The sequence below is a fragment of the Arcicella rigui genome (genome assembly GCF_034929435.1).
Lineage (GTDB): Bacteria > Bacteroidota > Bacteroidia > Cytophagales > Spirosomataceae > Arcicella > Arcicella rigui.
In genome coordinates this window covers 57,672-115,342 of record NZ_JAYFUM010000025.1, presented here as the reverse complement: position 1 = coordinate 115,342, position 57,671 = coordinate 57,672, and the positions used below count along the sequence as shown (strand labels likewise).

At 36.3% G+C, this 57,671-nt stretch carries 33 protein-coding genes (1 of these 33 only partly in view); 20 read left to right on the top strand and 13 right to left on the bottom strand.

The features are described from left to right. Positions 1–133 carry the 3' end of a ParA family protein gene (locus VB248_RS19145; protein WP_323298432.1) on the top strand. Its footprint begins 815 nt before the window's first position, so only the last 133 of its 948 coding nucleotides appear in the window; its start codon lies off the left edge, out of view; it ends in the stop codon at positions 131–133. A 21-nt stretch (positions 134–154) separates the two neighbouring features. Beyond that, positions 155–1,060 carry a ParB N-terminal domain-containing protein gene (locus VB248_RS19140; protein WP_323298431.1) on the top strand — a complete coding sequence of 302 codons (906 nt, stop codon included), beginning with the start codon at positions 155–157 and terminating at the stop codon, positions 1,058–1,060. 207 nt (positions 1,061–1,267) lie between these two features. Here VB248_RS19140 and VB248_RS19135 read toward each other — a convergent pair whose 3' ends face one another. Beyond that, positions 1,268–2,524: an alkaline phosphatase family protein gene (locus tag VB248_RS19135; protein WP_323298430.1), complete on the bottom strand. Its 1,257-nt coding sequence runs from the start codon at positions 2,522–2,524 to the stop codon at positions 1,268–1,270. A gap of 656 nt (positions 2,525–3,180) precedes the next feature. On the opposite strand from VB248_RS19135, the gene VB248_RS19130 reads away from it, so the two are divergent. Further along, positions 3,181–7,482, top strand: coding sequence for a T9SS type A sorting domain-containing protein (locus VB248_RS19130; RefSeq protein ID WP_323298429.1), 4,302 nt, complete (start codon positions 3,181–3,183; stop codon positions 7,480–7,482). Between the two features lie 85 nt (positions 7,483–7,567). Here the strand turns inward: VB248_RS19130 and VB248_RS19125 are convergent, their stop codons facing one another. From VB248_RS19125 to VB248_RS19115, 3 genes are all read right to left on the bottom strand, one after another. Continuing rightward, entirely contained in the window at positions 7,568–10,714 is a 3,147-nt protein-coding gene (locus VB248_RS19125) for an efflux RND transporter permease subunit (RefSeq protein ID WP_323298428.1), read from the bottom strand. Positions 10,715–10,794: 80 nt separating this feature from the next. Next, entirely contained in the window at positions 10,795–11,934 is a 1,140-nt protein-coding gene (locus VB248_RS19120) for an efflux RND transporter periplasmic adaptor subunit (RefSeq protein WP_323298427.1), read from the bottom strand. 119 nt (positions 11,935–12,053) lie between these two features. Then, on the bottom strand, positions 12,054–13,421 hold the full coding sequence (locus VB248_RS19115) for a TolC family protein (protein WP_323298426.1): 1,368 nt from the start codon (positions 13,419–13,421) through the stop codon (positions 12,054–12,056). 531 nt (positions 13,422–13,952) lie between these two features. Here VB248_RS19115 and VB248_RS19110 point away from each other — a divergent pair. The 8 genes from VB248_RS19110 to VB248_RS19075 all read left to right on the top strand — a co-directional run bounded on the left by VB248_RS19110 (position 13,953) and on the right by VB248_RS19075 (position 27,268). Then, entirely contained in the window at positions 13,953–15,461 is a 1,509-nt protein-coding gene (locus VB248_RS19110) for a malate:quinone oxidoreductase (protein ID WP_323298425.1), read from the top strand. Between the two features lie 140 nt (positions 15,462–15,601). Then, positions 15,602–16,432, top strand: a complete 831-nt coding sequence (locus tag VB248_RS19105) for a ThuA domain-containing protein (protein WP_407652919.1) — start codon at positions 15,602–15,604, stop codon at positions 16,430–16,432. Positions 16,433–16,650: 218 nt separating this feature from the next. Continuing rightward, positions 16,651–17,997, top strand: coding sequence for an SWIM zinc finger family protein (locus tag VB248_RS19100; protein WP_323298424.1), 1,347 nt, complete (start codon positions 16,651–16,653; stop codon positions 17,995–17,997). 3 nt (positions 17,998–18,000) lie between these two features. Then, positions 18,001–19,578 carry a DUF5691 domain-containing protein gene (locus VB248_RS19095; RefSeq protein ID WP_323298423.1) on the top strand — a complete coding sequence of 526 codons (1,578 nt, stop codon included), beginning with the start codon at positions 18,001–18,003 and terminating at the stop codon, positions 19,576–19,578. Positions 19,579–19,636: 58 nt separating this feature from the next. Further along, the gene (locus VB248_RS19090) at positions 19,637–20,713 is read left to right on the top strand and encodes an ATP-binding protein (RefSeq protein WP_323298422.1); all 1,077 of its coding nucleotides are present in this window, start codon (positions 19,637–19,639) and stop codon (positions 20,711–20,713) included. A 95-nt stretch (positions 20,714–20,808) separates the two neighbouring features. Beyond that, positions 20,809–23,076, top strand: coding sequence for a DUF5682 family protein (locus VB248_RS19085; protein WP_323298421.1), 2,268 nt, complete (start codon positions 20,809–20,811; stop codon positions 23,074–23,076). A 44-nt stretch (positions 23,077–23,120) separates the two neighbouring features. Further along, positions 23,121–26,087 (top strand): DUF4132 domain-containing protein, encoded by a 2,967-nt coding sequence (locus VB248_RS19080; RefSeq protein ID WP_323298420.1) that lies wholly within the window; start codon positions 23,121–23,123, stop codon positions 26,085–26,087. Then, positions 26,084–27,268 carry a VWA domain-containing protein gene (locus VB248_RS19075; RefSeq protein WP_323298419.1) on the top strand — a complete coding sequence of 395 codons (1,185 nt, stop codon included), beginning with the start codon at positions 26,084–26,086 and terminating at the stop codon, positions 27,266–27,268. Before VB248_RS19080 ends, VB248_RS19075 begins: the two co-directional genes overlap by 4 nt. A gap of 214 nt (positions 27,269–27,482) precedes the next feature. Here the strand turns inward: VB248_RS19075 and VB248_RS19070 are convergent, their stop codons facing one another. After that, complete coding sequence (locus VB248_RS19070; RefSeq protein WP_323298418.1) at positions 27,483–28,727, bottom strand: MFS transporter; 1,245 nt, start codon at positions 28,725–28,727, stop codon at positions 27,483–27,485. Positions 28,728–29,669: 942 nt separating this feature from the next. Here VB248_RS19070 and VB248_RS19065 point away from each other — a divergent pair. From VB248_RS19065 to VB248_RS19050, 4 genes are all read left to right on the top strand, one after another. Then, on the top strand, positions 29,670–31,277 hold the full coding sequence (locus tag VB248_RS19065) for a tetratricopeptide repeat protein (RefSeq protein WP_323298417.1): 1,608 nt from the start codon (positions 29,670–29,672) through the stop codon (positions 31,275–31,277). 281 nt (positions 31,278–31,558) lie between these two features. Next, a complete protein-coding gene (locus VB248_RS19060; protein WP_323298416.1) occupies positions 31,559–34,315 on the top strand; it encodes a TonB-dependent receptor in 2,757 nt (918 codons plus the stop codon). Positions 34,316–34,343: 28 nt separating this feature from the next. Beyond that, complete coding sequence (locus VB248_RS19055) at positions 34,344–35,591, top strand: right-handed parallel beta-helix repeat-containing protein (RefSeq protein WP_323298415.1); 1,248 nt, start codon at positions 34,344–34,346, stop codon at positions 35,589–35,591. A gap of 137 nt (positions 35,592–35,728) precedes the next feature. After that, positions 35,729–36,802, top strand: coding sequence for a phytase (locus VB248_RS19050; RefSeq protein WP_323298414.1), 1,074 nt, complete (start codon positions 35,729–35,731; stop codon positions 36,800–36,802). Positions 36,803–36,875: 73 nt separating this feature from the next. Here the strand turns inward: VB248_RS19050 and VB248_RS19045 are convergent, their stop codons facing one another. Beyond that, complete coding sequence (locus VB248_RS19045) at positions 36,876–37,208, bottom strand: DUF6686 family protein (protein ID WP_323298413.1); 333 nt, start codon at positions 37,206–37,208, stop codon at positions 36,876–36,878. A gap of 174 nt (positions 37,209–37,382) precedes the next feature. Further along, the gene (locus VB248_RS19040; protein ID WP_323298412.1) at positions 37,383–37,595 is read right to left on the bottom strand and encodes a hypothetical protein; all 213 of its coding nucleotides are present in this window, start codon (positions 37,593–37,595) and stop codon (positions 37,383–37,385) included. 830 nt (positions 37,596–38,425) lie between these two features. Between VB248_RS19040 and VB248_RS19035 the strand changes: the two genes are divergently transcribed. Then, entirely contained in the window at positions 38,426–40,792 is a 2,367-nt protein-coding gene (locus tag VB248_RS19035) for a TonB-dependent receptor (protein ID WP_323298411.1), read from the top strand. A 305-nt stretch (positions 40,793–41,097) separates the two neighbouring features. On the opposite strand, the gene VB248_RS19030 is transcribed toward VB248_RS19035, so the two are convergent. Beyond that, positions 41,098–41,337 carry a hypothetical protein gene (locus VB248_RS19030; protein ID WP_323298410.1) on the bottom strand — a complete coding sequence of 80 codons (240 nt, stop codon included), beginning with the start codon at positions 41,335–41,337 and terminating at the stop codon, positions 41,098–41,100. Between the two features lie 44 nt (positions 41,338–41,381). On the opposite strand from VB248_RS19030, the gene VB248_RS19025 reads away from it, so the two are divergent. After that, entirely contained in the window at positions 41,382–42,551 is a 1,170-nt protein-coding gene (locus tag VB248_RS19025) for a PepSY-associated TM helix domain-containing protein (protein ID WP_323298409.1), read from the top strand. Positions 42,552–42,595: 44 nt separating this feature from the next. Here VB248_RS19025 and VB248_RS19020 read toward each other — a convergent pair whose 3' ends face one another. From VB248_RS19020 to VB248_RS19000, 5 genes are all read right to left on the bottom strand, one after another. Beyond that, positions 42,596–44,908, bottom strand: a complete 2,313-nt coding sequence (locus tag VB248_RS19020) for an efflux RND transporter permease subunit (protein WP_323298408.1) — start codon at positions 44,906–44,908, stop codon at positions 42,596–42,598. Between the two features lie 252 nt (positions 44,909–45,160). Then, on the bottom strand, positions 45,161–45,457 hold the full coding sequence (locus VB248_RS19015) for a hypothetical protein (protein WP_323298407.1): 297 nt from the start codon (positions 45,455–45,457) through the stop codon (positions 45,161–45,163). Positions 45,458–45,732: 275 nt separating this feature from the next. Continuing rightward, positions 45,733–46,848 (bottom strand): efflux RND transporter periplasmic adaptor subunit, encoded by a 1,116-nt coding sequence (locus VB248_RS19010; protein WP_323298406.1) that lies wholly within the window; start codon positions 46,846–46,848, stop codon positions 45,733–45,735. 99 nt (positions 46,849–46,947) lie between these two features. After that, on the bottom strand, positions 46,948–50,214 hold the full coding sequence (locus tag VB248_RS19005) for an efflux RND transporter permease subunit (protein ID WP_323298405.1): 3,267 nt from the start codon (positions 50,212–50,214) through the stop codon (positions 46,948–46,950). A 2-nt stretch (positions 50,215–50,216) separates the two neighbouring features. Beyond that, positions 50,217–51,620, bottom strand: coding sequence for a TolC family protein (locus VB248_RS19000; RefSeq protein WP_323298404.1), 1,404 nt, complete (start codon positions 51,618–51,620; stop codon positions 50,217–50,219). Between the two features lie 301 nt (positions 51,621–51,921). Between VB248_RS19000 and VB248_RS18995 the strand changes: the two genes are divergently transcribed. The 3 genes from VB248_RS18995 to VB248_RS18985 all read left to right on the top strand — a co-directional run bounded on the left by VB248_RS18995 (position 51,922) and on the right by VB248_RS18985 (position 57,664). Then, complete coding sequence (locus VB248_RS18995; protein ID WP_323298403.1) at positions 51,922–53,757, top strand: alkaline phosphatase; 1,836 nt, start codon at positions 51,922–51,924, stop codon at positions 53,755–53,757. A 70-nt stretch (positions 53,758–53,827) separates the two neighbouring features. Beyond that, a complete protein-coding gene (locus VB248_RS18990) occupies positions 53,828–57,196 on the top strand; it encodes a DEAD/DEAH box helicase (protein WP_323298402.1) in 3,369 nt (1,122 codons plus the stop codon). Between the two features lie 69 nt (positions 57,197–57,265). Next, positions 57,266–57,664: a helix-turn-helix domain-containing protein gene (locus VB248_RS18985; protein ID WP_323298401.1), complete on the top strand. Its 399-nt coding sequence runs from the start codon at positions 57,266–57,268 to the stop codon at positions 57,662–57,664. Positions 57,665–57,671: the final 7 nt, after the last annotated feature.

Here is a 57,671-nt window from a genome sequence, read left to right as displayed (position 1 = left end):
CAGAGAAATTAAACACCTGATTGCTTTCCAAAAGGCACAAATCGAACAAATTCCGATTAGGACTTTTGATAAAGCTTCGGAAGCGGCAAAGTGTTATGAAGATTTTTGTGATGAGTACTTGTCACTGTTTTAAACCAAGGAAGACTTTAGCGTTATGGCAAAAAATATAAAAATATCCATTGCAGAAAAAGCAAAGTTGGCTATCACCAACAGTTTTTCGCCTTTGGAAACAATCAAGCAAAACATTATCGTTTTGGAGGAATTGAAAAGTTTTATTCCTCCCCTACTGGATACAGAATTGGCTCAACTAAAAAGCAATTTGTTGGCCAATGGTTGCAAAGACCCACTTTTACTTTGGGAAACTACGAAAGACGTAATTGGGCAAGGTTCGGCGATGGAAGCTGCCTACGTGTTGATAGATGGGCATAATCGTTTTGGGATTTGTAAAGAATTTGGCATTACTTTCAATGTGCAACTTTTGTCGTTCGATTCGATGAAAACGGTAAAAGAACACATGATTGATTTGCAGCTTGGGCGTAGAAATCTGAATGCACAGCAAGCTTCGTATTTGCGTGGTTTGAGATACAATACCGAAAAAAATAGTGTAGCCGAAAATCTCCAAGGAGCAAGAGACGAAAATTCGACAGAAAACCAAGAAGTAACAGAATCCAAAATTACGACAGCAGCACGCTTGGCAAAAGAGTACAACGTTGGGGAAAAAACCATTCGTAGAGATGCTGCTTTTGCCGAAGGTTTGGATAAACTTAGTCCGACACTTCGGAATGAAGTATTGTCAGGAAAACGAAAAGTTGATAAAAGTAAAATTCAGCTTTTAGCCAAAAGCAAGGAAGAAGTACAAGCCATCGAAAACTTTGAGGAAGTAGAAAAACTCATTCAGCAAACGAGTACTGAGAAAGCACAAAACTCTTTAGAAGAAATAGCTTTGCAGAAGTATAATCAACTTTTGAAAAGTATAAAAACGGTTTATTCGACAAGAAGCCTTCAAGATTTTGAAGCAACCCAAATAGCACTTGAAGAATTCAAGACGATTTTGAAATAGTTGTAAACAAAAGCGGAATAAAAATCCTACATTCAAATTCTGGTTAAGCTATTTGAATGTAGGATTTATTTTTATGATATTTTATCGAAAAATATCAGACAAGAATCAAATTCTGTTTTTTCAGAACAATATTATTGAATAATAAAGTCAAGAATAGTGTTTTTTTGCCTTCTGAGGCATTTTTTAAGCCTGAATGATAGATTTACCTTACTTTGATAAAATTGGCTTTAAAATCTTGATTTTTCCATCAATTGCATGGTCATATTCAAGACCAAGAATTGTGGCTATCATCGGATATACATTTACATTCTCGAAAGCCTTGATTTTAGTTTGTGGTTTAAAAGCTGGCCCCCAAGCTAAAAAAGTAGCGTGCATATCTTTGATGGCAGGGTCGAAACCGTGTTTTCCGGGCGTTGTAGGTTTCCCTGTAATTCCGAATACTTTTGGTAAATGTGGCACTAAAAGCATATCTCCGATTCTATTGAATTTATCGTCTTTTTTTGCATAGTGGAATCGTTTCGGAATATCTTTCGCTAAATAAACATCAAAATCTTGGGCTTCTTTTTTCAACGCCTCATAAGTCGGAACGATGTCTTTGGGGTCTTTTGCATAGAGGTGTAAGAGTGCATCACCACGAGGAATAATAAACTTTTCAGGGTCAATCGCTTTAGGTAAAAGCATGGGGTGTTCATACTCTACTTTGGTCATTCCGTGGTCGGATACAAAAACAAAATTGACAGGCAATTTCAATGAATCTACCGTTGCCACCAGTTTACCAATACTTGTATCAACAAAGTGTACAGCTTCTTCAGTTTGTTGAGCATCAGGGCCATAGGTATGAGCCTCGTGGTCAACTTCTGGGAAATAAAAAGTAATGATATGAGGACGTTTTTCTTCTGGCAATTGCAACCATTGCTTTACAGTATTAATACGAGTATCAATATTAATTTTTTCATTGTAATTGTAGTAATAAGTCGGGAAAGTACCTTGAATATCACTTTCAGAAGCAACCCAATAGAAGCTTGCACTAAGCATTTGTTGTTTTTCTGCCAATACCCAAAGCGGAGTACCTCCATACCATGAGCCATCAGCAACGGCTTTTTTGTTACTCATGCTATAGCTTTCCTTTCGTTGTGCATCATAAAATGAATTATCAACCAAGCCATGATGTGAAGGATACAAGCCAGTTGCGATACTGTAATGATTTGGAAAAGTGAGTGAAGGGAAAGACGAAAGCATATATTCGGCGGTTACTCCATTTTCGCTGAGTCTTTGTAGGTTCTTTGCCTGAAATTTATCTTTAAAATCTGCTCTAAAACCATCCGCTGAAATCAAAATTACGTAAGGTTTTTGTAACTGAGTATCACTATTTTTTCTGTTAGGAATAATTTGTTGAGTAATATCTTGTGCTTGGGTGATTCCCCAAAAAAGACATGCAAGAATGGATAACGTGCTTTTAATCATACAGTTTTATATAACTTTTACTGATATACTTTATAAAAGTTAAGATTTGTTTGATGAATTAATTTTATACAAATGAAAATTACTTGAAGCAAATTAGCTGATTTCCATTCAAATGCAAAAACAATTTTTCCAACACTTTTCATTAAGTAAACATTAAGAAACATCTTATGACGAGTACCTAAATATTGATTTCAAATGGATATGTAAAAACAATATTTAATATTGAAAAAGTTATATTTTAATAATTGTCATATTTTCTTTTGATGAATATCATATCATCATGTGATTGCAAGGTTATAATATTGTGATGAAATTTGTAGCTTGAGAAATTACGTAAATCTGAAAAAAAAGTTTGCAAGAGGTTGAAGTGAGTACTAAAACATTTTCACGAAGAATTATTTGTATAGGTGTGATGTTTCTTTTTACTAACGTTGACATTTTAATTTTTTTTAGCGAAAAATTTTAAAGCTAAAATGTAAGTATTTAAAAAAAAATCAGAAAAAGTTTTGTAGAGTGTGAAAATAGCTAACTTAATTTCATATATTAGAACAATAATTTCGACGCTTGCTTGATATTACCAACAGTAAAACATATTAAAATCTTTTTTAAAACATATTTTTCATTTATATAATAATCCATTTTAACCGCCGATAACAATGGAAAAGTTGATACTTTTTACCCTACTTTTTTTAGCCTCTTTTGTAGGTTTTGGTCAGACAGCAACACGTGTCAAGATTTCTTATATCACACCAAGTGAGAATACTGGAATGGATTATAGTCCTTGGTTGAACGACGATTTGAATAGTTTAGTAGCCAGTGCTTGGGGAACAGCCAACTCAAAATGGGTTGATGTTAAATTAACTTTAGAAAAACGTACCAAATTAACGAAGGTATCTTTATATGATGGAGCTGGAACTTTCTCAGACAATCCAGTAACAGTTTATGCTTTAGATGGTACAACCAAAACGCAAATAGGAACATTTGCTGGTCTTACTTACAACCAGTTCGTTGATATTATTGTATCAAAACCATTTGATGCTGATGCTATTATTATTCGTAAGTATGGTAATAACATTCCCCAAAAAGTACAGATTTATGGTACAGCTGCAACAACGGCAAGTACAGTAACGACTCCAACTGTTACCACAACTCCTTCGACTTCAACCACTACAACTACTCCTGCCACCACTCCTACGACAGTAGCAGCAAGTCGTGTTAAAATTAGTACAATCACACCAAGTGAAAATACTGGGATGGATTATACACCTTGGTTAAATGACGATTTGAATAGTTTAATTGCCAGTGCTTGGGGAACAGCTAATTCAAAATGGGTTGATATTAAATTAACTTTAGAAAAACGTACCAAATTAACAAAGGTATCTTTATATGATGGAGCTGGAACTTTTTCAGACAATCCAGTAACAGTTTATGCTTTAGATGGTACAACAAAAACACAAATAGGAACATTTGCTGGTCTTACTTATAACCAGTTTGTAGATATTATTGTATCAAAACCATTTGATGTAGATGCTATTATTATTCGTAAGTATGGTAATAATGTACCCCAAAAAGTACAGATTTATGGTACAGCTGCAACAACGACGAGTACAGTAACGACTCCAACTGTTACTACAACGCCTTCGACTTCCACCACGACAACCACTCCTGCCACCACTCCTACGACAGTAGCAGCAAGTCGTGTTAAAATTAGTACAATCACACCAAGTGAAAATACTGGGATGGATTATACACCTTGGTTAAATGACGATTTGAATAGTTTGATTGCCAGTGCTTGGGGAACAGCTAATTCAAAATGGGTTGATATTAAATTAACTTTAGAAAAACGTACTAAATTAACGAAGGTATCTTTATATGATGGAGCTGGAACTTTCTCAGACAATCCAGTAACAGTTTATGCTTTAGATGGCACAACCCAAACACAAATAGGAACATTTGCTGGTCTTACTTATAATCAATTTGTAGATATTATTGTATCAAAACCATTTGATGTAGATGCTATTATTATTCGTAAGTATGGTAATAATGTACCCCAAAAAGTACAAATTTATGGTACAACTGCAACAACGACTTCAAATGTAACAACAACACCAGTAGTAACGACTCCTGTTGTAACTACCCCTGTTGTTACAACTCCAGTGGCAGCACGTATTAAAATTTCAGCGATTAAAGCAGGAGAAAATACAGGAATGGATTACACCCCTTGGTTGAATGACGACTTAAACAGTTTAATAGCAAGCGTTTGGGGCGATAATTCAAGATGGGTAGATATTAGATTGACTTTAGAAAAACGTAGTAAAATTACAAAAATTTCTTTGTATGATGATGCTGGTACTTTCACTGATAACCCAGTTTCAATCTATGCTTTGGATGGTTCAAAAAGAACTCTTTTAGGTGTATTTGAAGGGCTTACATACAAACAATTTGTAGATATTGTAGTAGCAACTCCTTTCGATGCCGATGCAATTATCGTTCACAAATACGGTAATAACATTCCGCAAAAAGTACAGGTTTATGGTCTTGCGGCAACAACAACTGCAACAGAAGCACTTGGTGATGTAGTTCCACTTAATAATCCAGTTGTAGTAGTAACGCCTCCAACAACAACGAATCCTGTTGCAACAACGCCTGTAATTGAAGGAACAAAAATAGCTATTGATGGAAAACGTTGGTATCAACTCAACAATGCACCAAACGGTATAGGCGGTTTATTTGATGGTGTATTAGGGGTTAGTGTAGAAGTTGGTTGGGGTAAAATATTCAATCGTTGGGATGCGTATTATCCATTAGCGGACGATGAAGAAATGACTTTAAAAAGTATTCGTTTTCACGATGGTCAAGGTATTTTCACTACTGACCCAATGACTTTATTTATTATCACTGATAAATGGGAAAAAATCCAAGTTGCTAAATTTACAGGTGAATTATACAATGATTGGGTAGGTCCAGACCCTGCTGATCCTAAAAACTTTGTATTGAAAAACCCTCCGACTGCTAAAATCAGATATTTGTTAATCAATACTTATGGAAATTTCCCAACAGAAATAGAATTATACGGTACTCATACGCCAAGTAAAAAAGTACTTGCTGCCGCTCCTAAAAAGAATATCAAAATGAAATATGGAACGGGGGTTAATGGATTTGAATGGGATTTTTATGACCCATTTAATGCAGTAAACATCGATGAGAAAAAATTAAAAGCGATGAAATCTTTCGGAGGTTTCCGTCATTACATCGATTGGCATAGACTTGAGGCAAGCGAAGGTAATTATACTTTTAACCCAACATTTAACGGTGGATGGAATTACGATGCAATTTATCAGCGTTGTAAATTAGAAGGAATTGAAGTATTGGCTTGTATTCAAACTGCTCCAGATTGGTTGGTTAATACTCATCCTGAAGCAGATAGAGACCACAATATTTCTCCAGCAAAATATGGCAGACCAGTAACAGAACCTTCTTCATATATTGAGCAAGCTAAAGTTGGATTTCAATTTGCTGCACGTTATGGTAGTAATCCTAATGTTGACCGCTCTTTGTTGAGTGTATATAGTAAACCTCGCTGGACTCTTGATAACATTAATGAAGTAAAAGTTGGATTAGGTGTTGTAAAATACATCGAATGTGGTAATGAACGTGACAAATGGTGGAAAGGACGTAGCTCTTATCAAACTGCACGTGAACATGCAGCAAACTTATCTGCTTTCTATGATGGTCATAAAAACACAATGGGACCAGGTGTTGGCGTTAAAAATGCTGACCCTAATATGAAAGTTGTAATGGCTGGATTAGCTTTTGCTAAAACTGACTATGTAAGAGGAATGATAGACTGGTGTAAAGAATTCAGAGGATATAATCCTGATGGAACAGTAAATGTTTGCTGGGATGTAATTAACTATCACTTATATTCTGATAATGCTAATTCAACACAAAGTGGTACATCTACTCGTGGATCTGCCCCTGAAATATCTAATGCTGGACAAACTGCAAAAGATTTTGTTCAAATGTCGCATGAATATTTAAACGATATGCCTGTTTGGATTTCTGAATTAGGTTATGACCTAAACCAAGGAAGCCCTTTAAAAGCAATTCCTATTAAAGATAAATCTGAGTATATTACTCAAGCCGATTGGACTTTAAGATCATCTTTAATGTATAATCGTTTAGGAGTAGAAAGAAGCTTCTTTTACGAAGTTTATGATGATAATTTTGCCAATCCTATTCAATTTGGCTCTTCTGGCCTTGTCAATCCGGATGCCAGTCGCAGACCTGCTGCTGATTATTTGTATCAGACCAATAAATTGATGGGTGACTATGTCTATATGGAGACAATTTCACAAGACCCTCTAATTGACCGTTATGAATTGAATGGAAAATCTGCGTATGTTTTAATGATTCCTGACGAAATTGGACGTACTGCCACATACTCTTTAAATCTTGGTAATGTGTCAAAAGCGAACCTATACACCCCTTCACTTGGAGTTGACTCCATGAAAGTAACAACGTTATCAAGTGTGGCTGGTAAGTTTTCATTGACAATTACTGAAACTCCTATGTTTTTGTTCCCATCAGAAGTTGCTAATAATGTAGCAACAACTGTGCCAAAAACTAATAGTATCATGCCAACAACTGAAATGAATGTAAAAATTGTTGAAAAATGTACAGAAAAAGAGCAATCATTATTATACAGCTTGAGTACTTATCCAAACCCAACAATTGATTACTTATTATTGTCGCTTGAAAACGAAAGTTCAGAACAATTAGAGGTTAAAATTTGTGACGAAACAATGGGTAGAATTTTGTACCACAACGTATTTGAAAAATCAAGCAATACATTTACTACTAAATTGGATATTAGACATTTACCTGCTGGTAGCTATGTAGTAGAAGTTATTCAAGGAGGAGACCAAATAACTAAAAAGATTATAAAAGTTAATTAAATATTTTATTCGATTTTTAGGTCGCATATTCAACAAAAAAGACTTCAAGATTCCTTGAAGTCTTTTTTGTTGAATATGCTGAACATTAGTTGGTTGCTGGTTTTTCTTTCTTCTTCCCTCCTGCTATTTTTTCAATCAATACAAATAGCACAGGTACAACGAAAATAGCTAATGAAGTGGCTGATAACATACCTCCAAATACTGTCCATCCAATGGTTTTACGGGATTCTGCGGCTGCTCCACTGGCAAAAGCTAAAGGTAAAACACCCAAAATAAAGGCAAGGGATGTCATAATAATTGGACGTAAACGTAACTGAACCGCTTCTAAAGTAGCAGGGATTAATTCCATTCCTCTGTCAACACGTTCTTTGGCAAATTCTACAATCAAAATAGCATTTTTGGCAGCCAAACCAATCAGGGTAATTAAACCAATTTGGGCATAAATATTATTTGAGAGATTCGGTAAAAATGTTAGTGTTAAGATTGAACCAAATGCTCCGATTGGTACTGCGAAAAGTACTGAGAATGGAATTGACCAGCTTTCATAAAGTGCTGCTAAGAATAAGAAAACGAATACAATTGAAATGGCAAAAATCGTAACTGTACTATCACCCGCTTTTAATTCTTCGCTACTCATGCCTGAAAATTCATAACTATAACCTGTTGGTAATGAAGTTGCTGCTACTTCTTTTAAGGCGTTAATGGCTTGTCCACTACTGAAACCTGGTTTTGGAGAACCATTGATTTCTACTGAACGATACACATTGTAGTGTGAAATCATCGAAGCATTTTCTACAACTTTGGTAGTTACCAAAGCTTTCAATGGCACCATATTTCCAACGTTATTTCTAACATAATACTGCTCAATTTTATCTAAAGAAGAACGGAAGCTACTATCGGCTTGAACCATTACTCTAAAGTTTCTTCCATAAAGTGTGAAGTCATTGATGTACGAGCTACCTAATAAAGTAGAGAGCGTTCCGAATACATCTGAAACTTGTACCCCTTGTTTTTTAGCTTGGTCTCTGTCCACATCTATTTGATAACCTGGAGTTCTTGAGCTAAAGAAAGTAAACGCCATCCCGATTTCTGGACGTTGGTTTACTTCTGCTAAAAACTTACGAGCTACCTTTTCAAATTGTTGGATATTATCAGGGCTTGTTGTTTGTAATAATTCAAAAGTAAAACCTGCTGTTTGTCCAAGGCCGGGAATAGCTGGCGGAGCTATGGCAAGAATTCTTGCTTCCCGAATGTCAGCTGTACTTTTCTTGATTTTTTCAATTACTGCTTGTACTTGGTGTTCTTTTCCTTCTCTGTCTGACCAAGGTTTTAGGTTGACAAAGAAAGTACCTACGTTTGTTTTATTTGAAAAACTTACGATGTTCAAGCCTGCAATCCCTCCTACTACTCGTACTTCTGGTAATACTTCCAAACGTTTCATAATGGTTTTGAACAATGCTACGTTACGGCTTGTAGAAGTTGCTTCTGGCATTTCGTAAGTTACATACAAACGTCCTTCATCTTCTGTCGGAATAAAACCTGTTGGCTTAGATTTGAACATGAAAACTAATCCTACGAACAAACAAACCATCATAATCAGTACCAAAGGCGTAGCTTTAATCCATTTTGCAACGCCTCTTGTATAAGCATGCGAAACGGTATCAAATTTGGTATTGAATCCGTGAAAGAATTTCTCTAAAAGATTCTTTTTAGCATTTTTATCTTTCGATGGTTTCAACATAATGGTACACAATGCTGGCGTTAAAGAAAGAGCAACAAATGCTGAAAGTATTACAGAAACAGCAATGGTAATGGCAAATTGTTGGTATAATTGTCCTACAATCCCCGGTACAAAACTTACTGGAACGAATACCGCTGCAAGAATTAACGCAATGGCAATTACTGGTCCAGAAATATCTTTCATGGCTTTTACGGTTGCTTCTTGTGGCGTCATTCCGTGTTCGTCCATGTTATGTTGAACGGCTTCCACTACCACAATGGCATCATCTACTACGATACCAATCGCCAATACGAAGGCAAACAAGGTTAAAGTATTAATCGTAAAACCAAAAGGAATAAAGAAAATGAATGTTCCGATTAATGAAACAGGAATGGCTAAAATAGGAATTAAAGTAGCTCTCCAGTTTTGTAAGAATAAGAAAACAACCAGAATTACCAAGATTAAGGCTTCTACCAAAGTATGAATTACTTCTTCGATGGATACTTTTACTACCGAAGCGGATTCTAAAGGCACTACGTAATCAATGTCTTTTGGAAAAGTCTTTTTCATTTCTTCCAAAGCTTTCGTTACGCCTTCATAAGTTTTCAAGGTATTTCCACCTGGAGCTAAGTAAATGATTACAAAAGCTGCTGGTTTGCCTGCTACAAAGGCATTTACGCCATAGTCAAATCTTCCTAATTCTACACGAGCTACATCTTTTAAATAAACGATACTTCCCGTAGCTGGCGACGAACGGACAACTATATTTTCAAATTGTTCTTTTGTACTAATACGGCTGTTGGTAAGTACACTATACTCAAAAGCTTGGCTTGAAGGCTGTGGATTTCCTCCTACTGTACCTGCGGCAATTTGAAGATTTTGTTCTGCTAATGCGGCTGAAATGTCTGCGGGAGTCATTCGCATGGCTGCTAATTTTTCTGGATTCAACCAGATTCTCATCCCAAAATCATCCGCTCTTGATACAATATCACCTACTCCTTTTACTCTTTGAAGGGCATCTTTTACATAAATATTGGCAAAATTTCCGATGAATTTTGCATCATGCGTTCCGTTTGGTGAATACAATGCCAATGCCATCATAATACTTGGATTACGTTTTCTAACAGTAATACCAAGACGTTTTACAGCATCTGGCAATGTTGGTTGGGCAATACTTACTCGGTTCTGAACGTCCATTGCGGCAATGTTTACGTCTGTTCCGATGTCAAAAGTTACATTAATGCTACTCTGTCCACTACTTGTACTGTTGCTCGACATATAAGTCATGCCGGGCGTACCGTTGATTTGCGTTTCCATCGGTGTAGTAGTGGTTTGCTCTACCGTTTGGGCATCCGCTCCAATAAAGTTTCCTGATACCGTGATGGTTGGTGGAGTAATATTGGGATATTGTGAAATAGGCAATGTGGTAAGAGCAATGATTCCGACAATCACCAGCACTAAAGAGGTGACAATTGCCGTAATGGGTCTTTTTATAAAAACATCTGCTATCATTTCTATGCTTTTTAAATTATATTAGTCTTTGAGTTGATAAGTCATGTTTATGATTTTGAACTCATAAACTCTCCGTAAACTTATTTTTTTGCTGGTGCAGCAGGTACTTCGGTCGTGAATACCGAACCTTCTCTTAGGTTCTGAATACCTTCAACTATAATTTTATCACCTTCTTGCAAACCTTCTTTTACTATAATTTTTGTACCTAAAGCTTTGCCCAATTGTACTCTTTTCTGTGTTGCTTTACTGCTATCGCCTGGTGTATAGACAAAAAATTCTCCTAACTGTTCGGTAATAGCTTTGTAAGGAATCACTACGGCTTTCTTTGAAGTGGTCAATACTCTTACCGTTCCTGTCATGCCTGAGCGAAGTAAATTTTTGGGATTCGGGAAAGTTAATCTTGTTTTTATCGTTCCAGTTTGTGGGTCAACGGCTCTGTCCATCAAAATAATTTTACCATTGTATGGATACACGTCGTTTCCGAAAGCAAGCGTAAAAGTAGAATCATTAGCAGTTTTTCCTTTTTGAATTAAATTGGCGAAGTAATAAATATCTTTTTGGTCAACATTGAAATCTACTGCCAACTGATTATCAGTAGAAACTGTATTCAAAATCGTTTGTCCTGCTGTTACGGCTGTTCCTTTTTTCACTAAAGAAATACCAATTGTTCCATCAAATGGAGCGTACACTTTGGTATAACGCACATTGGTTTGTACTCCTTTAATATTTGCTTTTAATGCTTCTACTTGCTTTTTGGCTACTTCCAAAGCCGCATCTGCATTGTCAACCATTTGTTTGGCAACGGCATCGTTTTTGGCTAATTCATGATAACGATTAGCATCTTTTTGAGCTTTTACTAAATTGGCTTCTTGTACACTTAAATTGGCTACGGCTTGGTCGTAATTGGCTTCATATAATTGAGTATCAATAGAGTACAATAATTGTCCTTTGCGTACTCTTGAACCATCGCTAAAATGTACACCTGTAATAAAACCACTTACTTGTGGGCGTAATTCTACTACATCCAAAGCCGTTACAGTGGCTGGATATTCATCATGATAAGCTGCGTCTGTTACTTCCACAGGAGCAATACTTACTAAAACTGGCGGTGGAGTTGGCATTTGTTGTGCTTTTTTATCGCCACATGAGCTAAGTAAAAATGCCGTTGCAATCAATGATAATTGTGTTGATTTATTGAAAAACATATTAATTCTGTTCATTTGTTTGTCTGTTTTCGTTGCTGTTTTTACCAGTATTTTATTTAGTGAGTTAGTGAATTGTGAATCATTTCTAAAGAAAATTCCATTCACAATTCACTAACTCTCAACTCATCTGTTAATTAATAAGCTAATTGTCCTAAAGCTTTTTGTACATCTACTTTGCTCGATAATACCAAGTATAGCGAATTGTAATAATTGATTCTTGCTGTACGAAGGTCGGTTTCAGAAGTAATTACTTCTAAATACGTTTTGATACCCGAACGATACTGCAATTGAATCAAATCATAGACTTCTTTAGCAAGCTCCATATTTTCTTTTTGTGAAAGAAACACCGCCAAATTACTTTTATAAGTAGCCAAAGCTTGTTGATATTCTGAATTAACACTTAGTTTCAGATTTGAAACGTCTAAGGCTACACGCTTTAGTTGCCATTCTGCCGAATTGATATTGGCTTTGCGTTTTCCTCCTTGAAAAATTGGTAGTGAAAGTGTAAGTGCTGCAAATGAGTTAGGGTAATTTTTACTGTATAAATCTGAAAATGAATTATTCAAGAAGTTTAAATTGTACGCTCCGTTTACGGCTACCGTCGGCAAATAACTCCATTTATTATACTTCAATTCAGCTTCACGAAGATTTTTCAAAGTTGATAATTGCTTGTACTCGATTCTTGAAGTAAAATCTACTTGTTGCAAAGTATCTATTACTATGTCTCTTTCCATTTGTAGCGTATCGTAAACAATTGCCAAATCTTCTTTTTCTGGATACGCCATCAAAGATTTTAAGGTTTGTAATCTTGCTTTCAAGAGTTCTTCATTACTTTTTTTCAAAGCAATAGTATTGTTGAGTGTGATACTCACTCGCTTGAAATCAATTTTATCTGTCGTTCCGGCATTGTACTGATTTTTAGCATCTTTCAAACTTCTTTGCAGACGAATAATATCTCCTTCGCTTACTTTGATTTGCTGTTTGGTTGCCAAAACAGCATAAAAAGCCTTTGAAACATTGGCGGCTAAAGTGATTTTAGCGTTGGCTGTACTTTGGCTGGCTTGTAAACGCACATCATTTTGGCTTTTGTTTGCCAAAAGTGCATCTCTGTTGAAGATATTTTGTGATACCGAAAACTGTGTGGCAGAAGTATTACTAACGCCTAACTTGATTGGATTCCCACCAATAATACTGGTCTGTACTATAAAGTTGTGTTGTAAATTATAGTTGAAATTGATTTGTGGATACCAATCTGCCAATTTGCTCTTGATGGTATTTTCTACAATTCGCTGGTCGATGAGTGATTGTTGGATTTGTGGGTGATTCTTTACGGCGTATTGAATCACATTTTCTAAAGTAGCCTGCTCTAATTTGGGATTAGTAGAAGTGTTTTCTGATACATTTTCGGAAACACTTGTCTGAGCAAAAAGCACTGAGGGAATCTTTAAGATTAATAAGATTGCCAGAAAAAATACTGACTTTTTGTGTTGCGTCTGACTCATAAAAAATTGCTAAAAAAATAACAGTTTGAGTGAATTAATGAATATTTTGATGTTTAAGGTGTCTGCTCTTTATATTTATAACCTTATAAAAGTGATATTCGTTCCTGATTTTACAAAAATAGTCAATTTTGTTGTCTAATTATTAGTCAATTGTATTTTTTTTATAATTATCTGGAATATACTTTTAATTGAAAACTTTTGGGTAAGAACGAAGTTGAAATATAAAAATCAGATTTGTACAATAAATAGGGTCTAAAATTAAACAAAAACATTTATTTAGCTTGTTATAATTTAAGAATTACCGATTTACGACTTGAATCACGAAAAAAAATTCTTATAAATATTGACAAATTCTAATGAGTAATTGTACTTAACCTATAAGATTGACGTTAGATATTTGTTTAGGATACTTGGCATAATAACTTTGTTTTATGATTCAATATTAGATAAATCCTATTTAGGTTTTATCCTTTTTTATAAAAACAATATCTTCTATTCTCGGATAGAAAATGCCCAAAAATTATTAATAATATGAACAATGATATAAGTAATTCAGACGAAGTTCTTGACGTAGTTTTGATTGGAGCAGGAATTATGAGTGCCACTTTAGGGGCTTTGCTCAAGGAACTGCAACCAAATTTAAGTATCGAAGTATTTGAACGTTTAGACATCGCTGCGGCCGAAAGTTCAGATGCTTGGAACAATGCAGGGACAGGTCACTCTGCTTTTTGTGAATTAAATTACACGCCACAATTACCTGATGGTTCTGTTGAAACGGCAAAGGCTGTATCTATCGCCGAATCTTTTGAAGTATCAAAACAGTTTTGGTCGTACTTAGTAGAAAAGAAAAAAAATGTTTCGCCTGATACTTTTATCAAAAGTACACCGCACATCAGTTTTGTTTGGGGCGAAAATAATGTTGATTATCTACGCAAGCGTTATACAAAATTACAAGAATCTCATTTGTTTGATGGAATGGTTTATTCTGAAGACCCACAGGAACTTACAGAATGGATGCCATTAGTAATGGAAGGCAGAAACCCATCCGAGAAAGTAGCAGGTACAAGAATGGCTTTGGGTACTGATGTAAACTTTGGTTCATTAACCAGAATTATGTTTGAAGATTTACAGCAGTACGATGATGTTTCGATTCACTTTAATCATGAAGTAAGAAAATTGAAACAAAAGAAAGATGGTTTCTGGAAAATTAAAGTAAAAGATTTAACCACTGGTAATAAACGTGCAGTCAAAGCAAAATTTGTATTTATTGGTGCAGGTGGTGGCTCGTTGCCTTTATTAGAAAAAGCGGCGATTCCAGAAGGAAAAGGTTTTGGAGGTTTCCCTGTAAGTGGACAATGGTTGAAGTGTGTAAATCCAGAGGTTATCGAACGCCACAATGCTAAAGTATATGGAAAAGCTGCGGTTGGCTCGCCTCCGATGTCTGTTCCGCACTTAGATACTCGTATGATTGATGGCAAAAAGGCTTTGCTTTTTGGCCCTTATGCTGGTTTTTCTACTCGTTTCTTGAAAAACGGTTCTTTGTTAGATTTGCCTTTGTCAATCAAAGCGAACAATGTTCTTCCAATGATTTCGGCTGGTTTGGCAAATATTCCTTTGACAAAATATTTAATTGAGCAAGTTCGTCAGTCGCCAGAAGACCGTTTGGAAGCCTTGAAAGACTATTTTCCAAATGCAAAAATGGAAGATTGGGAATTGGAAGTGGCTGGTCAGCGAGTACAAGTAATCAAAAAAGACCCAAAACATGGTGGCGTTTTAGAGTTTGGTACAGAGGTAGTAAGTGCAGCAGATGGTTCTATTGCGGCTCTTTTAGGAGCATCTCCGGGAGCATCAACAGCCGTTTCTATCATGCTTACCTTGTTGGAGCGTTGTTATCCTGCTCAATTACAAAGCCCTGAATGGCAAGCGAAATTAAAAGAAATGATTCCTTCTTACGGCGAGTCGTTGAGTAGTAATCCTGAATTGACAGAAACCATCAGAGAAAAAACGGCTGAGGTTCTTCAATTAGTAGTAACGGTATAATCCTTATTTTTTATTAATACAAAAAGTCAATCAAGGGAAATCTTTGATTGACTTTTTATTTTTACACCAATTAAAAGAGGATAGAATAAAGTAATGAATAGGCTTAAATTTAGACAATCAATCGTCATAAACAGCAATCCATGTTTCAGCACAAACTTTCGTTTTTATTCTTTTTATTAATGAGTGTTTTTACTTTTCCAGAAATTACTGCTCAAAATAAAACAGCTACTTTTAAAGTCATCGGTTTTTATACAGCCAAACACGACCAAGCTCACATCAGTTTTGTACACGAAGCCAATAAATACTTTACCGAAATGGCTGAGAAAAAGCATTTTCAGTATGATTCTACCAACGATTGGAATAACCTAAATCAGGAATTTCTTTCAAAGTATCAAGTTGTTATTTTTTTAGATACTCGTCCAGAAATGCCCGAACAGCGAGCGGCTTTTCAGCAATACATGGAAAATGGCGGAGCTTGGTTGGGTTTTCATTTTTCAGCTTTTGCCTTAAATAATTCAACCTATCCGCAAAATTGGGATTGGTATCATGAAAATTTCTTGGGTTCTGGCGAATACAAAAGCAATACTTGGCGACCAACTTCGGCAATATTGCGTGTTGAAAATGCCAAACACCCTACAAGTAAACATTTGCCTAAAACTTTCAAATCTGCTCCAAACGAGTGGTATCGTTGGGCGAATGATTTACGGAAAAACCCATCCATAGAAGTATTACTTTCTGTTCACCCGAATAGCTTTCCATTGGGAACTGGCCCAAAAGCCCATGAAATTTGGCATAGTGGCGATTATCCAGTGGCTTGGACAAACAAAAAGTATAAAATGATTTACCTAAATATGGGTCACAACGATATTGATTACGAACACGGAACAAATGCCGATTTATCCAATACTTTTCAGAATTCCCTTCAAAATCAATTTATCCTCAATGCTCTTTTGTGGTTGGGAAAACCTTAATTCACCAAATGGTCATTTTGACCATTTGGTGAATTCTGTATTTATTTTACTTCAATTTGGATATTTATAGAACAATTACTTTATTTGAAGGAATAAAAACACCCAACAGCTTATGTAAAACAGACAATACATGAAAGCCAATGAAAGCTTTGTACATCAGTATGTTAGATTCATAACACAGATTTAAAATTTACAAACCTTATTTAACTATCCTCACCTTGAACTTTTCAGAACAACAAGTAGAAACACTTGCTCCGGATGCTGCTTCTTTGAAAGCAGGCAAGGCATTATCGAATGCCAATCAGTGGTTGGTAAAGCAAATGAATGAGCGAGTACTTTGGGGCGAAATCAAAGGAAGTGGCTCAAAGCCTTATCGTACACAAATAGATTTACAAAATATCGCCTATAAATGCTCCTGCCCTTCTTTCAAATTCCCTTGTAAGCATGGTATTGGCTTGATGCTGGCTTTTGCTAAACAACCCACTTTGTTTTCAAAAACTGATAACGAACCTGACTGGGTGAAAGAATGGATGGATAAGCGAAGTCAGAAAGCAGAGAAAAAAGCAGAAGTAAGTACGCCGATTTCGTCGGACAATGATGAAAAAGCCCAAAAAAGCAAAGAAAAGCGTCAAAACGAACGCCTTTTACAAGTAGAAGGCGGAATTGCTGAATTGGAATTGTGGCTGAAAGATTTGCTGAGAACAGGCTTTTTATCCTTGCCAAGCAAAGGTGTTCAATACTTTGAGCAAACGGCGGCTCGTATGGTAGATGCCAAAGCAACAGGTTTGGCAGGAAGAGTGCGGGCTTTTAGAGACTTAAATTATCTTCATAATAACGATTGGCAGAAAGAATCTCTGCGAATTGCCGCCGAATTGTTTTTGTTGATAGAAGCTTTTAAAAACGCTTCAAAATTATCCCCTGAATGGCAACAAAGCCTTAAAAATTTAGTGGGCTGGAATCAGTCATCTAAAGAATTATTACAAAATCATGATGCCGAAAAAGTAAAAGATATTTGGATTGCTTTAGGACAAGAACAACAAGAATCAGAAGGCATTATTGTACAACGAAATTGGCTTTGGGGTACAAAAACCAATCGCTCGGCTTTGATGCTCAATTTTGGTACGCCTTATTCTCCTCTCGAAAATGTCATTTTACCCGGAACTTTCATTGAAGCAGAATTAGCCTTTTTCCCTGCGGTTTTGCCACATCGAGCGGTTATTTATCTACAAAAAGGATTTGTTGAAAAACTTGATACAATTCCTGAAATGCTTGACGATTGGACGGCGGCGTTTCAATACCGTTCGGAATTACTCAGTAAATATCCATTTGTGAATGATATACCGATGATTATCAAAGGTTTGCGTTTTGTCCTCAATCAAAAAAAACATATCCTTTGCGATGCAAATAAGTACTACCATGAAATAAGTCTTTCTTGGACAGAGGAAAAAATGCTAACACTCTACGCCTACGCAGGAAGTACACCTGTGAATTTAGCAGGAGTTTTCAGACGAGATGGCTTTTTGCCTTTGGGAATTGTAGAAGGAGACAACTATTTAATGTTATAAAATATGTTACAACAGCTTATCAATACTGCACTTCTTGGCACAGAAAAAATGGGCTTTGATGAAAAATTATTGCCTGAAAGTATCCGCAATATTATCGAGAAAATGCCTGACACAGACAAAGAAGCCCGTTTTTTTAAAACGGTAGCACTCTTGTCATTTTATGAAGAAGCAGGACAAAAACCTAAACGTTTTGAAGGAGAATTTCCGATAGAAAATCTTAAAAGTGACGCTGCGGTTGCTTCCCCAAAATTTGCTTCTATCTTGAATGAAATTCTTGAAATTCCATACAATTTAAGAAATGATTTATTGACGCTTTGGCTTGATAAATTGATAGAAAATAAACAAATCTGTACGGCAAAATCAACCGTTGCGTTGTTGAATTCGATAGAGAGTTTACCTAAAAAATTACACCCAAAAATCATTAAAGTACTCAGTAAAAATGGTTTAGAGTTATTGGCTTTCAAAACAAGTATCTCAGCCACAACACAAGTTTCAGATGAACAAATCTGGAAAGAAGGCAAGCTTGCCGAACGAAGAGAATTATTTACTGAACTGAGAAAAGAAGACGTTCAGAAAGCTTTGGCTTTATTGGAAAGTACTTGGAAAGAGGAATCATTGAATGATAAAAGAGCTTTTGTAGAAGTAATAAAAACAACTTTTCAGCCCTCGGATGTCGCTTTTTTAGAAAGTGTTCTTCCAGAATTTGCCTTCAAAGCAAAAGAGCGAAAAACGCAAAAAGAAATCAGACAGACGATAAAAGGTTTGTTGATGGGAATAAAAACCACTGAAAGTTATAGCAATACTACGGCAGCTTTAAAAAGTTATTTTCATCAGGAAAAAGCCAAAGGAATGATGGGATGGATTGGCAAAGAAAATACAGTACTTGTACTCCCCGATACAAACGACGACTTCATGAATACCAGCAAAATGGAGGCTGAGTACGGCATGGAGTTATCGCCAGACGTTGCCATATTCACCACAAATCAGCACTATTGGTTTGCTTGTTTCTTAGAATATTTACCTTTTGATTTTTGGACACAGCATTTAGAAAAAGATGTACCCACAACGGTAAAGTACTTTATTTCAGAAGTTTTTACGGTAAAACTCTCAGGGAAAAAATTAGCCATTTTTTTGAATGCACTTATCAATAATGCCCTTCAACATAAAGATGTAGCTTTAGCAAAAGCTCTTTTGAAAATTACTTCTTTGCACGACCAACTTCCTCTTTTGGGTTTATTACCCGAAGACGAGAAAGAAGAGTACATACTTTCAACCAAACAATTGACTTCGCTTCAAGCCTTGGAAGCTTGTTTTAGTAATTTTCACGGTACTTGGTCGGCAGATTTTTCAAAGGCCATTTTACAAGAATGTTATACCATACTCATCGAAAAGAATACTTATATCTCAGAACAGCTTGGCGTTATTATGGTAAAATATTTACATCCTTCTGTCAGTGTTTTCTTGCTTAATACCAATCAGTATCCTGCATCAACCAATCATTATTATATCAGACATTGGGAAAAATATTTTGTGGAAGCAATTGTAAAATCACAGAGAATCAGACAAAAAATAAATACTTAAAGCTTAACCGTTGTATCAAAAATAGTAGATAAAAGTCCCCATTTTAAACAATTATCGTATGAATCTTTTACGCCAACACGCAGAAGTACAATTTTCGGAAGAATTAGCCGAAATCAAAAAACAAGATACAGGACATTTGCCTCCGAATTGGCAATTAACGCCACAAGCGGTAGTTACTTATTTAATGGGTGGAAAACTTAAAAATGGTTTTGAGATTTCGCCAAAATATATTGGCGACCGTCGTTTGATGGAAATAGCCGTGGCGACACTCACGACCGACCGAGCATTATTACTTTACGGTTTGCCCGGAACAGCAAAATCTTGGGTTTCGGAACATATTGCTGCTGCTGTATCAGGCGACTCTACTTTATTGATTCAAGGAACGGCAGGTACAGGAGAAGAAGCCATTCGTTACGGCTGGAATTATGCTCGACTATTAGCAGAAGGCCCAAGCGAAGGAGCATTAGTAACTACGCCCATGATGACTGCCATGAAAAACGGTAAAATCGCCAGAATTGAAGAATTGACCCGTATTTCAGCCGATGTGCAAGATACTTTGATTACGGTACTTTCAGAGAAAACAATGCCTATTCCTGAGTTGAGTATTGAAGTACAAGCTATCAGAGGATTTAATGTAATCGCTACTGCCAATAACCGAGACAAAGGCGTAAATGAACTTTCGGGAGCATTGAAGAGACGTTTCAATACGGTTATTTTACCCCTTCCAGAGAGTGCAAAAGAAGAAGTTGATATTGTTCGTAGGCGAGTAGCCAGCCTTGCAAAAAGTTTGGATTTGCCCGTACAAGCTCCTGCTTTACAGGAAATTCAACGTATTGTAAAGATTTTCAGAGAATTAAGAAATGGCGTAACCGAAGATGGGAAAACCAAACTAAAATCGCCGACAGGTTCGCTAAGTACAGCCGAAGCCATTTCGGTTGTGAATAATGGTTTAGCTTTAGCCGCTCATTTTGGCGATGGTAATATGAATGCCCAAGATTTAGCCGCAGGCATCATGGGAGCAATCGTAAAAGACCCCGTACAAGACAAAATCGTTTGGAAAGAGTATTTAGAAACAGTTATTAAAAGTAGAGAAGAATGGAAAGATATTTATCGGGCTTGTAGGGAGTTGTCGTAAAAATGCAATTTTATGAAAGGTCTAAAATGCCATGTATAATCGAGACGATATATCATAAACAATCCAAAATTTGGAAGAAGATAATTTTTTGACACATGAATTTAACAATCCTCGGTATTCGTCATCATGGTGTGGGGTCGGCAAAAAATGTGGCTGAACGCTTGGAAGAACTGTGTCCTGATATGATTTTGATTGAAGGCCCGCCCGAAATCACAGAAGCTTTAGCCTTAGTCGGACATACAGATTTGAAACCGCCTGTATCGGTAATGATTTATAATACCGAAAACCCCAGACAATCATCATTTTATCCTTTTGCAGCGTATTCGCCCGAATGGGTGGCAGCTGTTTATGCCAACAAAAATAAAATTCCTTTACGGGCAATGGACTTGCCTGCGGCGATTGGATTTCAGATTGACAATTTGAAACAACAAGAAGCTCAGGCAATGGCTGAACAAAAAAGTGAAACGAAAGAAACTGATACGCCAATTCTTCCTCCTAAAATTTCCCCTCGTGACCCACTTGGCTATTTGGCAGAAGTATCGGGCTTTAGTTCTGGAGAAGCTTTTTGGGAACATCACTTTGAAAAAAATTATATTAAAAATAACGCCACAGACCACTTCGAGGCGGTTGCTTTAGCGATGGGTTCGCTCAGAGAACAGCAGATTTTATCTTCTTTAGATGAAGAAAACGTCTATCGTGAAGCCTATATGCGTGAAGTAATTCGGAAAGCACAAAATGAATTATACAGCAATATCGTCGTGATTTGTGGGGCTTGGCATGCCCCTGTACTTCAGGAATTAGATAAATCGGCTAAGGCTGATACCAAGATTTTAAAGGCTTTGCCCAAAACAAAAATCAAAGTATTGGCAACTTGGATTCCGTGGACAAATCAGCGACTTTCTATACACTCGGGCTATGGAGCAGGCATTTATTCGCCGGGATGGTTTGAACATATCTGGAAAACACCTGATGATTATGATTTACATTGGTTGACTAAAGTAGCCGATGTTTTCAGAAAAAAGAATGTAGATATTTCTACGGCTCATATTATTGAAGCGGTGCGTTTGGCTGAAAGCTTGGCGGCTTTGCGTAATTTCCCCAAAGTCAGTTTAGAAGAACTCAACGAAGCTACTTTGGCTGTTATGTGCATGGGCGATGCTATCATGCTAAACTTAGTGCGTGAGGAATTAATTATAGGAAAAAAACTGGGTAAAGTGCCTGTTGATATTCCTAAAGTACCTTTGCAAGAAGATTTTGAGCGGACAATTAAATCGCTCCGTTTACCGCTTACGGCGAATGCCAAACAGTACGATTTGGATTTACGCAATGAGAATGATTTAAAGAGAAGTATTTTTTTACATCGTTTAGAAATTCTGGAAATTACTTGGGCAAAACGAGTGGACAGTAGAAGTAAAGGTACTTTCAAGGAGTCATGGAAATTGGAATGGGAACCCGAAATGATGATTTCAATCATCGACAAAGCTTTTTTTGGTAATACCATTCAGACGGCAGCCCAACAAGTAATTAAAAATCAATTAGAGCAAGAAACTTCTGTTGGAAAAGTAGCCGAACTGATTCAAAAAACCATTCCTGCTGAATTATTTGAAATTATTGGCGTATTGCTAAACAAAGTAGATGAGCTTGCGACAATTTCAGCCGACATCATGGATTTGATGTTTGCTTATCCGCCTTTGGTACAAGTAAGTCGTTATGGAAACGTTCGTAAAACTGACCTTTCGATGATTCAAGGCATTGTAGATAGCCTAATTACTAAAATAGCGATTGGCTTACCAAATGCTTGTTATGGATTAGATGAAGTTAATGCCGAGAAGATGTTTCAAAAAATTGGACAAGTAAATCAAGCCGTTCAATTGAATGATAAGCCTGAAATTGACCAAATATGGATGGATGCTTTGAGGAAATTATTAGAAAAAACAGGCGTAAATCAACTGATAAAAGGTTGTACTTGTCGCTTATTGTTGGATGCTCAATACCTTTCAGAAGAAGAAACAGACAGACAGCTATATTATTCATTATCAGCCAATAACGACCCCATAGAAGTAGCCGCTTGGATTGAAGGCTTTTTGAAAGGAAGTGGAATGATTTTGATTTATGATAACAAACTGTGGAATCTGATTTATCGCTGGGTAGCCCAAATTCAGGAAGATGTTTTTATGGAATTATTACCCATTTTACGTCGAACCTTTTCCAAGTTTGAATACGCCGAACGCCGTCAGATTGGTGAAAAAGCAAAAGCAGGAATCATTACAGATGATTATGCAAGTATTGCAAATACAGCAGAAGAATTAGACGAGAAACGAGCAGAAATGGTTTTACCTGTGTTGGAAATGTTGCTCATGTAGTGTCCAAAAGCTATTTATAAAACAATTATTAACAGTATTCTTGTATGTTAACTTCCCATAGGATTCAACAGTTTATCGCTTTTGAAAGAAAAACCAGAATATTTCAACTTTCTGCCGAAGAGCAGTATTTCTTAGACTTAATAAAATTCTTTAAAGAGGGAGGCGACAAACCTTCTTACTCTTCAAGCCACATGGGCTATACCACTTATCAATTGGATGATATTGTTGGTTTATTAAATCCATTACCCATTTGGGATGAAGTTGACGATAGAATTTTATCATTTTTGACTGAAAAAAACATTTGGTCAAATATTCGCTATTATTCTCGCCTGTATAGATTTTTAAATAAGTTGTTTGAAGAAGAAAGTTCTCATAATAATATTTATTTGTTTTGGAGCAAGTTAGAAGCAAGTGGCATCTCTAAAATTGACTTTGTAAATGATTTACTTACACCAAGTTGGGAGAATTATACTCAAAATTTATTCCTAAATAACTTTGTTGTCGAGAATGTATTAGCTGAACCAGAAAAGATAGTTAAAAGTGGGAATATGATGCTTCTAAAATACTTGGTTGATTATGAAATTAATCGTAAAAACACATCTTCTGTTGTTGATTTGTTTATTGATGATATTTTTGAAGAATCAGACGTCAAAAGTAAATATTTTTTCCATGAAATAAGGGCCTTCTCTTTTCTGCTAAGATCCGATTTGAAATATGAGATATTCATAATAAAAAGATTAGAAAAACAAAAAAACTTCTACTCTAAATTGCTTCTAATCAAACTATTGGAGTATCACTTTCCCGGAAAGTATAGTCATTTAATTTTTGATATAATCCATCAGTTGTTAATTTCCGAGCGAACGATTAAAGAAATTTCTTTTGGAATAAATAGCTATGACTTTTCAGAAGAATATCAGTATTCATTGTTTAAAAGCATACCATTTATTGATAAATCAGCCGAATATCTATCTGACTTTCTCGACAAGTATGATAATTTAGAAATGATAAAAAAGCTATTTTTTACAAAACATTTTGTAGGTATTGATGTGCTTCAAGTTATTATTGAAAAATATGGAGAAGAAAGTGTAGAGATAATCGTTCAACTTATCAATAATTTAATTGAATGGACATTAGATGACTATCGGATAAAAGCTTTAAAATCATACTTGACTATACTTACAACATTCAAAATCTCTACTTATAAAAATATATACATCAACTACCTTTCTCATAATTCTAAAAAATTAAGAGATATAATGGCTGTGTCATATTCGAGTTTTGGAGAATATGCTATTGAAGAGGCTGAAAATTTATTAAGGCATAAAAAGGCTGATTTACGCCAGACTGGAGCTTTATTATTATCCCTAATCAAATCTGAAAAAGCTCAAGAAATTTTAACAAATTTTATTGATACGGAGAAAAATGATGATACTCGTGACACCATGTTAGAAGGTATCTTAACCATTATTTCTAACCAAAATACACGAGAAGACATTCTCCATAGAGTCCAAAAAGCAAAAGAAAGAGGAAAATTAGAAACGCCTTTAGAAAAATGGTTAGACGAATCAAAACTTCCTCCTATATACTGGAAAGATGCTAATCAAATAATTGATAATGATACGCTTAGATTTTTGTTTTACCGTATGGGTAGAGCAAAAGATATTCGCATGGATATTGAAGCAAAAGCATTAATTATGTTGATTGATAGAGCTTCAAGTGGTGCTTTTGCAAAAGGTTTGGTTAAAGCGTATTTTGAAAATGGAGCAGAGGCAAAGTACAAATTTTGTTTGACTTTAGGGGGGCTTTTAGGAGATGATGACGTAATCAACTTGCTTCGCCAAAAGGTGATTGAATTTGCTGAAACAAGTAGAGGAAAGATGGCAGAATATACAGTGAAATCTCTGGCATTACAAGGTTCAACAAAAGCTTTAAGAGCAGTTGAGTTTTTTTCTCGTAAGTATAAAGCTAAGCATAAAAATATTGGGGCAGCAGCCAATGAATCGTTTATCATTGTTGCCGAAGAGTTAGGAATTTCACCTTATGATTTAGCTGATTCTATTATTCCTAATTTTGGTTTTGACGGACTATTTAGAAGATTTGAAATTGGAGATGAAAGCTATCGTGCGTTTATCAATACCGATTTTAAAATCATGTTTTTAAATGAAGACAACAAACTGTTGAAGTCGCCTCCTAAGGATATTAATAAAGAATTGGCAGAAGAGTTAAAGGAAATTTCAAAGGAAATCAAGGATATTGTAAAATCTCAATCAAACCGATTAGAACAATATTTAATTATTCAACGGAAATGGTCTTCTGAAAAATGGCAAAGCTTTTTCTTAGAAAACCCAATTATGTTTGTATATGCTGTTCGACTGATTTGGGGTGCTTATAATTCATCAGGGGAATTACTATTTACTTTTCGGTGCGAGCAAGATCAGACACTAATCAATGAAGAAGGTGATGAAATAGCACTATTGCCAACACTACAAATTGGAATGGTACATCCGATTTCACTTTCATCTCAAAGTATTGATTTTTGGAGTAGTAGTCTTTATGATGCCAATCTTCAGCCTATTTTTCCACAGCTTAATAGAATGGTCGTATCACTAAAAGAGCAAGATTGTTCACTTAAAATGAGTGAAGAGTTTAGTGATGTGGCAATTGGAGGATATGCTTTTGTAAATAAGATGGATAAATTAGGCTGGGTTAGAGGGTCTGTTGTAGATGCAGGAGGGATATCCAGTTATTACAAAGACTTTTCAGAAGCAGGAATTACGGCTATTATCATCCAAAAAGGAATGATTAGCGTAGGCTATCTTGAAGAAAATGCTGAATTAGGAAGTTTGATGTTTGTTCATAAAGGAAAAGTTGCCTTTGGAAGCTATGTTTATGACGAGCCAGAAAATATCCACGATACACGTTTAATTGACTTTGGGAATGTTCCGCCAATTGTCTATTCAGAAGTGATGGCAGATATGATTTCATTAAAAGCAATTCAGGTTCAATCATGAAAAACGAAGAACAACTCAAAAAATGGCGGTTAATTTTGGGCGGAGATGAAGCCGATGGAATTGGTTGCCAGTTATCTGATACAGAAATTCAGATTGATAAAGCCCTGACAGCTTTGTATGATTTGGACAAAAAGCAAAAATTCGATTATACTCAGTCGAAAACTAAAGGTGGGAGCGAAGGCTCAAGTCCAAGTGTTGCTCGTTGGTTGGGGGATATTCGTAATTATTTTCCGCAGTCGGTTGTGAAAGTCATGCAAAATGATGCTTTGAAACATCCAGAGTTGCAAAAGAAAATGATGCTCGAACCTGAAATTTTAGAGCAGACTACGCCCGACGTACATTTGGTGGCAACTTTGATGGAACTGGGGAAATTAATCCCTTCAAAAACAAAAGACACCGCTCGCCGTGTAGTTGAAAAAGTAGTGGATGAATTGATGCAAAAATTAGAGCAAAAAACAATTGCTGCTTTGTCGGGTGCATTAAGCCGTTCGGTCAGAAATAATCGTCCTCGCTACAATGAAATAGATTGGAATACTACTATCAGAAAGAATCTCAAACATTATCAGCCTGATTACAAGACGATTATTCCGGAAGTAAAAGTGGGTTATGGACGAAAAGCAAAGCGTTCGCTCAAAGATATTGTACTGTGTTTAGACCAAAGTGGTTCTATGGGAACGTCAGTGGTGTATTCAGGCATTTTTGGGGCTGTGATGGCTTCTTTGCCCAATGTTAAAACCCAGATGGTTGTGTTTGATACACAAGTAGCAGACCTTACAGAAGACTTGCAAGACCCTGTTGATTTACTTTTTGGCGTACAGTTAGGAGGCGGAACAGACATTAATTTGGCTTTACAATACTGTCAGGAAATTATCAAAAAACCTGATGATACAATTTTGGTGTTGATTACAGATTTGTATGAAGGCGGAAACCTTGCACAGATGCGTAAACGTGCCGTTGCCTTAGTTGAGTTGGGGGTACAAGTAATTTGTTTACTTGCCCTTAATGATGATGGAAGTCCTTCTTATGATGCCGCTAATGCGAAATTCTTTTCTGAGCATCATATTCCTGTTTTTGCTTGTACGCCAGATATGTTTCCAGATTTGATGGCTTCGGCGATTCAAAAGAAAGATTTATTTCAATGGGCTGGCGAAAATGATATTGTACTAAAAGGTATTTCATAAAGTACTTCAAAATCGTTTACTTTTCCCAAATGGTCATTTTGACCATTTGGAGAAATCATAAAATTCCTTTTTACTTCGTCAAAAAAAGTCTTGTAACAGATGGTCATTTTGACCATTTGGGAAAACATAAAATTTCATTTTCCTTCGTCACAAAAGTCTTGTTCCAAATGGTCATTTTGACCATTTGGAAGGATTATATAAAAACAAAATTTTATTAATCTTCTTCTAAGTAATCTAAATCTTTTCCATGTGTTTCTGGAATGGTTAAGATAGAGAAAAAGGCGATGGAAAAACAAATGAGAGCTACTACGCCTGCGGCATTAAAAACGCCCATATCAGGTTTTAAGCTTGCATAAAGTGTTGTCATACCGATTACTGTACCACGAACCATATTCGGAACGGTCGTTGCGGCGGTTGCACGCAGATTTGTACCAAATTGTTCTGCTCCAATCGTTACAAACATCGCCCAATATCCTGCTGAAAAACCCATAAATACACAAAGTGTATATAAACCCGAAGCCGTAGAAATCCCTCCATAAAGATATACAAGGGTACAAATCAAGGTAAGACTTATCAGAATGGTAACGGCTTTTTTCCTTGATTGTAAGTATTGACTTAAAATACCACTTGATAAATCTCCAAAAGCAATACCAACATAGCAAAACATAATGGCTTTGCCCGGTTCAATATTTTCTGCTATTCCCATTTGTTTTCCGAATTCATTGGCGAAGGTTGCCAAAATCCCAATCGTAAACCAAGTAGGCATTCCGATGCCGATACATTTTAAATAACGCTTACATCTATCTGCATTGGTGAACAAAGAAAAGAAATTGCCTTTGCTGACGTGCTTTTGTTTTTTTACATTTTCAAAAATACCAGATTCAAATACGCTGATTCGCATCAATAATAAAACGATGCCTAAGCCACCACCGATAAAATAAGCGTTTCGCCAACCGCCAAATTGCGTAACGGTAAAATAAGCTGCTACTGCCCCAAACAAACCAATTCCTGCAACCAAAGAAGTACCTAAAGCTCTGAGTTCTTTGGGTAATACTTCCGAAACCAAAGTGATTCCAGCTCCTAATTCTCCTGCTAAACCTACCCCTGCCACAAAACGAAGAATGGCATAAGAAGTAGGGTCTTGGATAAAGCCACAGGCAATATTTGCCAAAGAGTAAGTAATAATTGAACCAAATAAAACGGATAATCTGCCTCTTTTATCGCCCAAAACTCCCCATAAAATTCCGCCAACTAATAAACCACCCATTTGCCAATTAAGAATGTCTTTTCCGACAGAAGAGATTTGTTCTTCGTCTAAGCCTAAGTCTCTTAAACTTGAAACACGAACAATGCCGAAAAGAAGTAAATCGTAAATATCAACGAAATAGCCAAGTGCGGCAACAATCACAGGAATACTCAGAAGATGCTGTAAAGGAGTTTTTGAAAGCGTTTTTGTCATTTTATTGTCTTGAAAAGAGTTCTATACAGAATTTGTAGGGAAATATAATACATCCAAAACAATTAAAGCAAATTCTTTGGTCAAAAGCATATAAAACAGCTAATAAATAGCTTATTACAGAAAAATATTACGTGTTTATAATGCCTTTTAATTGATTGATAAAATATTATTTTGCTCTTACAATGACTCATTGTTATACGCTAAAATACTTTTGTAATCTTACAATGCTTCATTGTTACACGACAAAATATTTTTGTAATCTTACAATGCTTCATTGTTACACGACAAAATATTTTTGTAATCTTACAATGCTTCATTGTTATACGTCAAAATATTTTTGTAGTCTTACAATGCTTCATTGTTACACGACAAAATACTTTTGTAATCTTACAATGCTTCATTGTTACACGACAAAATACTTTTCAACCTTGAAAAATTGTATTGTTTACCAGAAATATCATGGAAGAATGTTGAGAAAAAATAGAAATGACAAGCATAAAATATTCTTAATGTGCTTATTATAAGGCTTTAAGCATATTGAAAAACATAAATGCTCGTTCTGGTCGTTGGTTAAGCGAAGCGTTCCTACGACCTAAAAATAAAAAAGAGCGTCACGCTCAACTTGGTATATCAACTGTAATTTAGCATTATTAGGGAAAATTATTTAAGTCAACACTTTATTTTGACCTCTTTCACTCTTTATAGCCAATTATAAGCGTGACGCTCTAATATTTTTGTGGTTGTAGGAACGCTTCGCTTAACCAACGACCAGACGGATTATTTTGCTCTCATAAAGGGAGTGGATCATATTAAATATTTGTTAAGCTTCATGCTTTTGTGCTAACATTGAAATTATCAAACTGAAATTTATGAAATTTTTCATCGGTCTTCATTATGAATTACTTCAAATTTCTATTTGGTTTTTGTTGGCAAAAAAGGCTCTTGCTTACCATCTTCTGCTACTTTATTACGCCAGTATTATTCTCTCAGACTTTTAAAAAAGAGGAAGAAATCCAACAATCAAATTTTACGCTACAACCAGACGCTACTTTTCGGTTGTTGAAAGAAAAATATACTAAAGCCAATGAGCAGAAAGATGCCGTACAGGCAGGTATTTACTTGCAACAAATGGGACAAATCTGTTATCATTTTGGGCATTATCCGCAGGCTTTAGATTTCCATTTGCAAGCCGGTAAGCTATTCAAGGCGAATCAGAAGAAAGATTTATTGGCAGAAAACTTAAATGATTTAGGAGTTTTGTATTACTATAATCGTCAGCGAAATCTTGCTCGCCAACATTACGACGAAGCTTTTGCTATTTATAAAAGTACTCGCAACGATTTGGGTATGGCGAATACTTTAGGCAAGATTGGTCAATTATATGAAAAACAGCAGAAGTACGATAGTGCTTTTACCTATCAGCGACAAGCGATGAGCCATTACCAAAAAATCAATAATCGTCAAGGAATGTCAAAGATTTATGAAAATATAGGAAGTATTTATGAAGATTTAGCACGCTACGATTCGGCTTATTTTTATTATCAGCAAGCCTTTTTAACCAATCTGAAAACTAAAAATCACATTGCTCAAATTGAAGTGCTGAATAATTTGGGCGATGTTTTGAGGAAAACAGGAAAGCTAAAAGATGGTTTAGTATATTCAAAAAAAGCCTTGGATTTGGCTTTAGCTTCTAAGGAAACGTATCAATTATCGGGTGCTTACCGTGACATTGCCAAAGCCTATAATTTGATGGGACGCAACGACAGTGCTTTTCATTATTTAGAATTAAGTCGAAAAACGGCTTTGGATATTTACGACGAAAACAGCAATAAACAACTGGCTTTGCTACAAGTGATGTACGACATTACGAAAAAAAACAATGAAATAGAGCAACTAAACAACGCCCGAAAAACAAACCAAATTATTGGTTTTGCCATTGGAATCGTTACGATTTTGTTGGCAGCTTTGGCAACGGTTATCATCAGTCGCCAGCGTTTGAAAATCAAGAGCGAAAGAGTGTTGAATGAAGAAAGAAACCATGTGTTTGAAACGCAAAAAGCCTTGATGGAAGTAGCTTTACGCAACAAAGTATTGGAAGAAGAAAACCTAAAAAACCTTTTGGAAATCAAAACAAAAGAATTGAGTTCGCATACGCTACACGTGATTCAGAAAAATCAACTGCTTGAAAAACTCTATCACCGATTAGAAGAAATGATCAAAGACGACCGCCGAGACCCCAAACGTCAGCTTCGACAAATCATGCAGGAAATCAACCAAAGTTTTAATCACGACCAGTATTGGGAGGAGTTTCGAGGAATTTTTGAACAAGTACATCAAAGCTTTTTTGATAAACTTAAAGCTACTTCCGAGAACCTTACGGCAAACGATTTACGATTGATTGCTTTGCTAAAAATGAATCTTACTTCTGCGGATATTTCTTCGCTCTTGGGCATTTCTCAAGATAGTTTAAGAGTAGTTCGCTACCGATTACGAAAGAAACTAAACCTTGCTCAAGGCGATAGTCTTTCGGCATTTATTCAAGCTTTATAAGTACTTAACGATTCAGAAATGTAACGGTAACAATTTAATAATGTATCGAAGATGTATCTTTATATTATTGAAAATCAATGGTTTGTCTTTTATTTGTTACTCTTGTTGCCTTCTTGTTTATGGACTTTGTAACGCTGTTGCCTTTTTGTAACGCCCAAAATTTGTTTCTGTTCTGATTGTATTTGCACCTTTGCCTCATCAAAAAAACGAGTGCAAATAAATTTTTATTTCTCTTACGAGTAAAATATCAGCAAGCGAAATAAAGACAATACAAAGAAAATATGAACAGAATTTACAGCCTAATATATTGTTTTATCCTACTGTCATTTACCGCTTTTTCAGGAACATTTAGTGGAAAAGTAATCGACAAAGAAACAGGAGAACCTTTGATTGGAGCGAATGTAAGATTGGATAAAAAAGGCTTTTATGATGCCACAGGTTTAGACGGTTCTTTTAGCATCAAGCAATTGCCAGCAGGGAAATATCAGGTAAAAATTAGCTATGTTTCATACCAGAGTATCACCAAAGAAATCACGATTGGCAAAGAAGACCTTTTTCTAAGCTTCAGTTTAGAACCCGATGCCAAACAGTCTTTGAGTGAAGTAGTCGTAAGAGCCAGTGCCGATAAATCGACCGAAAATTCTGCTCGTTTTTCAGAACGAAAAGCCAATCAGTTGATGAATATTATTTCGGGAAGAGCCATTGAAATTTCACCAGATTTGACGGTAGCGAATTTAATCCAAAGAGTATCGGGCGTGTCTATTGAACGAAATAGCAATGGCGACGGACAATACGCCATTTTGCGAGGCATGGACAAACGTTATAATTATACTTTGGTGAACGGCATCAAAATTCCGAGTCCCGACAATAAGTATCGTTATGTGCCTTTAGATATTTTTCCTTCAGAATTGTTAGGACGATTAGAAGTATTCAAAACCTTAACGCCTGATTTAGAAGGTGATGCTGTTGGCGGTGTGGTAAATATGGTGATGAAAGACGCACCAAATCAGTTAGAAATCAAAGGAAATTTGGCAGGCGGTTACAACGAATTGTTTATGAATCGTGATTTTACAAGCTTCAATGCCAGTCAGATTCAGCAATTATCGCCTTATGAATTAAACGGAAATACTTATTCAGCCACAGCAAAAGATTTTCCGAAAGGAACACTAACACTTCAAACCAAAAAACCTATTCCAAACCTTGTAGGCGGATTCTCTATCGGAAACCGCTTCCTACAAAATCGTTTGGGCGTAATTTTAGCAGGCAGTTTTCAGAATACTTACCGTGGAAGTAATAGCAAATTTTATTCTTCAACGGTGTATGATACCGAAAGAACGTCAAGAATTACCAGTTTGGCAGAACGCCAATACTCCGAGCGTCAGGAGCGTTTGGGTTTGCACGCTAAAATTGATTTTCGTTTGAACGAAAACAATAAAATTCAATGGTACAATGCCTACATGAATTTGCTGAACGAACAATTGCGTGATACCAAAACCACAGAATACTCTTCGGGCGGTTATGACCCCGAAAAAGGAAATGCAGGCTTAACTTTCAGCATTCGTTCAAGAGTAACGCAACAGCAAATCTTCAATAGTACATTGCAAGGAACGCACCAATTAGCAGAAAAATTAAAATTCAATTGGTCGGCTGTGTATTCTACGGCCTCAAACCAAACGCCAGACAATACCAGTTTTAGTGTATTGGGCAAAAGAGAAAATTTTGTAGAAACGAAAATCTATCCACAACAAAGTAGCCGACGCTGGGAACACAACGACGACCGAGATTTAGCCACATATTTGAACCTTACTTATTTGAGTGCTTGGAAAGATAATCCGTTGGAAATCAGTACTGGTGTATTGTATCGAGATAAGCAAAGAAGTAATTTTTATAATAATTACATCCTACAACCTACCAATCTTTTGGCGGTTTACGGAAAAGATTTTAATAGCTACGACGAAGTAAATTTTACCGTTCAAAACCCAAGAGGAACAGTCGCTTCGGCCCTGAATTATGATGCTACTGAAAAAATTGCGGCAGCTTACGTAATGGCAAAATTGAATACAAAAGCTACGCAAATCATCGGTGGAATGCGGGTAGAACATACAGACCAAGGTTATCAAATGCTTTTTCCATTGGGCGAACTTCGTCCTTCGGGCAATCAGGTTTATACCGATTTTTTACCAAGTTTGAATATCAAACATAGCTTGAATAATTCTCAAAACCTGCGTACTTCTTATTTCCGTTCAATCAATCGTCCCGGATTTTTTGAAATAGTACCCGGAAAAGTCGTGAACGAAGAATTTCAAGAAAGAGGAAATCCAGATTTACAGCGTGCGATAGCGGATAATATTGATCTGCGATACGAGTACTTTCCCAATCCTTCAGACCAAGTAATGGCAGGGATTTTTTACAAGGCCATCAAAAATCCGATTGAATACACTTTGCAAGTAGATGAAACCCGTGGACAAGATGTTTTTTATACACCCGGCAATTTTGGCAATGCCAATAATTATGGCTTTGAATTAGATGTAATTAAGTATTTCAAAAACTTCGGAATCAAAGCGAATTATACTTATACCAACTCTTCTATCACTACCAAAAAGAATATCAGAGTGCGTGATAGTGCAGGCAATTTGAGTGCTATTTCTGTTAATCAAACTCGTCCACTTTACGGGCAGTCGGAACATATCGGCAATTTTTCTTTACTCTATAAAAATAATAAAACAGGCTGGGATGCCCAGTTGGCGGCGTCGTACACAGGCGAGCGTATCAATACCGTTTCGCAGTTTTTAGACAATGATTTATGGCAAGAAGCCTTCATCCAAATGGATTTTTCGGTAGAAAAAAAGCTGAATAACCGCTGGGTGATTTTTGCCAAAGCCAACAATTTATTGAATACGCCCATGCGAGTTTTCATCAAAAATACCAATCCCGTAAACAACAATATTCCAGACCAAGCCAACAGCAATGGCAAAACTTTGATTCGAGAAGACTATTACCAGAGGAGTTATCTAATCGGCATAAAATTCAAATACTAATTCAAAAATTTTAACATCAAATTTTATCATGAAAAATTCAAAAATGTTTGTGGGCATCATGTTATTGATGACCTTGTTCGCTGCGTGCAGTAAAGACGACAACACAACGCCAGTAGTGGAACAAACCGTAACAGGTGAAGTATCAGGAACTTGGACAAAAGGTTCTATCATTCAAGTAAAAACCGACATCATTATTCCAGCAGGAAAAAGTTTGACCATTGAAGAAGGCGTAACCGTAGTAATGGACACAACGGCAAAGCCAGAAGTAATTGTAAACGGTAATTTGTATGTGTTGGGAAGTACAGCCAATCCTGTAAAATTGACCGTTCCAGAAGGAGCAAGAATTGCCAAAAACAAATTTGGAAAACTTTGGGGCGGTATTTTAGCGTCAAAAACTTGTGCAGAATTGGTACTTAGCAATGCAATTTTGGAATATGGCGGAGCAGTAACGACCGAATCTTCTACTTCTGTAAAGCAAGGTTTATACAAAGCCGTTAGCGGTGAATTCGACCCAGCAATCTGGTTTTCAAATACGGCAGGAAAATTAGTCATGCAAAATTCAATCGTTCGTTACTGGAAAGACGACTGTACTTATTTGGAAGGCGGAAGCATCATTTTTACCAATAATACTTTCCATACAACGGGCGAAAGTGGTGGCGAGGCAATCAATATTAAATCGGGTTGCGTGGCTGATGTGGCTTATAATTTGATTTACAGCACCAACACAAACGCCTTGAAATTATCAAATTCTGGCGACCGCACGCCACAAGCTTACGTGGTGGCTTACAACAATACGATTGTAAACACAGGTTGGAGAAGACCAACGATTAAAGGCGGTTCTATTTGGTTAGAGGCAAGTGTACGTGCTGATTTGTACAATAATTTGATGGCAAATACTCGTTTCGGTATCAAAAGAGATGTGAAAAAACCAGAAGACAATCGTTCTATCGTAAGTAATTCATTGTATTACGGTTACACGCAAGAAGGAGTAAACCAATTCCAACCAAGTACTGAAATTTTAGCAGGTAAAAATGATGTAATTGGTACAAAAGCGGGTGATAACGACCCTAAATTTGTGAATTATCCAGTGAATACTGATAGCTACAATGCAGACTTCTCGACTGCTTGGGATTTCCATTTAACAACAGGTTCGCCAGCTTTGAACAAAGGAATTACTACTTTCACCAGAAATTTCAAAGACGGTATTACGATTAACGGACAAACTTACAAATCACCAGAACCAACTTCATATATTGGTGCTTTTGGAACGAAGTAGTTGTGAGTTAGTGAGTTGTGAATTAGTTAGTTAGTGAGTTGTGAATTGGTAAATTAGTGAATAGAGGTTTAATTATCTTTTAGAAACATTCACTAATTCGCAACTCACTAACTAACAATTAAAAGAAGAGATAAATAATGAATCATCGGTTTTTAAGTATTTTATTCCTTGGCTTTTCGCTTACTGCTTGTAAACAAGTGGCAGTACAAACAAAAAATAATAACAGCGAACAGCAGATTATACAGCCTACTTTTATTACTGAACCTGTAAAACACGATACCGACGACCCAGCTGTTTGGATTAATCCACAAGATGCCAGCAAAAGTCTGGTGATTGGGACAGATAAAGACATCGACGGAGCTTTGTATGTGTATGATTTACAGGGAAAAATTCAAGAAGATAAAGTAGTTCGTAACCTGAAAAGACCTGATAATGTGGACATTGAGTATGGTTTGAAACTCAATAACAAAGCCACAGACATTGCAGTAACGACAGAGCGTTTTACCCACAAACTCCGAATTTACGCTTTGCCAGACATGAAACCCGTTGACAACGGAGGCATTGAAGTTTTTGAAAACGAAACAGGAGCAGAGTACCGTGATTTGATGGGTATTGCTTTATACAAAAATAAAGTAGGGCAAATCTATGCGATTGTCGGAAGAAAATCTGGGCCAACTGATGGTACTTATCTTTGGCAATATTTGTTGGAAGACGACGGAAAAGGACAAGTAAAAGCTACTTTAGTAAGAAAATTTGGAGCTTATAGTGGCAGAAAAGAAATAGAATCTATTGCCGTTGACGACGAATTGGGCTATATCTATTATTCCGACGAAGGCGTTGGCGTAAGAAAGTATTTTGCCGAACCTTCAAAAGGAAATCAGGAATTGGCTTTGTTTGCCACCACAGGTTTTACCGAAGACCACGAAGGCATTTCTATTTATCAGACTTCCCAAAAGAAAGGCTATATTTTGGTTTCAGACCAAGGAGCAAACCAATTTCATATTTTTCGCAGAGAAGGAACAGATCAAAATCCACACGAACATACTTTATTGAAAGTAGTAAAAGTAAAAGCCGTACAAAGCGATGGCTCAGAAGTAGTGTCTGTACCTTTAAACAGTACTTTCAAAAAAGGATTATTCATCGCCATGAGCGACGACCGTACTTTTCATTTCTACAAATGGGAAGATATTGCAGGAAAGAAATTGAAATAAATGTGGAGTTTTGAGTGCGGAATGATGAATGACAATACATTGTACACATCATTCTGTACTCAAAACTCAGCATTTAATTTTTATTCACATTCACCCTTCTATGAGCTTGTAGCAGGAACGCAACGTTGTCCATCATGTTCAACATTTCCTCAATTTCAGCTTCTTTCAGTAAAATATAGTAATTCATTAGCGGTGTCCGCAACATTACTTCTTTGCCATGCGAAGTATAAAAATCGTGGACACCGATTCTCTTTTCTAACATATCTTGAAAAGCTCCAAATTCAAATTCGTTAAAAATAAATAAAGAGTTTTTATAGGCAAGATTATATTTTTTACAGCATGGACAATAACCAATATATCCGTTTGTATTTGCAGTTAATGTCTTGAAATCGTGTGAGTTTTCCATAAAATAGACTTATCAAGAAAAATGGAAGGTTTTAAGTTAAAAAATCTGACATCCCAAATCCGAACATCCGAAATTTAAGAAAAACCGCCGTCGCAGAGCAACGGCAGTTTATGAAGAGAGCGATGCCTTTTACTCCCTTACTGAGCGCTAAATGTATTGTATTACTTATTGATTCTAAGATAGTTTCTCGCACTGATAGCCCAGACCTACAAGGGCATTAATGATTTTTTCACAAGGTGTAAAAGGTTCAGATACAATTTTTAACACTTTGTTTACATCATGAAAGTCAATGTTGAAATTGCTAATTCCTACCGACTTGAGTGCGTCCCAAATGGCTTGAATACCAATAGGAGAGCTAATGTTTGTTTTAAACGCTAATGTTTCCATCTGTTTTTATTGTTTAGGAGTTAAATACAAGTCCTTCAAAAATATTCTGAGGACAGCCACAAGTAAGTATGAGTGCTGAATTATGAACTTAAAATATTGACTTTTAGATAATTGCAATATTTGTAAATCCAATGAAATGCTGCACAACTACTTAATTTTGGCTAATTATTGTACAAAATGGTGATAGACATTGGTCATAAAAACGGTTTTTTGTTGATTTCATGCAAAAGCATGAATTGAAAACATCATAAAATTGTGTTGTTTTGGCTGAATTACGGTACTTATTTGTAAAAACAGTCCTGAAAATCAAGACTGTTTTGAGATATATGAACGAAAAGAATTCAGCACATTACTTTATTTAATAATCTATTGATTGGAGGTTTTGAAACCCACTTTGCAATTAAAGTGAGCCTCAAAATGCCTCCGAATTCAGGTTTAGGGTATTTATCAGTATTGTATAATTGCCCGAAAGCACAAATCATTTCAAGCTTTATTATGAATAACATTGGGTTCGTATAGATATATACGTTCAATATCTTCAAGTTATAAAATTCAAATTCCTCAAGTCACAAAAAAATCTTACATCAACTTCTTCCTCAAGTCTCAAATAATAAACTCTTGCATCTTGTTTCTTGCTTCTAATGTCAACCTCAAGTCCTAAAGTCCTCAATCTTCAAGTCTCAGAAGTACAGAACAAAGGTAATAGTTTATTTAGAATAATTCCAAATAAAAAGGTAAATTATTTTGATTTAGTCTAAATAAGAACAATATTTGCAGTGTCAAATCAGAACCGACAAACCATATTTTTTTAATCCTTATTTTAAAATATCATGAAAAAACAATTATCAAAACACGTTATTCGTCTGATATTCAGTAGTGTTTTAGTACTCCATAGCGTATTTTCGTTTGCTCAGAACACAGCAACAGTAAAAGGAAAAGTATTTACAAGTGACGGAAAAGCAGCAGAATTTGTAAACGTATCGTTGAAAGGCACAAACAAAGGCGTAGTAGCAGACGAGAACGGTTATTATGAAATTAAAGAGATAAAACCCGGAAAATACATTGTACAAGCAAGCTTTGTAGGTTTGGAAGCTCAGAAAGAAAGTGTAACACTTGCGGCAGGAGAAAGTAAAGAACTCAATTTTACTTTAATAGAAGATAGCAAACAACTGAAAGAAGTCGTGGTGGTATCGAACCCGAGCAAGTATGTAACTGATTATCCGTCTATTTCACTTCGTTTGAAAACACCTTTATTAGAACTTCCGCAGAATATTCAGGTAGTTACGGCACAAGCATTAAAAGACCAACAGATTTTTGATATGTCCGAAGGCGTTACTCGTAATGTAAGTGGTGCGTCACGTTCAGAACATTGGGAAACTTACGCCCGTATTGTGATGCGTGGTTCAAGAATCGCCGCTTTCAGAAATGGTATGAATGTAACCGAAACTTGGGGGCCACTCACAGAAGATATGAGTATGGTAGAACGCATCGAAATCGTAAAAGGTCCAGCAGGTTTTATGCTTGCCAGTGGCGAACCCAGCGGTTTTTATAATGTAGTAACCAAAAAACCAACAGGGATTACTAAATCAGAAATTGGCATGACGGTCGGTAGTTTCGGAACGTACCGAAGTACCGCAGATTTTGATGGAAAATTGAGTAAAGATGGTAAAATACTGTATCGTTTGAACCTAATGGGACAAATGAAAGGTACTCATCGCAATTTTGAATATAACAATAGAGTTTCGATAGCTCCTGTGATTAAATACCAAATCAATCCGAATACTTCACTAACTGCCGAATATACTTATCAAGGCGTTGAGATGTCGCCAATTGGTTCTGCTTATGCTTTTTCAGCAAAAGGAATCAGCGATTTACCGTATAATTTCACCACTTTAGAACCCAATTTAAAACCAACGACGATCAAAGACCAATCTTTGTTCCTAACGCTTTCGCATAGCATTAATGCCAATTGGAAATTTACGGGACAATTAGCGTACTTGCATTACGACCAAGTAGGACAAAGCCTTTGGGCATCGGGCTTTAGTGGCGATACTTTAAAAAGAACGACTTCTATTTGGGATATTTTAGGAGAAACAAAAGTTGGGCAATTCTTTTTGAATGGAGATGTAGAAACAGGAAGCGTCAAGCATCGTATTTTGGCAGGAATTGACATGGGAAATAAAGACTATTATCACGACTGGGCTCAAGCGGGTGTTATTGGTAATCTGAATGTGTATAATCCTGTTTATGGACAAGTGGCTTCTAAAGACTATCCAACATTCGACCGTAGTTTAGACATCCGTGAGCGTGGAGTACATTATAACAATAGCTACACAGCATTTTATGCACAAGATGAAATCAGATTTTTGAATGATAAATTACGTTTTACCTTAGCAGGACGCTACACAACAACCAATGATACTGACCCTTATTCTGGAACAGTTGGAGTAAGTAAATTTACGCCAAGAGCAGGTTTGAGTTATTCAATCGACAAAAGTACAAGTGTGTATGCTGTTTATGACGAAGCCTTTATTCCACAAGCTGGCGGTACTTATGAAGGAAAGAAATTTGACCCAATCATCGGCGATAATAAAGAAATTGGTCTAAAAAGAGAATGGTTGAATGGTCGCTGGACGGCATCGGTTGCGGCTTATAAAATCACTAAAAATAATGTGTTGACAGAAGACCCTAATCATTTATACTTTTCTATTCAGTTAGGACAAACACAAACACAAGGTTTAGAATTTGACTTAAGAGGACAAGTGCTTGAAGGCTTGGAACTTACGATGAATTATGCCATTACGGATGCCAAAGTAACGAAAGACACAGACGGCTCGCAGGTAAGCAGACAAGTACCGGGAACAGACAAATATATTTTTAACACTTGGTTGAAGTATCGTTTTCAATCGGGGAAAGCAAAAGGTTTGGGCTTATCATTTGGCGTACAGCATTTAGCAGGAAGAACCAATTGGTACGGAGCTTACAACAAAGCCGTTGACCCTACAATGCCAAACTACACTCGTTTTGATGGAGCAGTATCGTATCAGTTTGATAAATTCGGGATAGCCTTGAACGTTAATAATCTTTTCAATACTTATCTAATCACAGGAGGTTCATATTACGCTTGGAACAATTATTATTACTCACAAACAGAGGCTTTGCGTAATGCGAGATTGAGTATTAATTATAGGTTTTAAGACAGAATTATAAAAAAGGATTGATGACTCTAAGACGATTTTCAATATCAAGGGTAATAATACCATTATTCATATTGATTATATACTTTATGAGAGAGTATATATCGAGGTTGAAAGTAATAATGTATCTATCTGATTTGATGAATGTTAATGCAATGTTTTTCTCTGTGGTAATGATGTTAGTACCACTTCTTTTTCTTCAAAAGAAAAATCGAGGATGGAATATATTTCTTTTCGTTTCCTTGTCAGTGGTAATGTACTTCAACTTTAAAAAGTAAACCAAGATATTAGTGTCAACTGCAATTTTATTCATCGTCGTAGTTATTGGCTTCATCTCTATTGAATTTAAAGTTGCTTAAATCTACTCTTAAATCAGCAAGAGAATCTGTAAGCTTTTGCATTTTCTCCATGCGATTAACATTGCTATTTTGTTTTTCTTCAATCTCAAAAGCAATGACTTCTACTTGTTTTCCAATCATCTCATCAGGAAGATTGAGGGTATAAGTATTTTGAGTGGGTACAATGATTTCTCTGATAAGTTCCATATCAATTGTTGGTTTTGAATCCTAATCAAATATAGTAAGACTGTATGCAAAATTTTAAAAAAATCATCGGAAAGATTCACCTTTGGCTTGGGCTTGCGTCGGGTATTGTGGTGTTTGTTGTTTCTATTACGGGTTGTTTGTATGCTTTTCAAGAAGAAATACAAGACTTTTCTCAGCCTTTTCGCTTTGTGGAAGCTCAGAACAAAGCTTTTTTAGCACCCTCAAAATTAGAAGCAATTGCCAAAAAAACTTTGCCAAAAAAACAGCTTCATGCTATTATGTACTCGGCAAAGGAACGAGCAGCTCAGGCTATTTTTTATCATTACGAACCGTCCTATTATTACATTATTTACTTAAACCCTTACACGGGTGAAGTGCTGAAAGTAAAAGATATGGATAGGGATTTTTTTAGAATTGTACTCGTCGGGCATTATTATTTGTGGCTTCCGCCAACTATTGGTCAGCCAACGGTGGCGATTTCAACCTTAGTTTTTGTCGTACTCTTGATTTCGGGTATCATTTTATGGTGGCCAAAAAACGAAAGTGCCGCCAAGCAACGTTTCTGGTTTCGCTGGAAAAGTACGACCAAATGGAAACGGAAAAATTATGATTTACACAATGTATTAGGTTTTTATTCCGCTTGGATTGTGCTGATTATTGCTTTAACGGGTTTAGTTTGGGGCTTTCAATGGTTTGCCAATTCGGTTTATTGGCGTTTGGGAGGCGAAAAATCGACCGTTTTTTCAGAAGTGTATTCGGATATAAAACAGAAATCACACTTAACGGCACAATCGCCAGCCATTGATAGAATTTGGCAGAAAATGTTGGTAGAACATCCCGACGCTAAAACGATGGAAGTGCATATTCCCGAATCAGATTCTGCTTCAATAAATGTCAATATTAATACTGAAATAGGAACAAACTGGAAAATTGATTACCGATACTTCGACCAATATTCTTTGAAAGAATTATCTGTCAATCATCTTTATGGCAGATTTCACGAAGCAAAATTGGCTGATAAAGCTATCCGAATGAATTATGATATTCACGTAGGAGCAATTTTTGGTTTTGCAGGCAAAGTACTTGCTTTTTGTGTGAGCTTGGTCGCTGCAAGTTTGCCTATTACAGGCTTTTATATTTGGTGGGGTAGAAGGAAGAAGAAAAATGGGAATAATGAAAAACAAATATCATTAAAAGAAAAAATGAATGTTTAAATCAACGTCGTCCACAGTTTTTATGGACGACGTTCGTTTTAATATTACACCGTAATTTTTCCTTGATACTTGGCAATGGTCATCAATAAAGATGGAAGTAATACCAAGTTTGTTACCATAGCTACCAACAAAGTAATCGACACCATTACGCCCATTGCCGCTGTGCCACCGAAGCTTGAAACGGCAAAAATTGAAAATCCACAGAAAAGAATAATGGCGGTATAAACCATACTTAGTCCTGTGCCAAAAATACTCTTGGTAATGGCTTGCGAAATGCTATTGCCATTTTGTAATTCCTGACGATACCTTGTGAGGAAATATACCGTTCCGTCTGAGGCAATTCCGAAAGTAATGCTAAACACTAAAATCGTTGAAGGCTTGAAGTGAATATCCCAAAAGCCCATCAAGCCCGCTGTTAATGCCAAAGGAATCAAACAAGGAAGTTTTGATAAAATAATAACGGGAATAGAACGGAATAGCACCATTCCTACAACGGCAATTAAGCCAATGGCAATTAATAAACTTTCGTATAGATTAGAAAGTAAGTAATCGTTACTTTTCAAGAATACCAAACTATGTCCTGTTAAGCTTACTTTATACTCTTTTGGGTCGAAAATTTCATCTACTTGCGGGCGAATTTCGTCCATCAGTTCTTTGATTCGTACAGAACCTACGTCTGCCATTTGGAAACTGATACGAGTAATTCTTTTGTCTTCACTCAAAAAAGCCTTGAATTGTTTACTTGAAGCACTGCCATTTTGCAAGTACTCAGTCAGTTTTGAAAGCTCCAACACATTGGGCAAAACGTAGTATTTACCATCGCCACCTCGGTAAGATTGATACAAAAATCGAGTAGCTTCTACAATCGACAAAGGTCTTGAAAACTCTTTATAAGCTCTCATTTTGTTTTGTAGGGCTTTGATTTTGTATAAAGTTTGAGCTTGGTTGGCAAAAATTCCATTCGGTTTTTTGGTGTCAATCATAATTTCAAAAGGTAAAACGCCATTGAAATTTTTCTCGAAGAAACGTAAATCGCTGTAAATCGGGTCGTTTTTGGGTAAATCATCTACCACGTAGCCAATCACTTGTATTTTAGTAATACCATAAGCCGAGATAAGTACTACCACCAAAACCACGGCATAAATGGCATTACGCTGATTGTGTACCAAATAATTGATTTTAGACAAAAAGCTATTGATCCATTTTACTTCTAAATGTTTTAAATGGCGAGCTTTCGGCAAGCCCATATAAAACAACATATTGGGAATCAGTAATATACAAAGTAGATAAGTAATCATCACGTTGAGGGCTGCGATAACCCCAAATTCTACTAAAAGGCTACTATTGGTAAAGTAAAAAACACCAAAACCAATGGCGGTGGTTACGTTTGCCAAGAAGGTTGACAAGCCAATGCCCGTAATCATATTTTGCAAAGCAAGCTCTTTGTTACCATGCTGGATGAGTTCGGCTTGGTATTTATTGATTAAGAAAATGGCATTTGGTACGCCAATGACAATTAAGAGTGGCGGAATTAAGCCTGTCAGAATGGTGATTTTGTAGCCTAATAATTGGAGCGTTCCCAAAGAAAAAATTACGCCAATAAGTACTACAAAAATTGAAAGTAAGGTAAAACGTACCGAACGGAAGAAAAACCACAGAATCAGACCCGTCATTAAAATTGCCAATCCCATGAAAAGTTTCATTTCTTTTGAAACCTTCAACATCGTTGCGGTACGAATGAATGGCATTCCTGAAAAGTGTAATTCAGTTTGATTTTTTACCGAAAAATCGGTCGCTAATTTTTTGATTTGATTAACAATCCCGATTCTTTTCGCCGAATTCAAGAATTTATCATTGAAAGTAATCGCAATTAATGATGAATTATTTTCATGATTAATGACCATGCCTTCGTAGAATTTCAGGTTGGCTATTTTTTGCTCAAGCGAATCTAATTGTACTTGTGTATGAATGGCTTTGCTGTCGATTGGTACTACTTCAAATTTCTTAAGTGCATCATTTCGCCTTAATTCATACAAATTGGCAACCGAAATAATGTTTTTGATACCTTCCAAACGCTTAATATCTTCGATAAGCTTAACAAGGTTTTTGTACTTTTCTATTTCAAAAAGTTTTGGCGACTGCCAACCGATTACCATAATACTGCCGTCTTCGCCGAACCTCTTACGGAAATCTTGATACTCTTTTTCGATGGGGTCATAAGCAGGAAGGATTCGAGCGATTTCATACGAAAGCTCGATTTTACTTGCCTGATAACCCATAAAAGCGGTGGATGAAATGATAATACCAATCCATAAAATACGGTATTGGATAACGAGCTTGGCAATTGAATTCCACATAATGATGATAGTTTTTGAATCTCTGTGATGTCAACAAGATGATTCTTACCTGTAAAAACACAGGTTTAAGTAAGGGTATTGATTAAGATTTGTGAACGATAAGTGATGAGCTTTTTGCAAAACATTATTATTCAATGTTTTAATTTCATAACGCTATCGTTTTTTGTAATGCCTACTTAGCTAAACGAAAATAGTATTGAAAATAGATGATTTTCAAATTAAACGTTCTTTAAATAGACTTTGCGAAGGAAGTCAAGGGGCATTTTTAGCGATAAAATGCTCAAATAAGATTTGAAAAAATGGATATTTAAAACAGGCTTGCCCTTCAAATACAAAGGTTAAAGGCTTATCATTTCGCAGAACATTAATACAAGTAAAAAAAGTGGGCTGAGGCTGGTTTGCATCAAGTTCGACGCTTAATCGAATACTTGAACTGAGGTTTTGTTGTTCGCTTGGACTTTCAATTTTGCATTTATTTCGTCCGAAATGATGGGCTTGTTTTACCGAAAGCGTTCTTCCATAAATAGAAAACACGAGTGTAAGACACATTAAAAATGTGCAAATAAAGCGTGTTATGAAAGATTTTTTTTGCATATCAGAATGCAAAAATACGGTGTTTTTTTGACTTTAGGACTTTAAGACTTGAGGATTTTTGGACTTTAGGATTTTGTTTTTGTGACTTTAAGACTTGGAGACTTTAGGACTTTAAGACTTTAAGACTTTAGGATTTTATAACCAAATGGTTTTATTCTTCTAATCAATCCTCAAATCTTTTAATTTTTCCTCAAGTCCTCAAGTCCCCAAATCCTCAAGTCCAAAAAAAATCACTTCTTAACCTTCACCTCCGAGCCTTCTCTGATTTCTTCTGTGGCTACTTTTACTAATTGGTCGCCTTCTGATAGTTCTCCGTAGATTTCTATTTTTCCGTCGGCTTCTCTGCCTTTGCGTACTTCCACCCATTCAGCTATTCCATTCACGATTTTTACGACAAATACTTTTTCTGGAGCATTCGCCACGGCTGCTTTGGGTACAACAAACGTTTTTTCAGTAGCAGGGAAAGTGATTTTTACTTCGGCAACCATGCCCGGCAAAAGCTTTTTGTGGCTATTATCAATATCCATTTCAATACGTTCCGAACGAAATTTACTGTCAATCGCACCTGCCAAACGGTTAATATTAGCCTTAAAAACTTCACTTGGTTGAGCTTTTACCGTAAAAGTAATGTCATTTTTATCGCCCAAATAAGAAGTATAAGCTTCTGGAATCAAGACGATTAGACGTAATTTCTTTTGGTCTTGTAAAGTAAACATTGGAAACTCTGAGCCTTTGCCCGAAGGCCCCACATAAGCACCAACGCTGATATTACGAGCCGTGATAATACCACTAAAAGGAGCTCTGATTTCTAAATAATTCTTGTTGTCGGCAATTTCTTTGTAGCTCGACTTAGCGGCTTCTAATTGTGCCAAATCTGCGTTTTTGCGTGCTAAAGCTTGGTCCAATTCATTCGGCGAAATTGTTCCTGCGGTTTTGCTGGTTTGTAAAAGACGTTCGTACAAGGCTTTACTTGCCGAATACATCGCTTCTTGAGATTGTAATCTTGAAGCCGCCGCCGACAACTGAGCAGAAAGTTCGGGAGCTTCCATCGTCACTAACAATTGTCCTTCTTTTACTTCTGAGCCTACATCTACATTCATTTTTTTTACGAAACTGTTTACTTTGGCGTATAAATCCACGCTATGTTTAGCGATTAATTCTCCCGGAATTTGGATTTTTGTGGACATCATGCCTTTTTCCAAAGTAAATACTTCTACGCTGTGAACAGTTGGCGTTTGTGTTTTTTCTTCTTTTTTACTTTCAGAAGAATCACAACTATTGAAAAAAATCGTGGTAGCGAACAAGCCAGCGACAGTAAATATTGATTTTATAGCTTTTGATTTCATGGTTGTATTTAACTGTTAGCTAATAGCTGTGAGCATTGAGCTAAAAGTTTTATTTTTTGTTGAAAGATTTTAATCACTCAATCACAATTCACTAATTCACTAATTTATTTTTTCATAGATCGTAGGAATATAATGTTTACTTTCTTTGTCTTCGGGGTCAAGAGAAACAGATTCGGTAGAAGTATTTTCTTGAAACCAAGCAAAAACTAAAGGAAGAATAATTAAAGCCGCAAAAGTTGAGGCTATCAATCCACCGATTACTGCACGAGCCAGCGGAGAAGTTTGGTCGCCACCTTCGCCTAAACCCGAAGCCATCGGAATCATCCCCACTACCATCGCTACGCTCGTCATTAAAATTGGGCGTACTCTCAAGGCAGCGGCTTCTTTGGCGGCTTCGAGGGCATTGCCTGTAATTTTTCGGAGTTGCTCGGCATTGGTAATCAATAAAACGGCATTGGCAATAGATACGCCAACCGACATGATAATGCCCATGTACGATTGTAAATTCAACGTAGAATTTGTCAGTCTCAACATCACTAAAGCCCCTAAAACCACAGCAGGAATCGTTGTGAGAATGACGATTGATACTTTGAAAGATTGGAAGTTTGCTGATAACATTAAGAAAATCACCACGATGGCTACTAAAAGTCCCGACTGTAAACTGTCTAACGTTTCTGTCAAAACTTTACTTAAACCAATAGGTTCAACCGTCAGTCCTCTTGGTAATTCTCCGAGCGAATCAATGGCTTTTCTTACGTCTTCGGTCGCTGTTCCTAAATCTTTTTTGTATAAATTGGCTGTTACCGAAAGTGTTGGCAAAGCTCCTAAATTATCGTTTTCGCCATAAATGGTATCTTGCTGAATGGTGGCTACATCGCCCAAAATCGGTCTTGTGGCATTTCTCTGTAAAGCAATTTCACCAATATCTTCTATGCTTGTCATTTTATTCTCAGGAATTTGTACTTGCACACTGTATGTAAGTCCTGATTTGGGGTCAATCCATACGCTTTTGTCAGTATAACGAGACGAAGAAGTTGAGGCTGTAAGTGTACGTGAAATATCATTCATATCTACACCCAATTGCGAGGCTCTAACTCTATCAATATCAATGCTAATGGCAGGATACTTGATGGGTTGCCCTAATTGTACGTCTCGTAAATAGTTGATTTCTTTGAGTTTAGCAATGAGTTTTTTGGCAAATTCTTCATTTGTTTTTTTACTTCTTCCTGCCAAACGTATTTCAATGGGCGTCGGCGAACCCTGACTTAGGATTTTATCCGTCAATTCTATTGGTTCAAAAGAAAGTTTCAAATCGGGCATGGTAGCTTTGATTCTCTTTCTGAAATCTTCTTTTAATTCTTCTAAATCAACCTTGAAGTGTTCGTTGAGTTGTACTTGTAAAACGGCTTCTTGCGGACCACTCATAAACAAATAAATCGGACTGGTAGAGAAAAGACCGGGGTGTTGCCCAACAAAACTTGAAGTAATAGAAATATTTTCTTTCCCTACCATTTTTTCAAGAATGGCAATGGATTGAATCAATTTTTGTTCGGTGCGTTCAATTCTTGTACCTTCTTTGGCACGCAACCGTACTTGGAATTGGCTACCATTGGTTTTGGGTAAAACGTCTCTTCCGATATTCGTTAAAAGTAAAATCGCTAATCCCGAAATCAAGACTAAGTAACTCACTACCAATACTTTTCTGTATGGAAATATTTTCTCTAAAAATCCTAAAAATGAATTTTTGAAACGGTCGAAAATACTTGGTTTGCTGGCAGGATGTTCTACAAAATGCTTTTTCTGTGTAATCTGATTGAATTCTGATTCAACGCTGATGTTAGAAGCAATAAAGTCTTCATTGTCAGGTAAATTGGTTTTGTGCGGATGTTCGTGACCTTTCATCAACCAATTTGCCATAATGGGAACAAAGGTTTGTGATAAAAGAAATGAAACTAACATTGAAAAACCAATCGCCAAAGCCAAAGGAAGGAACAAAGCTCCCGGAATGCCCGTCATGGTAAAAGCAGGAGCGAAAACCGCCAAAATACAGAAAAGAATCAGCAATTTCGGAAAGGCGATTTCCTGACAAGCGTCCCATATTGCTAAAGCTTTGGGTTTGCCAAGTGCTAAATGTTGGTGAATGTTTTCTATTGTTACAGTGGATTCATCAACCAAAATACCAATGGCTAAAGAAAGTCCACTCAAAGTCATAATGTTAATCGTCTGACCCGATAATTGTAAAAAGAGTACGCCTGCAATGATAGAAGTCGGAATCGTGAGGATTACAATCAAAGCTCCTCGGGCATCACCCAAAAAGAGTAGAACCATCAAGCCCGTTAAAATTGCCCCGATTGCACCTTCAGAAAGTAAACTTTTTACGGCATTGATTACATAAACCGATTGGTCGAATTCATAAGAAAGTGTAACATCTTCGGGCAATTGACTTTGGAGTTTGGGCAAAGCTTTTTTAAGATTCTGCACTACTTCCCAAGTAGAAGCCGTAGAAGATTTGGTAATTGCCAAGTAAACCGAACGTTTGCCATTAATCAAAGCATAACTTCCTGTAATATCGGCAGCGTCTTCTACTACGGCTACATCTCGCAAATATAAATTTTGTACGCCACCTTTAAACAAAGGGATTTTTTCAAAATCCTTTAGCCCTTTTATTGTCGTATTGGCTGGCGTCATATAATTATAGTCGCCAACACGGACATTCCCCGAGGGTGAACTTTGGTTATTCAAACGAATGGCTTCTACGATTTGGTCAACCGTTAAATTATGCGAACGCATCAATTCTGGGTCGGCTTTGATAACTACCGTTCGGACGTTTCCCCCAAAAGGTGCAGGCGAAATCAAACCCGGAATAGAACTAAAAGACGAACGCACATAAGTATTGGCAAGGTCGGATAATTCATTATTGGAACGAATCGGGCTACTGAGTACCAATTGCCCAACGGGTAAAGTAGAAGCATCAAAACGAATAATAAAGGGCGGTTGTGAACCAGGCGGAAAAATAGCTTGGGCCCTGTTGCTAAAAGCGGATACTTCTGCCACAGCCTGAGCCATATTTGTACCTTGATAAAAAGTAAGTTTCAACAAAGTGAGTCCTTGAATATTTTTGGTTTCGATACTCTTTACGCCCGAAACATACAATAAAAGGTTTACGTATTGTCGCCCAAAAAATGATTCCATTTGCGAAGGAGAGTATCCGCCGAAAGGGTGTGAAATATAAATCACGGGCATATTCATATCAGGGAAAATATCAATTTTGATATTTCGGATGGCATTAATTCCAAAGAATAATAAGCCCGCTACTAATACAAGTATCGTGATTGGTTTGCGTAAGGCTGTTTTGATTAAATTCATTATTATCTGGCTTGTTTGATGAGTAAGTCAATGTCTCCGTTGCTGGCGGCTTTCAATACCAAAGCTTGCCAAACATTTGAATAGGCAACGCTGATATTGGTTTCGGCCCTGTTCAGTACAAACAAAGCTTGCGTAAGGTCGATGATGTTTGAAAGGCCATTTTTGTACAATACTGCTTTTTGTTCGTAAACATTACGGGCCGCCTCTAATTGAATCGGCGATTCTCGATAAGTCAGCAAGGCATTTTCAATGCGTTGGTCGGCTAAAAGCATTTGGTTTTGTAATTGATTTTCTATCAAATCATACTCATTTTTCAAGCCTTCACGCATAAATTGCTGTGCTTGAATTTGATGATTGATTTTGGTGGGCGACATAAAATTCCAGAACATCCCAGCCCCAACGATAAAATTACTTCTGGACGGAGCAATGCCCGAAAAGTAGTTTTTATCAACATGATTATTGGTAGGAGAGTAGTCATAATCAAAACCAGAGGCTTTAGACTGAAACGAACCGAATACACTAATTACGGGTAGTTTATTTCTGCTCAAGAGTTTCTGCGTATTTTCAGCAATGTTGATGCGTGATTTTACGAATAAAAGCGTCGGATTGTTCTCAATCGCCAAAGTAGAACCTAATTGCTCTGGTATTTTACTGAAATACAAAGTATCTAATTGAAAATGCTTGGTAGGCGAGTTTAATAAAATGGACAATTGGTTAGTTGCTTGTAATTCAATGTTTTGAGCTTCTATTTCGCCAAGTTTGGCATTAGAAACTTCGGCGTTTGCAATTGAAGAATCTACACCAGCATTCAGTCCATTGGTGGTTCTGGCTTTAATTACTTCACGCAAGGCAGCTACTCTTTTGTAGTTTTGTTTACTGATTTCTACAAATTTTTGAGCCGCCAAAAGGTTGAAATAAGCTGCCGTAATTTTGATAGCATGAATGAATTTTTCTTGTTGCAAATCCAATGAATCTCTGAATACTTGTGATTTGGCAAGGTCAACACTTGCTTTCAAACGACCGAAAGTATATACATCCCAGTTCACGTTTGAAGCGTACAAAGCCCCAAAAGCTGTATTCCAGTTTTGGTTTGCTGAGCTTGGTCCTGCCGCAGCCATCCCAACGCCTCTGTAAGGATACAAAGAACCGAACTGTCCATTAGCTGTTCCGTAATTGTTTTGTACCGCCGCCGTTACATCGGGCAGAAATTGTTTCTGAGCATTTATTACTAAGGCTTCCGATGCCTTTAAGTAATTCTTTTTGGCTTTGATAGAATTGTAATTTTCTAAGCCTATCTGAATGGCATCCGATAATTTCAAGAATGGCACTTGTGAAAAAGTACTGCGGCTACTCAGAAAACAGCACAGTAAAAACAGGAGAAATATGTAATTTTTTGGAATTATCATACTGAAACGAATGATTGATGTGAAGTGCAATGAAATAATCTATTGTATTGACCAAATATATTCAAAGATTTTGATAGCCTTTATAGGTTACTGTATCGAAAACTGATATTTATCATTCATGAATTTTTTTAATAGAATCTTTTATAGAAAAAATAAAAAAATATAAATAATTTAAGAAATTAGCATTGAATATAGCTTTGCTATTGGTTCTTGAAAGAATAATATATCATAATATTTCGATAACAGACCACTATTTTATTTAGCATACTTTTGTGGTTTTAAAAATGTATTCACGCACACAATGAAAAGACTTCATTTACTTTTTTTACTCTTTTTTATTGGAAATAAAGCATTAGCACAGCCTACAAGCTATTCCATGAAAAATACTCATGCTCACAACGACTATCTGCACGAAGTACCTTTTTATGAAGCTTACTCTTTACACTTTGGCATGATTGAAGCCGATGTTTTCAAACAAGGCGACGATTTGATGGTAGCTCATGAAAAATCTTCTATTCGTCCGAACCGTACTTTTAAAAGTTTATATCTCGAACCACTCTTAAAGCAGATTAGCCTAAATAATGGAAAAATTTACGCTAACGGACAAAGATTACAACTGCTGATTGACATCAAAGAAAATGGTTTTGAAGCTTTACATCTTTTGGAAAAGCAATTAAAGCCTTATCGAAATTATTTTGATGTAAAAAATAATCCTGATGCCGTTCAAATCGTCATCAGTGGCGATATGCCCGAAAGTATTGATTTTGATAAATTTGATGAGATTTTTTACTTTGACGGTCGTCCAAAACAAAACTATTCTTCTAAAAGCTTCGAGCGTGTAGCTTTAGTGAGTACCAGTATCACAGATTTTACTCGTTGGAATGGCAAAGGACTCATCACCGCACCGCAATATTTAAAAGTAAAAAACTTTGTGGATTCTGTGCATCGCATTGGTAAACCCGTTCGTTTTTGGGCAGTTCCTAATTCGTTGACGGCTTATAAAGCTTTGATGAAATTGGGCGTTGATTATATCGGGACAGATAATTTATCGGAACTGGCAAATTATATCAAAAATTTGGAGGTTTTTTCTGCTAAACCGATTGCTCAACACATTCCCTATTTACCGACTTATCATACTGACGGTGTTCAGAAAAAATCAAAAAATATCATTTTCTTGATTGGCGACGGAATGGGGCTTGCTCAAATTTATAGTGGCATTGCAGCCAATGGCGGAAAGCTGAATTGGACGAATTTTAAACACATTGGTTTTTCAAAAACCAATTCGGCGGACAGTTTCTGCACAGATTCAGCAGCAGGGGCAACGGCATTTTCTACGGGCGAGAAAACCAATAATCGCTATATTGGGATGAGTACTGAACAGAAACCTTTAGAAAATATTTCAGAGATTTTAGATAAAAAGAAAATCAAAGTAGGCTTGGTGGTTTCCGAAGAAATTACGGGAGCTACGCCCGCTTCTTTTTACGCTCATCAGCCAGAAAGAGATTGGTCACAACTGATTGCCAATGATTTAGCTACCAGTCCGATTTCATTGACGATTGGTGCAGGCGTAGAATCTTTCAGACCAGAAACGATTGAACAACTCAAGAAAAAAGGGAAAGTATTTACTAAAATTGAAGCTTTAGAACAGGTTAAAACCAAAGAAAAAACCTTTGTTTTTGTAGATAAAAATGAAGTACGCCCCAAACACGAAGGTAGAGGAGAGTATCTTTCAGAGGCTTTTGAGGCTGCTGTAAAACAGTTGGAAAGTACTTCGCCAAACGGTTTTTTCTTGATGTTGGAAGGTTCAAAAATTGATTGGGGCGGACACGCCAACCAGTTGAATTATGTAACAAACGAAATGTTGGATTTCGACAAAGTAATCGGAAAGGCTTTGGAATATGCCGATAAAAATGGCGAAACTACGATTATCGTTACCGCCGACCACGAAACGGGCGGTTTGTCATTATTAGAAGGCGATTTCAAATCAGGAAAATTAGAAGGAAGTTTCAGCACTACCGACCACTCAGGCATTGCCGTGCCAGTAGTTGCTTATGGCCCAAATGCACAAATGTTCACGGGTTTTTATGAAAATAATACTATTTTTGAGAAGTTGCTTAAATGCCTACGGATAAAGTGATGAGCTTTGAGCCGTGAGCTATAAGCTTTTTTAATGCTCATAACTCACGGCTCAAAGCTCAAAGCCAAATATGCTCCCTCGTCAACATACATATACTTTTGAAAATCTTTCTCTTTCAAATCTTACTTACCTTACGATTTTAAAGCATAGTTCATCGTTGATTGCTACGGATGAAAAAGGTTTTTTTGAGCTTCAACCCGAAAAAATCGACTTGAATTATGTAGAAATGCCTGTTTATTTGAATCGGCAAGACTTTCTTACAGTCACCGTAAAGCAAGAAAAAGACAGACTCGACATTGCTTGCGAGTGTAATGCCGTCATCAAAAATCTTTGCGAACACCAAGTACAAGTACTCCTCAACCTGACCGAACGCCAACATTTACGCATTTTTTTTGATGATGCTTTACGCCACAACAAAATGTTGGCTGTTGCCAAAGACTATGGTTTAGAAAACGAAAAAGCTTTAGACGAGTACTTTCAAATAGAATATCATCCTTTTAAAATTCAGATAAAACCTAAACTCAAAGAACTGATAGCGGTCAATCAAGCGGCGAATGAGTATTTGAGTACCAATTTATTGCCAAAATCGACTATGCCAAATGGTCATTTTGACCATCTGGGAGAAAGTCAAAAAATGTTTATCGTAATTGCCAAACATCGCTATTACGACCATTTGATAATTGAACTTTACCAAGCTCCTTTTACGAAAGAAGGGAAACTCAAAAATCCACTAAAAATACTTAATCCATTAGATTTTATCTGGAAAACTGCTGAAATAGAAGAAGTTAAGTTTTTTTCAAGTATTTTGAAATTTCAGCAACCCAATGGCGAAAAGGCATCAAAATTACTTTTTGATGGATTAAAAGCTTTGGCAAAAAATCCGCTAAATCTTGAAGTATTTTACCATGAACCAAAAATTTCAGAGAAAGTAAACGCCAGTTCTGTTTTGCCAATTCATTTGAAATCGCTGAAAATGGACATAAAAATGCAGATTGATTACAAGGATATTTTTCATGAAGTTTCAGCTGAATTATTGATAAATGACAGGGCTTATTCATTAGAAAACCTTGCGGTTAAATTCGATTATTTCGTTCAAATCACCGATACTTTGTACTTGATTGAAAATCCTGATTTTCTGAAAGTCATTACTTTTTTCAAGCAGCATAATCATAAAATGTTGGTGCATCGCTCCAAATTTGAGGAGTTTCAAAAGACTATTTTATACAAATTGGAAAACAAAATTCGAGTACATTATTCCTACATTCGCCCCGCTACGCCTGCCCAAATTGAAGAAAATACCATTGATATAAATCAGCAAAAAATCATTTATTTGTCTGATTCAGAGGATTATATCTTGATTACGCCCGTGATTAAGTACGGAAAGATTGAAGTACCTGTTCTGTCAAAAAAACAGATTTATGTGTCGGATTTCAATGGAAATGTTTTTTCATTAGACAGAGACGAAAAAGCAGAAATTCAATTTACGGCAGATTTAATCCGACAACATCCAGATTTTGAAGACCAGCTCGACCTTGATTATTTCTATTTGCATCGTGGGGCTTTTTTGGATGAAGACTGGTTTTTAGAAGCTTTTGATACTTGGCAAAAGCAAGGCATTACGATTTTGGGCTTCAACGAATTGAAAGAAAATAAGCGAAATTATCATAAAGCGGTCGTGAACGTCAGCGTAACCAGTGGCATTCGTTGGTTTGAAACTGAGCTTTCGGTTTTGTTTGGCAAACAGAAAGTTCCTTTAAAACAATTGCAAAAATCGCTCAAGCACAGAAGTAAATATGTGCAATTGGGCGATGGTACTTTGGGCATTTTACCGACAGAATGGCTACAAAAATTCACGGAATATTTTGAGGCTGGCGAAATTGTTGAGCAAAAAATCAGGATTCCGAAGAGTAATTTTTCGGAAGTAAGAAAATTATTTAAAGAAGAGTTTTTGGCAGATGAAGTAAAACAAGATTTGAAAATTTATGCTGAAAAACTGAAAAATTTCAAGCAAATAGAAAACGTAGCAATCCCCGAAGGTTTGAATGCGACTTTGCGAGATTATCAAAAACAAGGCTTAAACTGGCTTAATTTCTTAGATGAATTTGGCTTCGGCGGTTGCTTGGCGGATGATATGGGCTTGGGGAAAACGATACAAATCATTGCTTTTATTTTATCACAAAGAAGTAAAAAAGTACAAAATACAAATCTTGTAGTAGTACCTACTTCCTTGATTTTCAATTGGGAAGCAGAAGTTGCCAAATTTGCTCCTTCTATTAAAATACTGAGTGTTTATGGCGTAAACCGAGAAAAAAGTACGGCTAATTTTGATGAGTACGAAATCATTTTAACGTCTTACGGAACACTTTTGTCGGACATTACTTTCTTGAAAAAGTATCATTTCAATTATGTTTTTCTGGATGAATCTCAAGCCATCAAAAACCCCAATTCTCAGCGTTATCAGGCGGCTCGTTTGCTGTCTGCTCGTAATAAAATTGTGCTGACAGGTACGCCCATCGAAAACAATACTTTTGATTTGTACGGTCAGTTGTCTTTTGCTTGTCCGGGTTTGCTTGGCGGTCTTCAACATTTCAAAGACCATTATTCAATGCCGATTGATAAGTTTAAAGACTTAAAAAAAGCGAAGCAATTACAAGAAAAAGTAAGTCCTTTTATTTTACGAAGAACCAAAAAACAAGTAGCCAAAGAATTGCCCGATAAAACCGAAGTAGTGATTTATTGTGAAATGGGCGAGCAACAAAGAAAAGTATATGATGCTTATGAAAAGGAATTTAGAGACTTTCTGAATCATAAAATTGAAGGCGATATTCCCAAAGAAAGTATGCACATTTTGTCGGGTTTGACGAAGCTCCGACAAATCTGTGATTCGCCTGCTTTGCTGAATGACGAAGAGTTTTATGGCGGAGAATCGTCTAAAATTGAGGCTTTGATGGAAGAAATTGAAATGAAATCTTCCGAACATAAAATCTTAGTTTTTTCACAATTCGTCACCATGTTGGATTTAATAAAAAAAGAACTACTAAAACGAGGTATTTCATTTCAATACTTGACAGGACAAACCAAAAACCGTGAAGAAAAAGTAAATGAATTTCAAGGCAACGAAGCAGTAAGAGTATTTTTAATCAGTTTAAAAGCAGGAGGAACAGGCTTGAACCTGACCGAAGCAGATTATGTGTATTTGGTTGATCCTTGGTGGAATCCTTCGGTTGAAAATCAGGCAATTGACCGCTGTTATCGCATCGGACAAAAGAAAAATGTAGTGGCGGTAAGATTGATTTGTCCGAATACACTTGAAGAAAAAATCATGCGTTTGCAGGAATCCAAAAAAGATTTAGTCGGTGATTTAATCAAGACCGATACTTTGATGTTGAAGTCATTTTCAAAAGATGATTTATTGGCATTAGTAGGCGGCAAGCCGTGAGTTTAGTTAGTGAGTTGTGAATGAGTGATTTAGTGATTATTTTAGAGCAAAATTTAAATACTCTTGTTTATGAAAGCACCAACCATCAATCTTGATGCAATTGAAATCAAACCGATTACTAATCAAGCTGACTTCGAGCGAGCTTCTGCCTTAATTGATGCTTTGATTGACGCTGATTTAATAGAAGATGAAGCAACAAGAAATAGAGCTTTAGATATTTTAGAGGCTATTACAATTTTGGCGATAGATTATGAGAAAAAGCATTTTCCAATTGAAAAACTTGATCCGATTGAATCAATTAAACAAAGAATTGAGATGCTAAATCTTTCTCAAAAAGAAGTAGCAAAGTATTTTGGAGGCGAAAATCGAGTTTCAGAAGTACTAAATAGAAAAAGACCACTTACGCTGAAAATGGTAAAAAATCTCTATCATGGTTTAGGTATTCCAGCAGAAGTACTTTTAGCCTAAAAACAAA

Coding starts and splice junctions, on each gene's coding strand:
- VB248_RS19140 (WP_323298431.1), top strand. CDS start 155: ATGGCAAAAAATATAAAAATATCCATTGCAGAAAAAGCAAAGTTGGCT.
- VB248_RS19135 (WP_323298430.1), bottom strand. CDS start 2,524: ATGATTAAAAGCACGTTATCCATTCTTGCATGTCTTTTTTGGGGAATC.
- VB248_RS19130 (WP_323298429.1), top strand. CDS start 3,181: ATGGAAAAGTTGATACTTTTTACCCTACTTTTTTTAGCCTCTTTTGTA.
- VB248_RS19125 (WP_323298428.1), bottom strand. CDS start 10,714: ATGATAGCAGATGTTTTTATAAAAAGACCCATTACGGCAATTGTCACC.
- VB248_RS19120 (WP_323298427.1), bottom strand. CDS start 11,934: ATGAACAGAATTAATATGTTTTTCAATAAATCAACACAATTATCATTG.
- VB248_RS19115 (WP_323298426.1), bottom strand. CDS start 13,421: ATGAGTCAGACGCAACACAAAAAGTCAGTATTTTTTCTGGCAATCTTA.
- VB248_RS19110 (WP_323298425.1), top strand. CDS start 13,953: ATGAACAATGATATAAGTAATTCAGACGAAGTTCTTGACGTAGTTTTG.
- VB248_RS19105 (WP_407652919.1), top strand. CDS start 15,602: ATGTTTCAGCACAAACTTTCGTTTTTATTCTTTTTATTAATGAGTGTT.
- VB248_RS19095 (WP_323298423.1), top strand. CDS start 18,001: ATGTTACAACAGCTTATCAATACTGCACTTCTTGGCACAGAAAAAATG.
- VB248_RS19090 (WP_323298422.1), top strand. CDS start 19,637: ATGAATCTTTTACGCCAACACGCAGAAGTACAATTTTCGGAAGAATTA.
- VB248_RS19085 (WP_323298421.1), top strand. CDS start 20,809: ATGAATTTAACAATCCTCGGTATTCGTCATCATGGTGTGGGGTCGGCA.
- VB248_RS19080 (WP_323298420.1), top strand. CDS start 23,121: ATGTTAACTTCCCATAGGATTCAACAGTTTATCGCTTTTGAAAGAAAA.
- VB248_RS19075 (WP_323298419.1), top strand. CDS start 26,084: ATGAAAAACGAAGAACAACTCAAAAAATGGCGGTTAATTTTGGGCGGA.
- VB248_RS19070 (WP_323298418.1), bottom strand. CDS start 28,727: ATGACAAAAACGCTTTCAAAAACTCCTTTACAGCATCTTCTGAGTATT.
- VB248_RS19060 (WP_323298416.1), top strand. CDS start 31,559: ATGAACAGAATTTACAGCCTAATATATTGTTTTATCCTACTGTCATTT.
- VB248_RS19055 (WP_323298415.1), top strand. CDS start 34,344: ATGAAAAATTCAAAAATGTTTGTGGGCATCATGTTATTGATGACCTTG.
- VB248_RS19050 (WP_323298414.1), top strand. CDS start 35,729: ATGAATCATCGGTTTTTAAGTATTTTATTCCTTGGCTTTTCGCTTACT.
- VB248_RS19045 (WP_323298413.1), bottom strand. CDS start 37,208: ATGGAAAACTCACACGATTTCAAGACATTAACTGCAAATACAAACGGA.
- VB248_RS19040 (WP_323298412.1), bottom strand. CDS start 37,595: ATGGAAACATTAGCGTTTAAAACAAACATTAGCTCTCCTATTGGTATT.
- VB248_RS19035 (WP_323298411.1), top strand. CDS start 38,426: ATGAAAAAACAATTATCAAAACACGTTATTCGTCTGATATTCAGTAGT.
- VB248_RS19030 (WP_323298410.1), bottom strand. CDS start 41,337: ATGGAACTTATCAGAGAAATCATTGTACCCACTCAAAATACTTATACC.
- VB248_RS19025 (WP_323298409.1), top strand. CDS start 41,382: ATGCAAAATTTTAAAAAAATCATCGGAAAGATTCACCTTTGGCTTGGG.
- VB248_RS19020 (WP_323298408.1), bottom strand. CDS start 44,908: ATGTGGAATTCAATTGCCAAGCTCGTTATCCAATACCGTATTTTATGG.
- VB248_RS19015 (WP_323298407.1), bottom strand. CDS start 45,457: ATGTGTCTTACACTCGTGTTTTCTATTTATGGAAGAACGCTTTCGGTA.
- VB248_RS19010 (WP_323298406.1), bottom strand. CDS start 46,848: ATGAAATCAAAAGCTATAAAATCAATATTTACTGTCGCTGGCTTGTTC.
- VB248_RS19005 (WP_323298405.1), bottom strand. CDS start 50,214: ATGAATTTAATCAAAACAGCCTTACGCAAACCAATCACGATACTTGTA.
- VB248_RS19000 (WP_323298404.1), bottom strand. CDS start 51,620: ATGATAATTCCAAAAAATTACATATTTCTCCTGTTTTTACTGTGCTGT.
- VB248_RS18995 (WP_323298403.1), top strand. CDS start 51,922: ATGAAAAGACTTCATTTACTTTTTTTACTCTTTTTTATTGGAAATAAA.
- VB248_RS18990 (WP_323298402.1), top strand. CDS start 53,828: ATGCTCCCTCGTCAACATACATATACTTTTGAAAATCTTTCTCTTTCA.
- VB248_RS18985 (WP_323298401.1), top strand. CDS start 57,266: ATGAAAGCACCAACCATCAATCTTGATGCAATTGAAATCAAACCGATT.